The sequence below is a fragment of the Planomonospora sp. ID82291 genome (assembly GCF_015711645.1).
GTDB lineage: Bacteria > Actinomycetota > Actinomycetes > Streptosporangiales > Streptosporangiaceae > Planomonospora.
Map to the genome: position 1 here is coordinate 796,946 of NZ_JABTEX010000002.1, position 56,061 is coordinate 853,006.

At 73.6% G+C, this 56,061-nt stretch carries 54 protein-coding genes (2 of these 54 only partly in view); 33 read left to right on the plus strand and 21 right to left on the minus strand.

Going from position 1 to position 56,061, the window contains the following annotated elements:
- The 4 genes in view from HS045_RS14555 to HS045_RS14570 are tightly spaced (at most 40 nt apart) and all read left to right on the plus strand, a layout consistent with a single transcriptional unit that may run on beyond the window.
- Positions 1-267, plus strand: the 3' portion of a protein-coding gene (locus HS045_RS14555; protein WP_196451890.1) for a 1-acyl-sn-glycerol-3-phosphate acyltransferase. Its footprint begins 459 nt before the window's first position; 267 of the gene's 726 nt are visible here — the last part of the coding sequence; the start codon falls outside the window, past its left edge; it ends in the stop codon at positions 265-267.
- Between the two features lie 20 nt (positions 268-287).
- A complete protein-coding gene (locus tag HS045_RS14560; protein ID WP_196451891.1) occupies positions 288-1,298 on the plus strand; it encodes an NAD(P)H-dependent glycerol-3-phosphate dehydrogenase in 1,011 nt (336 codons plus the stop codon).
- Positions 1,295-2,515 carry a PLP-dependent aspartate aminotransferase family protein gene (locus HS045_RS14565; protein ID WP_196451892.1) on the plus strand — a complete coding sequence of 407 codons (1,221 nt, stop codon included), beginning with the start codon at positions 1,295-1,297 and terminating at the stop codon, positions 2,513-2,515. Before HS045_RS14560 ends, HS045_RS14565 begins: the two co-directional genes overlap by 4 nt.
- A 40-nt stretch (positions 2,516-2,555) precedes the next feature.
- Entirely contained in the window at positions 2,556-3,665 is a 1,110-nt protein-coding gene (locus HS045_RS14570) for a D-alanine--D-alanine ligase family protein (RefSeq protein ID WP_196451893.1), read from the plus strand.
- On the opposite strand, the gene HS045_RS14575 is transcribed toward HS045_RS14570, so the two are convergent.
- Both HS045_RS14575 and HS045_RS14580 read right to left on the minus strand, forming a co-directional pair.
- Positions 3,648-4,124: a DUF3515 family protein gene (locus tag HS045_RS14575; RefSeq protein ID WP_196451894.1), complete on the minus strand. Its 477-nt coding sequence runs from the start codon at positions 4,122-4,124 to the stop codon at positions 3,648-3,650. The two genes, HS045_RS14570 and HS045_RS14575, sit on opposite strands and share 18 nt — an antisense overlap.
- A 17-nt stretch (positions 4,125-4,141) precedes the next feature.
- Entirely contained in the window at positions 4,142-4,375 is a 234-nt protein-coding gene (locus tag HS045_RS14580; protein WP_068897581.1) for an Lrp/AsnC family transcriptional regulator, read from the minus strand.
- Between the two features lie 51 nt (positions 4,376-4,426).
- On the opposite strand from HS045_RS14580, the gene HS045_RS14585 reads away from it, so the two are divergent.
- From HS045_RS14585 to thiD, 3 genes are all read left to right on the plus strand, one after another.
- Positions 4,427-5,419, plus strand: coding sequence for a thiamine-phosphate kinase (locus tag HS045_RS14585; RefSeq protein ID WP_196451895.1), 993 nt, complete (start codon positions 4,427-4,429; stop codon positions 5,417-5,419).
- Positions 5,420-5,516: 97 nt separating this feature from the next.
- Positions 5,517-6,281, plus strand: a complete 765-nt coding sequence (locus HS045_RS14590) for a hypothetical protein (protein ID WP_196451896.1) — start codon at positions 5,517-5,519, stop codon at positions 6,279-6,281.
- A gap of 115 nt (positions 6,282-6,396) precedes the next feature.
- A complete protein-coding gene (thiD, locus tag HS045_RS14595) occupies positions 6,397-7,194 on the plus strand; it encodes a bifunctional hydroxymethylpyrimidine kinase/phosphomethylpyrimidine kinase (protein WP_196451897.1) in 798 nt (265 codons plus the stop codon).
- A gap of 10 nt (positions 7,195-7,204) precedes the next feature.
- Here thiD and HS045_RS14600 read toward each other — a convergent pair whose 3' ends face one another.
- From HS045_RS14600 to rpmB, 3 genes are all read right to left on the minus strand, one after another.
- Entirely contained in the window at positions 7,205-7,639 is a 435-nt protein-coding gene (locus HS045_RS14600) for a PIN domain-containing protein (protein ID WP_196451898.1), read from the minus strand.
- Complete coding sequence (locus HS045_RS14605; protein WP_196451899.1) at positions 7,636-7,947, minus strand: hypothetical protein; 312 nt, start codon at positions 7,945-7,947, stop codon at positions 7,636-7,638. The genes HS045_RS14600 and HS045_RS14605 overlap by 4 nt, the downstream gene beginning before the upstream one ends.
- Before the next feature lie 264 nt (positions 7,948-8,211).
- Complete coding sequence (gene rpmB, locus HS045_RS14610) at positions 8,212-8,397, minus strand: 50S ribosomal protein L28 (protein ID WP_068897575.1); 186 nt, start codon at positions 8,395-8,397, stop codon at positions 8,212-8,214.
- A gap of 285 nt (positions 8,398-8,682) precedes the next feature.
- Between rpmB and HS045_RS14615 the strand changes: the two genes are divergently transcribed.
- The 10 genes from HS045_RS14615 (at position 8,683) to HS045_RS14660 (ending at position 17,402) form a co-directional block, all read left to right on the plus strand.
- Positions 8,683-10,251: a DAK2 domain-containing protein gene (locus tag HS045_RS14615; RefSeq protein WP_196451900.1), complete on the plus strand. Its 1,569-nt coding sequence runs from the start codon at positions 8,683-8,685 to the stop codon at positions 10,249-10,251.
- Between the two features lie 55 nt (positions 10,252-10,306).
- Positions 10,307-12,478: an ATP-dependent DNA helicase RecG gene (gene recG, locus HS045_RS14620; RefSeq protein WP_196451901.1), complete on the plus strand. Its 2,172-nt coding sequence runs from the start codon at positions 10,307-10,309 to the stop codon at positions 12,476-12,478.
- Between the two features lie 455 nt (positions 12,479-12,933).
- Positions 12,934-13,503, plus strand: coding sequence for a 16S rRNA (guanine(966)-N(2))-methyltransferase RsmD (gene rsmD / locus HS045_RS14625; RefSeq protein ID WP_196451902.1), 570 nt, complete (start codon positions 12,934-12,936; stop codon positions 13,501-13,503).
- 14 nt (positions 13,504-13,517) lie between these two features.
- Positions 13,518-13,994 carry a pantetheine-phosphate adenylyltransferase gene (gene coaD / locus HS045_RS14630; protein ID WP_196451903.1) on the plus strand — a complete coding sequence of 159 codons (477 nt, stop codon included), beginning with the start codon at positions 13,518-13,520 and terminating at the stop codon, positions 13,992-13,994.
- Between the two features lie 151 nt (positions 13,995-14,145).
- Positions 14,146-14,697 (plus strand): DUF177 domain-containing protein, encoded by a 552-nt coding sequence (locus HS045_RS14635; RefSeq protein WP_196451904.1) that lies wholly within the window; start codon positions 14,146-14,148, stop codon positions 14,695-14,697.
- A gap of 1 nt (position 14,698) precedes the next feature.
- Positions 14,699-14,878 carry a 50S ribosomal protein L32 gene (rpmF, locus tag HS045_RS14640; RefSeq protein ID WP_068926486.1) on the plus strand — a complete coding sequence of 60 codons (180 nt, stop codon included), beginning with the start codon at positions 14,699-14,701 and terminating at the stop codon, positions 14,876-14,878.
- A gap of 264 nt (positions 14,879-15,142) precedes the next feature.
- Complete coding sequence (gene rnc / locus HS045_RS14645) at positions 15,143-15,847, plus strand: ribonuclease III (protein WP_307827601.1); 705 nt, start codon at positions 15,143-15,145, stop codon at positions 15,845-15,847.
- A gap of 24 nt (positions 15,848-15,871) precedes the next feature.
- The gene (mutM, locus tag HS045_RS14650; RefSeq protein WP_196451906.1) at positions 15,872-16,747 is read left to right on the plus strand and encodes a bifunctional DNA-formamidopyrimidine glycosylase/DNA-(apurinic or apyrimidinic site) lyase; all 876 of its coding nucleotides are present in this window, start codon (positions 15,872-15,874) and stop codon (positions 16,745-16,747) included.
- Entirely contained in the window at positions 16,744-17,019 is a 276-nt protein-coding gene (locus tag HS045_RS14655; protein WP_196451907.1) for an acylphosphatase, read from the plus strand. Before mutM ends, HS045_RS14655 begins: the two co-directional genes overlap by 4 nt.
- 188 nt (positions 17,020-17,207) lie before the next feature.
- Positions 17,208-17,402, plus strand: a complete 195-nt coding sequence (locus HS045_RS14660; RefSeq protein WP_068897566.1) for a hypothetical protein — start codon at positions 17,208-17,210, stop codon at positions 17,400-17,402.
- Between the two features lie 162 nt (positions 17,403-17,564).
- Here the strand turns inward: HS045_RS14660 and HS045_RS14665 are convergent, their stop codons facing one another.
- Positions 17,565-18,287: a hypothetical protein gene (locus HS045_RS14665; protein ID WP_196451908.1), complete on the minus strand. Its 723-nt coding sequence runs from the start codon at positions 18,285-18,287 to the stop codon at positions 17,565-17,567.
- A 304-nt stretch (positions 18,288-18,591) separates the two neighbouring features.
- On the opposite strand from HS045_RS14665, the gene smc reads away from it, so the two are divergent.
- Together smc and ftsY are read left to right on the plus strand one after the other, a co-directional pair.
- A complete protein-coding gene (smc, locus tag HS045_RS14670) occupies positions 18,592-22,278 on the plus strand; it encodes a chromosome segregation protein SMC (RefSeq protein ID WP_196451909.1) in 3,687 nt (1,228 codons plus the stop codon).
- Between the two features lie 224 nt (positions 22,279-22,502).
- A complete protein-coding gene (gene ftsY / locus HS045_RS14675) occupies positions 22,503-23,678 on the plus strand; it encodes a signal recognition particle-docking protein FtsY (RefSeq protein WP_307827526.1) in 1,176 nt (391 codons plus the stop codon).
- A gap of 179 nt (positions 23,679-23,857) precedes the next feature.
- On the opposite strand, the gene HS045_RS14680 is transcribed toward ftsY, so the two are convergent.
- The 3 genes from HS045_RS14680 to HS045_RS14690 are packed head-to-tail and all read right to left on the minus strand — an operon-like array spanning position 23,858 to position 26,870.
- Positions 23,858-24,655 carry an ABC transporter ATP-binding protein gene (locus HS045_RS14680; RefSeq protein ID WP_196451910.1) on the minus strand — a complete coding sequence of 266 codons (798 nt, stop codon included), beginning with the start codon at positions 24,653-24,655 and terminating at the stop codon, positions 23,858-23,860.
- Entirely contained in the window at positions 24,652-25,812 is a 1,161-nt protein-coding gene (locus HS045_RS14685) for an iron chelate uptake ABC transporter family permease subunit (RefSeq protein WP_196451911.1), read from the minus strand. The genes HS045_RS14680 and HS045_RS14685 overlap by 4 nt, the downstream gene beginning before the upstream one ends.
- Positions 25,809-26,870, minus strand: a complete 1,062-nt coding sequence (locus HS045_RS14690) for an iron ABC transporter permease (protein ID WP_196451912.1) — start codon at positions 26,868-26,870, stop codon at positions 25,809-25,811. Before HS045_RS14690 ends, HS045_RS14685 begins: the two co-directional genes overlap by 4 nt.
- 109 nt (positions 26,871-26,979) lie before the next feature.
- Here HS045_RS14690 and HS045_RS14695 point away from each other — a divergent pair, with 109 nt between their 5' ends.
- Complete coding sequence (locus HS045_RS14695) at positions 26,980-27,990, plus strand: ABC transporter substrate-binding protein (protein WP_196451913.1); 1,011 nt, start codon at positions 26,980-26,982, stop codon at positions 27,988-27,990.
- A 108-nt stretch (positions 27,991-28,098) separates the two neighbouring features.
- On the opposite strand, the gene HS045_RS14700 is transcribed toward HS045_RS14695, so the two are convergent.
- Complete coding sequence (locus HS045_RS14700; RefSeq protein WP_196451914.1) at positions 28,099-29,175, minus strand: PLP-dependent cysteine synthase family protein; 1,077 nt, start codon at positions 29,173-29,175, stop codon at positions 28,099-28,101.
- A 266-nt stretch (positions 29,176-29,441) separates the two neighbouring features.
- Here HS045_RS14700 and HS045_RS14705 point away from each other — a divergent pair, with 266 nt between their 5' ends.
- Positions 29,442-30,038 (plus strand): sigma-70 family RNA polymerase sigma factor, encoded by a 597-nt coding sequence (locus HS045_RS14705; protein ID WP_196451915.1) that lies wholly within the window; start codon positions 29,442-29,444, stop codon positions 30,036-30,038.
- A 116-nt stretch (positions 30,039-30,154) separates the two neighbouring features.
- On the opposite strand, the gene HS045_RS14710 is transcribed toward HS045_RS14705, so the two are convergent.
- On the minus strand, positions 30,155-30,994 hold the full coding sequence (locus HS045_RS14710; RefSeq protein WP_196451916.1) for an EamA family transporter: 840 nt from the start codon (positions 30,992-30,994) through the stop codon (positions 30,155-30,157).
- 85 nt (positions 30,995-31,079) lie between these two features.
- Between HS045_RS14710 and HS045_RS14715 the strand changes: the two genes are divergently transcribed.
- Both HS045_RS14715 and HS045_RS14720 read left to right on the plus strand, forming a co-directional pair.
- A complete protein-coding gene (locus tag HS045_RS14715; protein WP_196451917.1) occupies positions 31,080-31,655 on the plus strand; it encodes a helix-turn-helix domain-containing protein in 576 nt (191 codons plus the stop codon).
- A gap of 334 nt (positions 31,656-31,989) precedes the next feature.
- On the plus strand, positions 31,990-32,751 hold the full coding sequence (locus tag HS045_RS14720; protein WP_196451918.1) for a polysaccharide deacetylase family protein: 762 nt from the start codon (positions 31,990-31,992) through the stop codon (positions 32,749-32,751).
- A gap of 73 nt (positions 32,752-32,824) precedes the next feature.
- On the opposite strand, the gene HS045_RS14725 is transcribed toward HS045_RS14720, so the two are convergent.
- Together HS045_RS14725 and typA are read right to left on the minus strand one after the other, a co-directional pair.
- The gene (locus HS045_RS14725) at positions 32,825-33,598 is read right to left on the minus strand and encodes a superoxide dismutase family protein (protein ID WP_196451919.1); all 774 of its coding nucleotides are present in this window, start codon (positions 33,596-33,598) and stop codon (positions 32,825-32,827) included.
- 215 nt (positions 33,599-33,813) lie between these two features.
- A complete protein-coding gene (gene typA / locus HS045_RS14730; RefSeq protein WP_196451920.1) occupies positions 33,814-35,667 on the minus strand; it encodes a translational GTPase TypA in 1,854 nt (617 codons plus the stop codon).
- A 176-nt stretch (positions 35,668-35,843) separates the two neighbouring features.
- Here typA and HS045_RS14735 point away from each other — a divergent pair, with 176 nt between their 5' ends.
- From HS045_RS14735 to HS045_RS14745, 3 genes are read left to right on the plus strand one after another with little or no spacing between them, the layout of a single operon-like run.
- On the plus strand, positions 35,844-36,596 hold the full coding sequence (locus HS045_RS14735; protein ID WP_196451921.1) for an alpha/beta hydrolase: 753 nt from the start codon (positions 35,844-35,846) through the stop codon (positions 36,594-36,596).
- Between the two features lie 43 nt (positions 36,597-36,639).
- Entirely contained in the window at positions 36,640-38,679 is a 2,040-nt protein-coding gene (gene pta, locus HS045_RS14740; RefSeq protein WP_196451922.1) for a phosphate acetyltransferase, read from the plus strand.
- Positions 38,676-39,845, plus strand: coding sequence for an acetate/propionate family kinase (locus tag HS045_RS14745; protein WP_196451923.1), 1,170 nt, complete (start codon positions 38,676-38,678; stop codon positions 39,843-39,845). The genes pta and HS045_RS14745 overlap by 4 nt, the downstream gene beginning before the upstream one ends.
- Positions 39,846-40,131: 286 nt before the next feature.
- Here HS045_RS14745 and HS045_RS14750 read toward each other — a convergent pair whose 3' ends face one another.
- Positions 40,132-41,565 carry an aldehyde dehydrogenase gene (locus tag HS045_RS14750; protein WP_196451924.1) on the minus strand — a complete coding sequence of 478 codons (1,434 nt, stop codon included), beginning with the start codon at positions 41,563-41,565 and terminating at the stop codon, positions 40,132-40,134.
- Between the two features lie 411 nt (positions 41,566-41,976).
- On the opposite strand from HS045_RS14750, the gene HS045_RS14755 reads away from it, so the two are divergent.
- A complete protein-coding gene (locus HS045_RS14755; protein WP_196451925.1) occupies positions 41,977-42,888 on the plus strand; it encodes a hypothetical protein in 912 nt (303 codons plus the stop codon).
- A 33-nt stretch (positions 42,889-42,921) separates the two neighbouring features.
- On the opposite strand, the gene HS045_RS14760 is transcribed toward HS045_RS14755, so the two are convergent.
- Positions 42,922-43,644 (minus strand): TetR/AcrR family transcriptional regulator, encoded by a 723-nt coding sequence (locus HS045_RS14760; protein ID WP_196451926.1) that lies wholly within the window; start codon positions 43,642-43,644, stop codon positions 42,922-42,924.
- 208 nt (positions 43,645-43,852) lie between these two features.
- Between HS045_RS14760 and HS045_RS14765 the strand changes: the two genes are divergently transcribed.
- The 5 genes from HS045_RS14765 to HS045_RS14785 all read left to right on the plus strand — a co-directional run bounded on the left by HS045_RS14765 (position 43,853) and on the right by HS045_RS14785 (position 49,189).
- On the plus strand, positions 43,853-44,596 hold the full coding sequence (locus HS045_RS14765; RefSeq protein WP_196451927.1) for a siderophore-interacting protein: 744 nt from the start codon (positions 43,853-43,855) through the stop codon (positions 44,594-44,596).
- Positions 44,597-44,615: 19 nt separating this feature from the next.
- Positions 44,616-45,755 (plus strand): FAD-dependent monooxygenase, encoded by a 1,140-nt coding sequence (locus tag HS045_RS14770; protein ID WP_196451928.1) that lies wholly within the window; start codon positions 44,616-44,618, stop codon positions 45,753-45,755.
- Positions 45,734-46,186 carry a DUF6640 family protein gene (locus HS045_RS14775; protein ID WP_196451929.1) on the plus strand — a complete coding sequence of 151 codons (453 nt, stop codon included), beginning with the start codon at positions 45,734-45,736 and terminating at the stop codon, positions 46,184-46,186. Before HS045_RS14770 ends, HS045_RS14775 begins: the two co-directional genes overlap by 22 nt.
- A gap of 185 nt (positions 46,187-46,371) precedes the next feature.
- Positions 46,372-47,568: a hypothetical protein gene (locus HS045_RS14780; RefSeq protein ID WP_196451930.1), complete on the plus strand. Its 1,197-nt coding sequence runs from the start codon at positions 46,372-46,374 to the stop codon at positions 47,566-47,568.
- 370 nt (positions 47,569-47,938) lie between these two features.
- The gene (locus HS045_RS14785) at positions 47,939-49,189 is read left to right on the plus strand and encodes a family 16 glycosylhydrolase (protein WP_196451931.1); all 1,251 of its coding nucleotides are present in this window, start codon (positions 47,939-47,941) and stop codon (positions 49,187-49,189) included.
- Positions 49,190-49,235: 46 nt separating this feature from the next.
- On the opposite strand, the gene HS045_RS14790 is transcribed toward HS045_RS14785, so the two are convergent.
- The 5 genes from HS045_RS14790 to HS045_RS14810 form a co-directional block, all read right to left on the minus strand.
- Positions 49,236-49,832 carry an ATP/GTP-binding protein gene (locus HS045_RS14790; RefSeq protein WP_196451932.1) on the minus strand — a complete coding sequence of 199 codons (597 nt, stop codon included), beginning with the start codon at positions 49,830-49,832 and terminating at the stop codon, positions 49,236-49,238.
- A complete protein-coding gene (locus HS045_RS14795; RefSeq protein WP_196451933.1) occupies positions 49,813-50,175 on the minus strand; it encodes a DUF742 domain-containing protein in 363 nt (120 codons plus the stop codon). The genes HS045_RS14790 and HS045_RS14795 overlap by 20 nt, the downstream gene beginning before the upstream one ends.
- Entirely contained in the window at positions 50,172-50,597 is a 426-nt protein-coding gene (locus tag HS045_RS14800; RefSeq protein WP_196451934.1) for a roadblock/LC7 domain-containing protein, read from the minus strand. Before HS045_RS14800 ends, HS045_RS14795 begins: the two co-directional genes overlap by 4 nt.
- On the minus strand, positions 50,578-53,022 hold the full coding sequence (locus tag HS045_RS14805; protein WP_196451935.1) for a nitrate- and nitrite sensing domain-containing protein: 2,445 nt from the start codon (positions 53,020-53,022) through the stop codon (positions 50,578-50,580). Before HS045_RS14805 ends, HS045_RS14800 begins: the two co-directional genes overlap by 20 nt.
- A gap of 248 nt (positions 53,023-53,270) precedes the next feature.
- Entirely contained in the window at positions 53,271-54,596 is a 1,326-nt protein-coding gene (locus HS045_RS14810; RefSeq protein WP_196451936.1) for a GH1 family beta-glucosidase, read from the minus strand.
- Positions 54,597-54,667: 71 nt separating this feature from the next.
- Here HS045_RS14810 and HS045_RS14815 point away from each other — a divergent pair, with 71 nt between their 5' ends.
- On the plus strand, positions 54,668-55,318 hold the full coding sequence (locus tag HS045_RS14815) for a TetR/AcrR family transcriptional regulator (protein ID WP_196451937.1): 651 nt from the start codon (positions 54,668-54,670) through the stop codon (positions 55,316-55,318).
- Positions 55,319-55,408: 90 nt separating this feature from the next.
- Here HS045_RS14815 and HS045_RS14820 read toward each other — a convergent pair whose 3' ends face one another.
- Positions 55,409-56,061, minus strand: the 3' portion of a protein-coding gene (locus tag HS045_RS14820) for an aldo/keto reductase (protein WP_196451938.1). 286 nt of this gene lie beyond the right edge of the window; only the last 653 of its 939 coding nucleotides appear in the window; the start codon falls outside the window, past its right edge; the stop codon is at positions 55,409-55,411.

The window sequence follows — 56,061 nt, forward strand, 5'->3', positions numbered from 1 at the left end:
ATCCCGGTGGCGCACTGGGGCGCGCAGGAGATCCTGCCCTACGGCGGCAGGCGGCCCCGCCTCCTGCCCCGCACGACGTTCCGCGTGCAGGTCGGGCCCCCGGTGGACCTGTCGCGGTACCGCGAGGAGCTCGCCGGGCGCCCGCCCGGGGCCGAGACGCTGCGCGCGGCGACCGCCGACATCATGGCGGCCATCACGGCGCAGCTGGCCGGACTGCGGGGGGAGAAGCCGCCGGAGACCCCGTTCAAGCGGCCCTCTCACGGCTGACTTCGGCGTACGGTGATGAAATGACCAAGGCTGCCGTGTTCGGGACGGGTTCATGGGGCACGACGTTCGCGATGATCCTCGCCGGGACGGGCACCCGGACGACCCTGTGGGGCAGGCGCCCGGAGATCGTCGAGGCGATCGACCGCCGGCAGGAGAACCCCGACTACCTGCCGGGCACGACGCTGCCCGAGACGCTGCGCGCCACCACCGAGCCGGCCGAGGCGCTCGACGGCGCCGACTTCGTGGTGCTCGCCGTGCCCTCGCAGACCCTGCGCGGCAACCTGACCGCCTGGAAGCCCGACCTGCCGGACGACGCGGTCCTGGTGAGCCTGATGAAGGGCATCGAACTCGGCACCACCAAGCGGATGAGCGAGGTGATCTGCGAGGTCGCCGAGGTGCCGGCGGAGCGGGTCGCGGTGGTGTCGGGTCCCAACCTGGTCGGTGAGATCGTCCGCGGCCAGCCCGCCGCGACGGTGGTCGCCTGCCCCGACGAGGGGGCCATGGAGCGGCTGCAGGCGGCCTGCCACCTGCCGCCGTGGTTCCGCCCCTACACCAACCCCGACGTGGTCGGCGTGGAACTCGGCGGAGCGGTCAAGAACGTCATCGCGCTCGCGGTCGGGGTCTCGGCGGGCATGGGGATGGGCGACAACGTCAGTGCGATGCTCATGACCCGCGGGCTGGCGGAGATCTCCCGGCTCGGCGCGGCGCTCGGCGCCGATCCGCACACGTTCGCGGGGCTGGCGGGGATGGGCGATCTGGTGGCGACCTGTACCTCACCATTGTCCCGGAACCGTACCTTCGGTGAGAATCTGGGGCGGGGCATGACCCTGGCCGAGGTCGTCGCCGCCACCAAGCAGACCGCAGAGGGCGTCAAGTCCTGCGAGTCGGTCCTCGAACTGGCCAGAAAGCACGACGTGGAGATGCCGATCACCGAGGTCGTCGTGGCCGTCGTCCATGACGGCATGCCTCCCCGCGAAGCCGCGATGCTGCTGATGTCGCGGACCCCCAAACCCGAACGGTACGGCGTGTGAACCGCCCCGCGCGCCGGCAGCGGGGCGAGAACACCCGCTCGGCGCACCTGCCGGCCCCGGCGGGCCCTCCGGGCAGCCCTCTCGGCCTGCCGGTGTGGCGCAGCTCCGCGTGGAGCCGCACCGACCCGCCCGGCGGACCGGAGACGGCCGGGGAGGACGGCGCCGACCGCGTCGACAACCCCACCACCGCCGCCTTCGCCGCGGCCGTCGCCTCCCTGGAGGGCGCGGCCGCACCCGAGGACGTCGCGGGCCAGGCCTTCGCCTCGGGGATGGCCGCGGTCACCGCGGTGCTGATGACCTTCCTGCGCTCCGGGGCGCACCTCGTCGCCCCCGCCCCGGTCCACGACCGGACCCACTCGCTCATCACGAACGTGCTGGCCAGGTTCGGGGTGAGCGCGGACTTCGTCGACTACGCCGATCTCGGCAGGGTGGACGCGACGGTCCGGCGGAGCACGAAGATCATATACGCGGAGACGCTCTCCACCCCGTCGGCGGCCGTGGCCGACGTCCGCGGCCTCTACCGGATCGCCCGCTCCGCCGGAGCCCTCCTGGTGGTCGACTCGACCTTCGCCACGCCGGTCGTGTGCCGGCCCCTGGAGCACGGCGCCGACCTCGTGGTCCACTCCGCCACCACCTATCTCGGGGGGCACGACGACTGCACCGGCGGTGTCGTCGTGGGCCGCCCCGACCTGATCGCCCGCCTCCGCCGGGTCCGCGTCGACACGGGGGCCGAGCTCTCCCCGGACGACGCCTTCCTGCTCCGCCGGGGCCTGGAGACGCTGCCGCTGCGGGTGCGCCGCATGTGCTCCACCGCGATGCTGTTCGCCGCGGCCGTGGCCAAGCACCCCGTGGTCCGCCGGGTCGACTACCCCGGCCTTCCCGGGCACCCCGGCCACCGGCTCGCCCGGCACCTGTTCGACTCCGGTCCGGAGGGCACCCGGTACGGCGCCTGCGTGACGGTGACCCCGCACGGCGGCCATGACGCGGGCGTGCGGCTGGCCGGTGCGCTCCGGCTGGTCTCGGCCGCCTCCTCGGCGGGCGGCACGCGCACCAAGGCCGTGTGCGCCGCCTCCCTCGGCCACCGCCCCGGCGAGGGGGCCGAGGGCGACGCGGGGGCGGTGCGGTTCTCGATCGGGCTGGAGGACGCCGAGGACCTCATCGTGGACGTCACCAGGGCGCTCGACTCCCTGGCCGCTTCGGGGGACGGGCGCGTCTGACAACCGGATTCACCTCCCAGAGGGGGTAGATTCGGTCATCATGAGCGAGCAGCACGCACCTCGGCCACGGGTGGCGATTCTCTTCGGTGGCCGCAACTCCGAGCACGCCGTCTCCGTCCTCGGAGCCGGCAGCGTGCTGGAGGTGATCGACCGGTCCAGATACGAGGTGATCCCCATCGGGATCGCCCGGGACGGGCGGTGGGTGCTCGCCTCCGGCGACCAGCGCTACGCGATCGAGAGCGGCGAGCTGCCGGTGGTGGACGCCCGGGGGACCGAGCTCGTGCTGCCGTCCGGCGGCGGCCCGCTGGTGGCCTACGGCGCCTCCGACGTCCCGGCCGAGCTCGGGCGGGTGGACGTGGTCTTCCCGGTCATGCACGGCCCGTTCGCCGAGGACGGCACCATCCAGGGCCTGCTGGAGATGGCGGGGGTCCGCTACGTCGGCTCGGGCGTGCTGGCCAGCGCGGTCGGCATGGACAAGGCCTACATGAAGATGGTGCTGGCGGCCTCCGGCCTGCCCGTGGGCCCCTACGTCACGATCCGCGACCGCGACTGGCGGGTGGACCGCGACCGGGTCCTCAAGGAGGTCCAGGAGCTCGGCTGGCCGGTCTTCGTCAAGCCGGCCCGGGCCGGATCGAGCCAGGGCATCTCCAAGGCCGCGGACCTCGACGAGCTGGAGCGGGCCGTCGAGCTGGCCCGGGAGCACGACCCCAAGGTGCTGGTCGAGGCCGCGATCACCGGCAGGGAGATCGAGTGCGCCGTGCTGGAGTCCCTGGGTGACGAGCCGCCGCAGGCCAGCCTCCCGGGGGAGGTCCTGGTCCACGGCGACCACGAGTTCTACGACTTCGAGGCCAAGTACGTCGGGGACGACATGTCCCTGGTCGTGCCGGCGGACCTGCCCGGCGAGCTGACCGAGGACCTGCGGGCCATGGCCGTGCGGGCGTTCGAGGCGCTGGGCTGCGAGGGGCTGGCCCGGGTCGACTTCTTCTGCACCGACGACGGCAGGCTGCTGCTCAACGAGATCAACACGATGCCGGGCTTCACCGCGATGTCGGCCGCGCCGCGGCTGTGGGAGGCCACCGGCCTGCCGTACGCCGAGCTGGTCGACCGGATGGTCCGGCTCGCGCTGGAGCGCTCACCCGGTCTGCGGTAGCGCCGCCTTGACGGGGACCGCGAGCTCGACGAGCACGCTCTCCGGGGCGTGCGCGCGGGAGATCGTCACCTCGACGTAGGCCGCCCGCCCGATCGCGGTGAACAGCGCGGGCCGGGCGGGGTCGGCGAACCACGCCACGTCGTCGACCACCGGCACCTGGTCGGTGGCGGCCATGTTCGCCGGGCGCGGCACCCCGCAGCGCAGCCCGATCTCCCCGGCCCCCCACACCGCGACGTACGGCGAGGGGGGGTCCGACTCCGTCCGCTCGGCGCCGTCGAGCACCTGCGGCAGGCGTCCGGCGAGCGCCCGGCACGCGGCGGCGGCCGACGGCTCCGGCGAGGGCGGGTCCACCCGGACCGCCCCGCCGCATCCGGCGAGGGCCAGCAGGGCGCAGACCCCGCCGGCCCGGCGGGCGAACCGGGAAGACCGGCCGGTCCCGCGGGCGAACCGGAGAGACACGCCTTCGCCCCGCGGGATCAGATGTGGACGATGGGGCAGGTGAGGGTCCGCGTGATCCCCTCCACCGCCTGGATCTGCGCCACCACGAGTTTGCCGAGCTCGTCCACGTTCCGGGCCTCCGCGCGCACGATCACGTCGTAGGGACCGGTGACGTCCTCGGCCTGCGTGACGCCGGAGATCGAGGAGATCTGACGGGCAACGTCGGCGGCCTTGCCGACTTCGGTCTGGATAAGGATGTAGGCCTGCACCATCACGTCCTCCCGGGCGATTGGATCAGTACCGGAGGGCAACCGTACCCTGTGATGAACGGGAGGTGCGTCATCACAGTCGGAGATCTCGGCGAATTCGGAATCGTTGCACGTATTGCCGGACGCTTGCCGCAGGGCCGGACCGTCCTGCTCGGCCCGGGGGACGATGCCGCGGTCGTGGGTGCGCCCGATGGACGGGTCGTCGTCACAACAGACTTACTGCTTGAGAATAGACATTTCCGTCTTGATTGGTCTAGTGCCTACGATATTGGGCGTAAAGCCGCGGCGCAGAACCTCTCGGACGTCGTCGCCATGGGCGCGGACCCCACCGGCATCGTGGTCGGACTCGGCCTGCCCGCCACCGCCGCCGCGGGCTGGCTGGACGACCTCGCCGACGGTTTCCGGGACGAGTGCGACCTGGTCGGAGCCAGTGTCGTGGGCGGTGACACCACCCGCTGCGACCTGGTGGTGATCGGCGTGACGGCCCTCGGCGACCTGGGCGGGCGCGCGCCGGTCACCCGGTCGGGGGCCCGCCCCGGTGACGTGGTCGCGGTGGCGGGACGCCTCGGCCACGCCGCGGCCGGGCTCGCGCTGCTCCGGTCCGGCCGCGCCGCGGGCGCGGAGCCCGGCGATCCGGAACCGCCGGCGGCGCTGGTGGCGCTGGTGGACGCCCACCGCCGTCCGCGACCGCCCTACGCGTGCGGGGTCCAGGCCGCCGAACTGGGCGCGACCGCGATGCTGGACGTCAGCGACGGGCTGATGCAGGACCTCGGCCACATCGCCGACGCCGGCGGCGTGGGCATCGTGCTGGACCCGGCCGCCCTCGCCGTCCCCGCCGAACTGGAGGCCGCGGCCCGCCTGCTCGGCGCCGACCCGCTGGACTGGATGCTCACGGGAGGGGACGACCACGCGCTGGCCGCGGCGTTCCCCCGCGGCGTACGGCTCCCGCCCCCCTGGACGGAGATCGGCCGGGTGGTGGAGGGGGCGGGCGTCGAGGCCGGAGGCCGTACCTCGGAGCGCGGCGGTTGGGACCACTTTCGGGCGTGATGTCCGTAACCGATCGGTAAAGGGTGAAAAATTATGACAGATCTTTACCGAAATGGTAGGAAGATGGGCGGTCGACGTCCCCCGAGAACGAGGAGCCATGGGTAGACACGAGCTGCAGGAGGAGGGCGCTCTCCAGCACGGCGGGCGGCCCGAGCCCGAGGCCGTGCCGGAGCCGTTCGCCGCCGCGCCGGCCGGGCGCAGGCTCCGCCCTGAGCAGTCGGCGGCGCCCGGCGTCCCTCCGGCGCCGGTGGACCGGGTGAGGACCGGCCGCGTGGAGGCGGGCCGGTCCGGTGGGCGGCGGCGCGTCGGAGCGCCGGTCAAGGCGGCGGTGCTGACGGTCACCGCCGCCGCGGCGATGCTGGGCGGCACCGTGGTCGGCGTCCAGGCGTGGAAGGACCCGGCCGGACCGCGGCTCGACTGCCCGGCCGAGAAGTGCCCGACCGCGGACCCGGAGGGGGACGCCTCCGGGGCGGGGGAGCCCGTCCCCGGGGAGGAGCGCCCGCGGCCGGAGAGCTCCCGGACCGCGACGCCGTCCCCGTCCCGGTCCCCCTCCCCTCCGTCCTCCCCGAGGCGGACCGGTCGCCCGGAGGCGAGCCGTACCCCGAAGGGCCGCCCCGCCACGCAGGCGCCCACCCGGCGCCCCCGGCAGACCGGACTGGTGTTCAATGGCGGCGGGGACCGGACGCAGGGGCAGCCCGGAGAGAGGACCGCCCCGCCCGCCGAGGAGACGCCCACGCAGAGCGCCCCGCCGCAGGAGCCCGCACCCACGGCCTCCCCGCAGGAGCCTCCGCCCACCTCGTCCTCCGGGTCCGACGGCGGGAGCGATCCTCCGGCGCCCGCCCCGTCCGCCGGGAACGGCTGAGAGCGGCCCGCGGGCGCGGTGGGGAGCCGTCGCCGGGCCCGCGGGCCGCGCGGACGGCCGCCCGCGGGGGAGCGCGACGCCGCGGACTCCGGCGGAAGCTGGTTGGATGAGGTTCATGACCGTTTCGTCCCCTCCCCGCGTGCTGACCGTCGCCGGCTCCGACTCCGGCGGCGGCGCGGGCATCCAGGCCGACCTGAAGACCATGCTCGCCCTCGGCGTGCACGGCATGAGCGTCATCGCCGCGGTGACGGCGCAGAACTCGCTGGGCGTGCAGGGCTACTGGGAGCTCCCGCCCGAGGCGGTACGGGCCCAGCTCGACTCGGTGCTCGGCGACATCGGGACCCAGGCCGTCAAGACGGGCATGCTGGCCTCGGCGGTGCTCGTGGAGACCGTCGCCGAGGCGCTGTCCGGGCTGGACGCGCCGGTGGTGGTGGACCCGGTCGGCGTCTCCAAGCACGGGGACGCCCTGCTGGCGCCCGAGGCGGTGGAGACCGTCAAGTCCCGGCTGCTGCCCGTGGCCACGGTCGTCACCCCCAACCTCTGGGAGGTCTCCCAGCTCACCGGGGTGAAGGTCGAGGGCGAGGGGGACCTGCGCCGGGCCGCGGAGGCGGTCCTGGAGCTCGGTCCCGCCTGGGCGCTGATCAAGGGCGGCCATCTGCCGGGCGCCCCGGTGGACCTGCTGACCGACGGGGACCGGGAGTTCCGCTTCACCGCCGAGCGCCACGACAACCGGCACACCCACGGTACGGGCTGCACCCTGGCCTCGGCGGTCGCCTCCTGGCTGGCCCTCGGCGAGGACGTCCCGTCCGCGGTGGGCAAGGCCAAGCAGTACGTCACCGGAGCGATCGCCCGGGGGTTCGCGCTCGGCGCGGGCATCGGGCCGGTGGACCACGCCTGGCGGCAGCGCGTCTGACGAGGCCGCCTCAGACGTCGATGATCACGCGGTCCAGCGCGCCGTCGACGCGCGTGATGCCGTCGCGGTCGCCGGTGAGCACGATGGCGTCGACGACCCCGGAAGGGGAACTGCGGGCGCACAGGGCGACGTTCACGTCGACCACGTCGTCGTGGCCGCACTCGCCGATCTTCCGGCCGATCTCCGCGGCGCGCTCGGGGGTCAGCTCGTCGATCACCAGCGAGCCGTGGCGGATGCGCCGGGCGCGGTTGAACGCCGCGGCCAGCCGTACCCGGCGGGTCCCGTCCCGCCCGGCCTCGGCCAGCACGGTGCGGGGCACGACGCCCTCCAGCTCACCGGCGAGGATCCGCTCCAGGACCTCGATCACATCGGGGTTGCCCCGTTCGAGCCCGACGAGGGCCCCGGTGTCGAACACGAAGCGCCGCAGACCGGCGGGCCGCCTCACGCCGGTCGCCCCCTTCGGACCGGCTCGGTCTCCTGGATCGTGCACAGGGCGTCGACGGCCTCGTCGATCCGCTTCCCGCTCTCCGCGGTCGGCGGGCCGAACTCCGCCTTGAGGTCGGCGAGGAGCGCGGACAGCTCCGCCCGGCTGCGCTGGTGCTCGACGACCTCCGCGATCAACCCGGAGATGGAGGGGGCCCGACCGGCCCTGACCTCGGACTGCATCCACCGGTACAGGTCATCGGGGAGGTCGACGCCGATCTTCTTGGTCGTGTCGCGCACGGTGCCGCGAGGGAAGCAGGTGATGGTCACGCTGCGACGATAGAGAGTCACGGTCCGTGGGGTGGACATGTTGCGAAAACATGTGGACCGCCGGTGGCTCCGTTGAACCGACCGCCCGCCGCCGGGGATCCGGCCCTGTCGCCGCCGGGAGCCCCGGGGGGCCGGGGACCCCCGATGGGGTCCCGGCGGAGGAAGGCCGGCGCTGTCGCCGACCGGAGAGGCCTACGGCTCCGGAACGCAGACGGCCCGCGGCCCCTCGGCGGAGGGGCTGCGGGCCGTGCGCGGAGTCCGGGGCTAGCGGGTGACCTTGCCGGCCTTGATGCAGGAGGTGCACACGTTCAGCCGCTTCGGCGTGCCGTTCACGACCGCGCGCACGGGCTGGATGTTCGGGCTCCAGCTGCGACGGGTGCGGCGGTGCGAGTGGGAGACGTTGTTGCCGAAGATCGGCTTCTTAGCGCAAACGTCGCAGACGGAAGCCACGGTTCGCTCCTTATATCAGTCGAGAGACCCGATCCGCTGGGCGGTCATCGGGCATGCCGGGACGACCGGCTGGCCAAACGAGGATATCCGATGCCTGACCGTGCGTGCCAACGCGAGCTGCCACGACTGGCCGAACGGGGATAATCTCCGAGGGACAACCGTAGCGCATTCCCGGAGGCCGCGGCGGCGGACCGGGGCCGGGAGCGGACGCGCCGGACGCGCCCGCGGGAAGGCGCGACCGGCGGGCACGAGGGGCGGACGCGCCCGCAGGCACGGAGGGCAGGCATGCTGCAGGTTCTCGACCCGCCGGCGGTCCGGCGGTGGTCATGGCTGGCCGCGGAGACGCTGGGCCGGGCCCGGGAGGAGATCGACGCCCTCAACGTCTTCCCCGTGCCCGACGGCGACACCGGCACCAACCTCCACCTGACCATGCTCTCGGCGGCCGAGGCGCTGGACGGGCTGCCCGGCGACGCGGACGCGGACGCCACCTGGCGGACCCTCGCCCAGGGCGCGCTGATCGGCGCGCGGGGCAACTCGGGGGTCATCGTCAGCCAGGCGCTCCGCGGCCTCGCCGACGTGCTGAAGACGGCCGAGGGCGGCGGCGCGGACCTCGGACGGGGCCTGGCCCGGGCCGCGGAGCTGGCCCGCGGCGCGGTGGAGCGGCCGGTCGAGGGCACGCTGCTGAGCGTGCTCGGCGCGGTGGCCGCCGCGGTGCGCGACCTGTCCGGCGACCTGGCCGCGGTGGCCGGCAGGGCCGCGCAGGAGGCCCGCGCCGCGCTCCGGCGCACCCCGGAGCAACTGGAGGTGCTGGCCCGCAACGGCGTGGTGGACGCGGGCGCGGCGGGCCTGACGCTCATCCTGGAGAGCCTCGCCGCGGTGGTGACCGGCTCCTACGCCGAGCGCCCCGACGTCCCCGCCCCGGTCCGCAGGGTCGTCCCGCAGCCCGAGGGGCACCCGGGCTACGAGGTCATGTACCTGCTGGACGCCGGGGACGAGGCCGTGGAGACCCTGCGCGCGGAACTGGACGCCCTCGGCGACTCGCTGGTGGTCGTGGGCGGGGACGGCCTGTGGAACGTGCACGTGCACGTGGACGACGCGGGCGCGGCGATCGAGGCGGCCCTGCGGGCGGGCGGGCGGCCGCACCGGATCAAGGTGACCTATCTGACCCGATCCGGCCGGACGCGGCCGGCCGCGGGCGGGCGGGGCGTGGTGGCGGTGGCGGCGGGACCCGCCCTGGGCGAGGTGTTCGAGCGTTCCGGGGCGGTCGTGGTCCGGCGCGAGCCGGGTGCCAGCCCGTCCCTGGCCGCGCTGCTGGCCGCGATCCGGGAGGCGGGCGCGGAGGTCGTGGTGCTGCCGAACGACAGCGGGACGCGCGAGGTCGCCGCGGCCGCCGCGGAGGTCGCCCGGGAGGAGGGGCTCGTGGTGAGCGTGCTGCCCACCCGGGCGTCGGTGCAGGGCCTGGCGGCGCTGGCCGTGCACGACCCGCTGCGGCGCTTCGACGACGACGTGGTCGCGATGACCGAGGCGGCCGCGCACACCCGCCACGGGCACGTGTGGGTGGCCGACCGGGAGGTCATGACGAGCGCGGGGCTGATCCGGCCCGGGACCGTGCTCGGCGTGATCGACGGGGACGCCGCCCTGGTCGGCGCGGACCTGGTGGAGACCGCGCTGCGGGTCGCCGGCCGCATGGTCTCCTCCAGCAGCGAGCTGGTCACCCTGCTGGAGGGCGCGGACGCGCCCGCCGGGCTGGCGCAGGCCGTACAGGACCATCTGGCCGCCACCAGGCCGGACATCGAGGTCGTCCGCTACGGGGCCGGGCAGGGCGGTTACCCGCTGCTCATCGGGGTCGAGTGAGGCGGGACGGCGGATGCGGGTGAATTCTGTCGCCCGGAGGCGGTAGAAAGCTGGCGTGACGAGCTTCGACGAGCCGACGGGCAAGGTGCTGGACCCCCGCACGGCCAAGCTGCTGGAGAGCGTCCTGGACCTGCGGACCGTCGGCGACCTGCTCCGGCACTATCCGCGGCGCTACGCCCAGCGGGGCGAGCTGACCGACCTCGACGACCTGCGGGTCGACGAGCACGTCACGGTGGTCGGCGAGGTCACCCGGGTGATGCGCAAGCCGATGCGCAACAAGGGCGGCACCTGGCTGGAGGTCGAGGTCGTCGACGGCCGTCGGAGCAAGATCTACCTGTCGTTCTTCGGCAAGGCCTCGCACATCGCCGAGACGCGGCTGCGTCCGGGCGCCCGGGGCATGTTCGCCGGGAAGGTCGGCGCGTTCGGCCAGGGCGAGCGGCGCAAGTGGCAGCTCTCCCACCCCGAGTTCGAGATGATCGACGAGACCGAGCGCGAGGCGGGGGAGTTCGCCGCGGCGCTGGTGCCGATCTACCCGGCGGGCCGGGACGTGACGCCCTGGGCGCTGCGGCGGGCCCTGGGCGTGGTCCTCGACACCATGGGCGCCCTGGAGGACCCCCTCCCGGCGGACCTGCGCGCCCGGCACGGGCTGCCCGGCCTGACCGAGGCGCTGCTGGCGATCCACCGGCCGCGCGACCACGCCGACGTGAGCCGGGCGCGCAAGCGGCTCAGGTTCGACGAGGCGTTCCTGCTCCAGGCCGTGCTGCTGCAGCGGAAGATGGCCGCCGCCGCCTGGTCGGCGACGCCCCGGCCGCGGCGCGGCGACGGGCTGCTGGCCGACTTCGACGGGCGGCTGCCGTTCCGGCTCACCGAGGGGCAGCGGAGCGTGGGCGAGGAGATCGCCGCCGACCTGGCCCTCGACCACCCGATGCACCGGCTGCTCCAGGGCGAGGTCGGCGCGGGCAAGACGGTGGTGGCGCTGCGGGCCATGCTGCAGGTGGTCGACGCCGGCGGCCAGGCGGTGCTGCTCGCCCCCACCGAGGTGCTCGCCCAGCAGCACCACCGGTCGATCACCGCCATGCTCGGCGACCTGGCCGCCGGCGGCATGTTCGGCGGCACCGCGGTCGCCCTGCTGACCGGCTCGCTCGGCGCCGCGGCCCGCCGTACGGCGATGCTCGACGCCGCCTCCGGCGCGGCCGGGATCGTGGTCGGCACCCACGCCGTGCTCCAGGAGCGGGTCCAGTTCGCCGACCTGGGGCTCGTCGTGGTCGACGAGCAGCACCGCTTCGGCGTGGAGCAGCGCGACGCGCTGCGCGAGAAGGCGGGCGGCGGGCGCCCGCACGTGCTGGTCATGACCGCGACCCCGATCCCGCGCACGGTCGCGATGACCGTCTTCGGCGACCTGACCGTCTCCACGCTCTCGCAGCTGCCCTCCGGCCGCGCCCCGATCACCACGCACGTGGTGCCCGTCGCCGAGAAACCGCACTTCCTGGACCGCGCGTGGGTCCGGGTGCGCGAGGAGATCGAGCTCGGCCGGCAGGCCTACGTCGTGTGCCCGCGCATCGGCGACCTGGAGGGCGACGAGGGCGACCTGGACAAGGCCGACGACGAGCGGCGGCCGCCGCTGGCGGTGCTGGACGTGGCGGCGACGCTCGCCGACGGCCCGCTGAAGGGACTGCGCACCGCCGTGCTCCACGGCAAGCTGCCGCCGGAGGAGAAGGACGCCGTGATGCGGGCCTTCGCCCGCGGCGAGGTCGACGTCCTGGTGGCGACCACGGTGATCGAGGTCGGCGTGGACGTGCCGAACTCGTCGGTCATGGTGATCATGGATGCCGACCGCTTCGGCGTCTCCCAGCTCCACCAGCTGCGCGGGCGCGTCGGGCGGGGCGGACTGCCGGGCCTGTGCCTGCTGGTGAGCGAGGCGCCGCAGGGCACCCCCGCGCGCGAGCGGCTCGACGCGGTCGCCTCGACCCTGGACGGCTTCGAGCTGTCCCGGGTGGACCTGGAGCAGCGCAGGGAGGGCGACGTGCTGGGCGTGGCCCAGTCGGGCCGCAGGTCGTCACTGAAGATGCTCCGGCTGCTCCGGGACGAGGACGTCATCCAGGCCGCCCGGGACGAGGCGGAGGCGATGCTGGCGGCCGATCCGGACCTGGCCGGGCATCCGGTCCTGCGGGCGGAGATCGACCGGCTGCTCGCCGACGAGCGGGCGGGGTACCTCGAGAAGGCGTGACGGGCGGGTGCCCGGGGCAGGGAAGGCGCGAGGGGCGGGTGCCCGGCGCAGGGGCCGCAGGGGCGCCGGTTTCGTGGGGGTGGCCGCGGAACGCCCGGTCCCGGGAGGGCGATCACCGGCGGGAAGGTCCGCGCACCGGCGCGCGCCCGGTCGCCGCACCGGACCGAACGCCCAGTTGCGGGGACGGCCTCCCCCCGAATGCCGTCCCCGCCTGGGCCCATCTCTCGGGTCAGGTGCCGAGAGTACCGGCGTGCGGAAGGGCTCACGATCACGCCGGCCGGCCTTCTCCTGGGTCACTCGAAGGCCGCAGGACTCATCATGCAGGGCGGGGGGACCCGAGGGAACGACCCTTGCGCTTTCGTCGCCGCCCCTTGCCCACTCTTGACCGAGATCGACGACCTCGACCCGTCTGACCTGCGGTTATTCATTCGGCTGCGACACGGGACAATGGACGGGTGAGTCGAGTCATCGCGGGTGTCGCAGGGGGAAGAAGGCTGGCCGTGCCGCCGGGGAACCGGACCCGGCCGACGAGCGACCGGGCCAGGGAGGGGATCTTCTCCACGGTGGGCTCGCTGCTCGGGCCGCTGGACGGGGTCCGGGTGCTGGACCTGTACGCCGGGTCCGGCGCGATCGGGCTGGAGGCGCTGTCGCGCGGGGCGGCCCGCGCGCTGCTGGTGGAGTCCGACGCCAGGGCGGTCAGGACGATCAGGGAGAACATCGCCTCCCTCGGGCTGCCGGGCGCCGAGCTCGCCGCCGACCGGGTGGAGCGGGTGCTCGCCCGGGGCGCCGCCGAGCCGTACGACCTCGTCTTCGCCGACCCGCCCTACGCGGTGACGGCCGAGGAGGTCGACGCGGTGCTGGAGCGGCTGCGCGACGGCGGATGGCTCGCTGCGGACGCGCTGGTCGCGGTGGAACGGGAGAGCCGGGGGAAGGACCTGGTCTGGCCGGCCGGATACGAAGAGGAGAGGGTCCGTCGTTACGGCGAAGCGTCCGTTTGGTACGGTCGCGCCGCCGGGAATCCGTAAACCTGGGGGTCGCCTTGCGTCGCGTCGTCTGTCCGGGGTCCTTCGACCCCGTCACCAACGGTCATCTGGACATCATCGGCCGGGCCTCCCGGCAGTACGACGAGGTCGTCGTCGCGGTCCTGATCAACATCGAGAAGAAGAGCCTGTTCACGGTCGAGGAGCGCATCCAGATGCTGCAGACCGTGACGAAGGAGTACGGCAACGTGCGCGTGGACAAGTTCCACGGCCTGCTGGTGGACTACTGCAGGCAGCAGGAGATCCCCGCGATCGTCAAGGGCCTGCGCGCGGTCAGCGACTTCGACTACGAGCTCCAGATGGCCCAGCTGAACTACCGGATGTCCGGGGTCGAGACGCTGTTCATGGCGACCGGTCCCGAGGTGTCGTTCCTGTCGTCCAGCCGGATCAAGGAGATCGTCCGGTACGGCGGGAGCGTGGCCGGGCTGGTCCCCGACCTCGTCCAGGACCTCCTGGTCGAGCGGCTCAGGGGCTGACGGGGTCCGGGCGGCCCGCCGGCGCTCCGGTGCGCGGCGGGCGCTCCGGTGTGCGGCGGGCGAGGGCTCGCGAAGCAGGTCCGGACCCCTGGTATTCTCTTATTTCGGCCTTGCACGACGGCGGTGATTCGCCATGCCTGATGAGAGCGGAATGACTCTGCACCTTGACCCTCGCGCCCCCTGGGTGGTCTCCACCCACGAACTGGGGCGGCGTCCGGGGGCCATGAAGCAGCTGCGCCTGACTCTTCCGGCACCGGCGGAGACCGGCGTCGACATGATCGGCGTCCCCAGGGACGCCGATGTCGAGCTGGACATCCGGCTTGAGTCGGTCATGGAAGGCGTGCTCGTCACGGGCACGGCGCGGTCCCCGCTGCGGGGGGAGTGCGCACGGTGCCTGGAGCCGGTCACCTCGGAGAACGAGGTGTCGTTCCAGGAGCTGTACTTCTACTCGGCTGAGGATGCAGCCGAGGACGACCTCCTCCTCGACGGTGACCTGCTCGACCTCGAACCGGTGTTCCGCGACGCGGTGGTGCTCACACTGCCGCTGAGCCCGCTGTGCAGTGAGGACTGCGCCGGGCTCTGCGCGGAGTGCGGGGTCAGGCTGGCTGACGCCGGGCCTGGCCACGGGCACGAGGTGATCGACGCCCGCTGGGCGAAGTTGCAAGGTCTGGTTCCGGAACATAACAACGATCAGGAGAGCTGACGTGGCTGTCCCCAAGCGCAAAATGTCGCGGAGCAACACTCGCTCCCGCCGGTCGCAGTGGAAGGCCGCCGCGGTTTCGCTCGTGAGCTGCCCCCAGTGCCGCTCGCCGAAGCGCCCGCACATGGCGTGCCCGACCTGCGGCACCTACAACCGCCGTCAGGTGATCGAGCCCTCCGCCTGATCGCATTCTGACCGACGGACGCCGGCCGGGCGCGTTTCGCCCCCGGTCGGCGTCACCGTTCGCCCGCCAGTGCGATGGCGGTCCGCCCGCGGCCGTGGTGGACGCCGGGGTCCGCGACCACGCGTACCCTCCCGGCGCCCACCACGTCTTCGGAGTCTTCGGAGTCTCCGGACGATCCCTCGTCTCGCCTCTTCGCCATCGCGCATTCGATCGACCGTCGTGCGAGGAGAAGCAGACGTGGCACCAAGCGTGAAGCCCGTGGCCGTGGAGGCCGTCCGGGACGAGCTGGAAGAGGTCCTGGCCGTGCGGCTGGACGCGGCGATCCTGGAGCGGGCGCTGACCCACCGCTCCTACGCCTACGAGAACGGCGGCCTGCCCACCAACGAGCGCCTGGAGTTCCTCGGCGACTCGGTGCTGGGGCTCGTCGTCACCGACACCCTCTACCGCAACCACCCCGACCTGCCCGAGGGCCAGCTGGCCAAGCTGCGGGCCGCGGTGGTCAACATGCGCGCGCTCGCCGAGGTGGCGCGCGGGCTGGGACTGGGCAGGTTCCTGCGGCTCGGCCGGGGCGAGGAGGGCACCGGAGGGCGCGACAAGTCCTCGATCCTCGCCGACACCCTTGAGGCGCTGATCGGCTCGGTCTACGTGGACAAGGGCCTGGACGAGTCGTTCCGCGTCGTCCACCTGCTCTTCGATCCCCTCATCGCGCACTCGGCCTCGCTGGGCGCGGGACTCGACTGGAAGACCTCCCTGCAGGAGCTGACGGCCTCGGAGTCGCTCGGCGTGCCCGAGTACCACGTCGCCGAGAGCGGCCCCGACCACGCCAAGTCCTTCACCGCGGTCGTCCGCCTGGGCGGCGAGGAGTACGGCGCGGGCTCCGGCCGGTCGAAGAAGGAGGCCGAGCAGCAGGCCGCCGAGGCCGCCTGGAACCGCATCAGAGCCGACCGGGACGCGCGCGAGGCGAGCTGAGACGGCCGGCCGGAAGGGACGCGCATGCCCGAGTTGCCCGAGGTCGAGGTCGTCCGGCGGGGTCTGGAGCGCTGGATCGCCGGGCGGACCGTCGTCCGGGCCGAGGTGCTCCACCCGCGGGCGGTCCGGCGCCACGTTCCGGGGGCGGAGGAGTTCGCCGCCCGGCTGGCGGGCCGGACGATCGGCTCGGCCGAGCGCCGGGGGAAGTACCTCTGGCTCCCGCTGGACGGGTCCGACGCGATCCTGGCGCACCTCGGGATGAGCGGCCAGCTGCTGGTGGTCGAGCCGGACGCGGCCCCCGAGCGGCACCTGCGGATCCGGCTGGGCTTCGCCGACGGCGGCCCCGAACTCCGCTTCGTCGACCAGCGCACCTTCGGGCACGTGCTGGTCGCCCCGATGACCCTCCGGCCGTCGCGGTGGGTGCCGGAGCCCATCGCGCACATCGCGGCGGACCCCTTCGAGGACGCGTTCGACGACGAGCGCTTCGCCGTCGACCTGCGGCGCAGGCGGACCGAGGTCAAGCGGGCGCTGCTGGACCAGTCGCTGATCAGCGGGGTCGGCAACATCTACGCCGACGAGGCGCTCTGGCGGGCCCGGCTGCACGGCACGCGGCCCACGGACACGCTGACCCGGCCGAAGATCGCGGAGCTCCTGGCGGCCGCCCGCGCGGTGATGAGCGAGGCCCTGGCCGAGGGCGGCACATCTTTCGACAGTCTCTACGTGAATGTCAATGGCGAGAGCGGCTACTTCGAGCGGTCACTCGCCGTGTACGGCAGGCGCGACGGGCCGTGCCGGAGGTGCGGCACCCCGATCGTCCGGGAGGCGTTCATGAACCGCTCCTCCTACAGCTGCCCCCGCTGTCAGCCCGCCCCCCGGCGGTCCCGGAGGATGGGGTCATGACGGCGGTACGGCTGACCGCATGGGTCAGGGGCAGGGTGCAGGGCGTGGGTTTCCGCTGGTGGACACGGGCGCGGGCGCTGGAGCTCGGCCTGGTCGGCTGGGCGAGGAACACCGACGACGGCCGGGTGGAGGTCGTGGCGGAAGGGCCGGAGAAGGCGGCCGGCGAGTTGCTGGAGCTGCTCCGGGGCGGCGGCACTCCCGGCCGGGTGGACACGGTCGTGGAACGCTGGGGTGAGGCCAGAGGAAACCTATCCGGTTTCGTGGAGCGCTGACGCTTCCCTTGAAACGCCTTAATGGGGTACATTTAGCTGTCGAGAGTGCCCACAGGTGCATCCATGCGGAGTGTTCAACTTGACCGTCTCCCTCACCGGTGCGACTCTTGATAGGAACCACGCGCACCCCTCCCGCGGCAAGAAGTGCGCGAACCAGTCTGGTCACTCAGCGTGGAGGACCCTTAACCATGGCGAAGGCTCTACTCGGCCACGTCGGCGGTCCTGACCCTCGGATGGTCTCGGAGATGCGCCGCCTTCAGCAGCGCATCCGCGACCTCGAGGCAGAGCTCACCCGGCTCCAGGCCCAGAACGACGAACTCGCGGCAGGCAACCGCGAAGAGGCGTTCCCCCGCCTGCAGGATCGCGAGCCGGCTCTCACCTAGGGGCCTTTTCCTGAACCTTCGCCCATCGGGGGCGGCGGATCCGAGTCGGATCCGGCGTGGATGCGCGGGGGTCAGGAACGGGTTCCCGAGGCCGGCGCGGAGCACCATCTGTCCAGGGACGCCTCACCGGGGCGTCCCTCGTCATTTCCCTCTCCCGCGTCCTCAGACGTGGATGTGACGGGAGATGAAGGCAAGCTGCTCGGGCAGGACCCGGCGGCGGTAGGCGGCGTTGTGGCACCCGCCGGAGATCCCCCCCTCGGCGGTCGCGCCCAGCGCCTTCAGACCCTTCAACATCGTCTCGGTCTGCTTGGCCCAGCCGTCGCGGTCGCCGCAGCCCAGCCAGACGGGGATGTCCACCAGCTCGCGCAGCGGGGCCTGCGCCGTGGTGATGGCCGGGGCGACCGCCACGACCACGGCCACCTTCCCGGCGCCCAGCGCGGCGGCGAGCCGGAGGGCTCCGGCGCCTCCGGCCGACCAGCCCATCAGTCCGATCCTGCCGGTGTCGAGCCCGCAGTCGCGCAGGTAGGGCAGGAGCTGTCCCTCGATGTCCGCCGAGGGCCAGTCGTCGATCGAGGCCACCGCGAAGCGCCCGCCCCCCGCGGCCAGGTAGCGGTCCACCGCGTAGAGCTCGAACGGGGTCAGCGCGTCGCCCGCGGCCCCGTGCAGCATGACCACCACCGGGATCCTGCCCCGGGTGCCCGGAGGGATGCCGATCACCACCCTGCGGTCGTCCAGCGTGCTGCGCTGCAGCGTGCCCGGCGGCCCCGCCGGAGGGTCGGGCATCCTGCCGCACCTGATCTGCCCGTAGGCCTTCCGGACGCCGTCCGGACCGGCCATCACGGCGGTGACGCCGACGCCGAGCAGCGCCAGGCCGCCGGCGATCATAAAACTTCGTCTTTTGAGCGGATTTTCCCTGTTCTGGGGGGGTAGTGGCGCTCCCCGCTCGCCGCGCTCCACGTCCATGCAGGGCACCATAAGCCGTGCATGGGCGGGCGCGGGCGAAGAACGGTAGTCTTCCCCGCTAAGGGCCCGCCGGCGGCCCGGATCGTGCGCCGGTCCCGTGCGGCCCCGGGCTCACGGGGGCACCGGACCCCGGGCTGACCCGGGGGCACCGGAGGGCGCCGGCCCGGCCCGCGCACCGGGCGTCCGGCCGGCGATCCGCGCAGACCAGGGGACGAGGGGGTTTTCCGTGTATCTGAAGACCCTCACCCTGCGCGGCTTCAAGTCCTTCGCCTCGGCGACGACGCTCCGCTTCGAGCCGGGCATCACCGCCGTCGTCGGCCCCAACGGCTCGGGCAAGTCCAACGTGGTCGACGCCCTGGCCTGGGTCATGGGCGAGCACAGCGCCAAATCCCTGCGCGGCGGCAAGATGGAGGACGTCATCTTCGCCGGGACCTCCTCACGCGCCCCGCTGGGCCGCGCCGAGGTCACGCTCACCATCGACAACACCGACGGCGCCCTGCCGATCGACTACACCGAGGTCACCATCAGCCGCCTGATGTTCCGGGGCGGCCAGAGCGAGTACGCCATCAACGGCGACACCTGCCGCCTCCTCGACATCCAGGAACTGCTGTCGGACTCCGGCATCGGCCGCGAGATGCACGTCATCGTCGGTCAGGGCCAGCTCGACCAGGTCCTGCACGCCGGCCCCGAGGACCGCCGGGCGTTCATCGAGGAGGCCGCCGGGGTCCTGAAGCACCGCAAGCGCAAGGAGAAGGCGCTGCGGAAGCTGGACGCGATGCAGGCCAACATGACCCGCGTCCAGGACCTCACCACCGAGCTGCGCCGCCAGCTCAAGCCGCTGGGCCGCCAGGCGGAGATCGCCCGCCGGGCCGCCGTGATCCAGGCCGATCTGCGGGACGCGCGGCTGCGCCTGCTCGCCGACGACGTGCTCACCCTGCGGACCGCGCTGGAGCGCGAGGCGGCGGACGAGGCCGCGATCCTGGCCCGCCGCAGGGCCGTGGAGGCGGAGCTGGAGCAGGGGCAGCACGGCGAGACCGAGCTGGAGGCCGCCGAGGCCGAGGCCCAGCCGCGTCTGACCGCCGCCCAGGAGACCTTCTTCCGGCTCTCCTCGATCCGCGACCGGCTGCGCGGCCTGGCCGGGCTGGCCGCCGAGCGGCGCCGGCACGCCGCCGACACCGGCGTGGAACGGCGCGGGCGCGACCCCGAGGACCTCGAACGCGAGGCCGAGGAGGTCCGCGAGCAGGAACGGGTCCTGGCCGAGCTGCTGGAGCAGGAGCAGGAGGCGCTCGCCCGGGAGACGGCCCGCCGGGCCGAGGCCGAGGGGGCGCTCGCCGCGGAGGAGCGCCGGCTGGCCGCCGAGGCCCGGGCCGCGGCCGACCGGCGCGAAGGGCTCGCCCGGCTCCGGGGGCAGGTCGGCGCGGCGCGCAGCCGGACCGAGGCGGCCGCCGAGGAGATCGGCCGGCTGACCCGCTCGCTCGCCGAGGCCGAGCGCCGGGCCGCGCTGGCCCAGGCCGAGCACGACGGTCAGGAGCAGGCCGATCCGGCGGCCGACCCCGCGCTGGCCGAGGAGCTGGAGATCGCTCTGGGGGCCGTGGAGTCGGCAGGGCTGGCCGTCGAGGCGGCCGAGGCCGCGGCCGAGGAGGCGCGGGCGGCCGTCGCGGGCCCGGACGCGGAGCTGCGCGCGGCCGGGGCCGTCCTGGCGGACGCGCGCACCGCCGACCAGGAGGCGCAGCGCCGGGTGGCCGCGCTGGAGGCGAGGTTCGAGGCGCTGGAACTGAGCCTGGCCACGGGCACGGACGGCGGCGCGGCGCTGCTGGCCGCCACCGGTGAGCTCGGCGCCGGGGTGCTCGGCCCGGTCGCCACGATGCTGACCGTCCGGCCGGGCGCGGAGGCGGCCGTGGCCGCGGTGCTGGGCGCGGCGGCCGAGGCCGTCGCGGTCGGATCGCTGCAGTCCGCGGTGGACGCCATGGAGCTCCTGCGGGCCACCGGCCAGGGGCGGGCGTCCCTGGTCATCGCCGCCGAGGGGCCCTGCCCGCCGGCCGGGCCGGTGCCGCCGGCCGGGGCCGAGTGGGCCGCCGACCTGGTGACCGCGCCGGACGGCCTGCGGGCGGCCGTCGCCGCGCTGCTGGCGGACGTGCTCGTCGTCGACGACCTGCCCACGGCCCGCAAGGCGGTCGAGCAGCACCCCGGACTGCGGGCCGTCACCCGCTCCGGCGACCTGCTGGGCGCCTACGCGGCCCGGGGCGGCTCCGAGCCGGGGTCGTCGGCCCTGGCGGTGCGGGCCGCGCTGGACGCGGCCGCGGCCGACCTGGCCGAGGCCAGGGCGGCGGCCGGGCGGACCGCGGCGGTCATGGAGGAGGCGGCGCGGGCCGAGGAGGCGGCGCGGCTCGCCGTGGAGGCGGCCCGGACCCGGGCGGCGGAGGCCCAGACGGGCGTGCGGACCGCCCAGGCCGGGGTCAGCGCGGCGCAGACCGCGCTGGACGGGCTCCGGGGCCGGCAGCGCGACGCCGACCAGCAGGCCGCCGCGGCGGCCCGGCGGCTCGCCCGGCTGGGCGCGGCGGCGCAGGCGGCCCGCGACGAGTGCCTGCGACTGGCCGAGGGCGTGCGGGCCGCGGAGGAGGCGCGCGGGCGGGGCATGGCCGAGCTGGCCGGGCTGGAGGAGCGGCTGGCCGCGGCCACGGACGCCGTGGAGCCGGAGGACGAGCCGTCCACCGAGGTCCGCGACGAGCTGGCCGAGCTCTGCGCCGAGGCCCGGCAGGCCGAGATGGAGGCCCGCCTGGCCGTGCGGACGGCCGAGGAGCGGGTCAAGGGCATCGCGGGCCGGGCCGAGGGGCTGGTGCGGGCGGCCGAGCGGGAGCGCGAGGAGCGGGCCCGGGCGGCCGAGCTGCGGGAGCGGCGGCGCCGCCAGGCCGAGACGGCCGAGGCGGTCGTGCGGGGCGCGGAGCTGACCCTGCGCGCGCTGGAGGCCTCGATCGCCGCCGCCGCCGTCCAGCGCGACGAGGCCGAGCAGGCCCGCGGCCGGATCGACGCCGCGCTGCGGTCCGTCCGCGCCCGGGTCCGGGAGCTCTCCGCCGAGCTCGACAAGCTGGTCGACCGGGTGCACGGCAGCGAGATGGCCAGGACCGAGCAGCGGCTGCGCCTGGAGCAGCTGCAGACCCGCGCGGTGGAGGAGTACGGCGTCGAGCCGGACGTGCTCATCGCCGAGTACGGCCCCGGCGAGCCGGTCCCGTCGGCCGACGGCGAGCCGGTGCCGTACGACCGGCAGGAGCAGGAGAAGCGGGCCCGGGCGGCCGAGCGGCAGATGGCGCAGCTGGGCAAGGTGAACCCGCTGGCGCTGGAGGAGTTCGCGGCGCTGGAGGAGCGGCACGCGTTCCTCACCTCGCAGCTGGAGGACCTCAAGAAGACCCGCCGCGACCTGCTGCTGGTGGTCAAGGAGGTCGACGAGCGGGTCGAGCAGGTCTTCTCCGCCGCCTACGCGGACGTGGCCAGGGAGTTCCAGACGATCTTCGGCAGGGTCTTCCCCGGCGGGGAGGGCCGGCTGCTGCTCACCGACCCCGAGGACATGCTGACCACCGGGGTCGAGGTCGAGGCGCGCCCGCCCGGGAAGAAGGTCAAGCGGCTCTCGCTGCTGTCGGGCGGTGAGCGCTCGCTGACCGCGGTGGCGTTCCTGGTGGCCATCTTCAAGGCGCGGCCCTCGCCGTTCTACGTGATGGACGAGGTCGAGGCGGCCCTGGACGACACCAACACCCAGCGGCTGCTGACCCTCTTCGAGGAGCTGCGGGAGACCTCCCAGCTCATCGTGATCACCCACCAGAAGCGGACCATGGAGATCGCCGACGCGCTGTACGGAGTGTCGATGCGGGGCGACGGCGTCACCCAGGTGATCAGCCAGCGGCTGAAGGCCGACTCCTGACCCGGCGGGCACGACATCCCATCAGCGATCACTTCTCCCGGCCGACCGGCAGGGGCACGGTCTTTCGTCAGGACTCAAGGTCCAGGACACCGGAGTGCTCACCCGTCGGCGGCTACCACCAGGACTCTGCCGGATGGCTCGCTCCCAGAACTGATATAGGACACGGAACGTCCCGAACCTCGAAAGGTCGGACTAGCGCCGGTCGTCTGGGAAACTAGGCGGTTGTGGAGAGCTATCTCGGCCTGATCCTGATCATCGCCGCCGTCGTCGTGCTGACGGCGGGCGGCATGTTCCTGCTGTTCCGACAGGGACGGAAGGCGCCGCCGCCGGTGAGACCGCCGGAGGCGCCGCCGATCCCGGAGGAGGAGGGGCAGGCGCCGCCCCGGGGCGCCGTCATCGAGGACGAGGCGACGACCACCGTCCCGCCCCCGGCCCGGCCGGTGGAGGTCCCGGTCGCCCCGCCGGTCGAGCTCCCGCCGCCGTCCGCGGGCCGGATGGTACGGCTCCGCGCCCGGCTGGCCCGCTCCCAGAGCACCCTCGGCAAGGGCCTGCTGGAGCTGCTCTCCCGCGACCGCCTCGACGACGACGTCTGGGACGAGATCGAGGAGACCCTGATCACCGCCGACGTGGGCGTCGCGCCGACCCAGGCGATGGTCGAGGAGCTGCGCACCCGGGTGAAGGTGCTGGGCAGCAGGACGCCGGACGAGGTCCGCGGCCTGCTGAAGGAGCAGCTGCTCACCCAGATCGGCGCCGACACCGACCGCGCCCTGCAGGTCGCCAAGCACGGCGAGCGCCCGGCCGTCGTGCTCGTGGTGGGCGTCAACGGCACGGGCAAGACCACCACCACCGGCAAGCTGGCCCGGTCCCTGATCGGCGACGGCAACCGGGTGGTGCTCGGCGCCGCCGACACCTTCCGCGCCGCCGCCGCCGACCAGCTCCAGACCTGGGGCGACCGGGTCGGGGCCGAGGTGGTGCGCGGCCCCGAGGGCGGCGACCCCGCCTCCGTCGCGTTCGACGCCGTGGCCAGGGGCATGGACGAGAAGGTCGACGTCGTGATCGTGGACACGGCCGGCCGCCTGCACACCAAGACCGGACTGATGGACGAGCTCGGCAAGGTCAAGCGCGTCATCGAGAAGAAGGCCACGGTGGACGAGGTGCTGCTGGTCCTCGACGCCACCACCGGCCAGAACGGCATGCGCCAGGCCCAGGTGTTCGCCGAGGTCGTCAACATCACCGGCATCGCCCTGACCAAGCTCGACGGCACCGCCAAGGGCGGCATCGTCATCTCCGTCCAGCGCGAGCTGGGCGTCCCGGTCAAGCTCGTCGGCCTCGGCGAGGGCCCCGACGACCTGGCCCCGTTCGACCCCGAGGTCTTCGTGGACGCGCTGCTGGGCGACTGATCCCGTACCGGCGCGACGGGCCGCCTCCCCGGGGATCCGGCGGGGCGGCCCGTCGCGTTCCGGAGCGGCGGTCCCTTTCCCGGCGGTCCCTTTTTCGGCGGCCCGTTCCCCGGCGGCCCGGAGCGCCGCCCGCGCCGGGACGGGCGGGCGGCGCCGGCGGAGTGCGGGGACCGGAGGGGTCAGCCCCGGACCGCCGGCTGGCGCACCCCGATGGGGACGACCAGCGGGGTGCCCGCGACGGGGTCCTCGATGACCTTGGCGTCGAGGTCGAAGACCTGCGAGAGCAGCGATTCGGTGAGCACCTCCGCCGGGGCGCCCGCGGCGACGACCCTGCCGTCGCGCATGGCGACCAGCCGGTCGGCGTAGCGGGCGGCCAGGTTGAGGTCGTGCAGGACCATCACCACGGTGCGGCCCAGCTCGCCGTGGAGCCTGCGGACGAGCTCCAGCACCTCGACCTGGTGGGCCAGGTCGAGGAAGGTCGTCGGCTCGTCGAGCAGGAGCAGGTCGGTGCCCTGCGCCAGGGCCATGGAGATCCAGGCGCGCTGGCGCTGACCGCCGGAGAGCTCGTCCAGCGGGCGCTCACCCAGGTCGAGCAGGCCCGTCATGGACAGCGCCTCGCTCACCGCGGACTCGTCGTCGGACGACCACTGCCGGTACCAGGTCTGGTGCGGGTGCCGCCCCCGGGCCACCAGGTCGGCCACGGTCAGCCCTTCGGGGGCCGTCGGCGCCTGCGGGAGCACGCCCAGGACCTTGGCGACCTCCTTGGTGGGCATCCGGTCGATGCGCTTGCCGTCCAGCAGCACCTCGCCGCCGGAGGGCTTGAGCAGCCGCCCCAGCGCGCGCAGCAGCGTGGACTTGCCGCACCCGTTGGGGCCGATGATCGTGGTCACCGTGCCGGTCTCGACGCCGAGGTCGAGTCCGTCGACGATGACGCGATCGCCGTACCCGAGCCTGACGTCGACGGCTTGAAGTCTCATGAACGGGCCTCTCTGCGCACGCGGACGAGAAGATGGATCAGATAGGGGGCGCCGAGGACGGCGGTGACCACGCCCACCGGCAGTTCGACGGGGCTGAACGCGGTCCGCGCGACCAGGTCGGCGGCGGTGGTGAGCAGCGCGCCGGTCAGCGCGGAGACCGCCAGCGGGGGCTGGGCCGTACCGGCCAGGCGGAGCGCGATCTGCGGGGCGGCCAGGGCGACGAAGGCGACGGGCCCGGCGGAGGCCGTGGCGACCGCGGCGAGCAGCACCGCGGCGAGGATCATCAGGCCGCGCACGAGGTTCGTCCGCACGCCCAGCCCGGCCACCGTGTCGTCGCCGAAGCGCAGCGCGCCGAGCGAGCGGGTGCCGAGCAGGGCCAGCGGGACGAGCACGGCCAGCGCGAGCGCGACCGGATGGACGTGCTCCCAGCCCCGGCCGTGCAGCGAGCCGCTGATCCAGACCATGGCGCGGCTGCTGTCGTTGACGTCGCCGACGGTCAGCAGCCAGTACTTGACGTTGCCGAACACGGCGGTGACGCCGATGCCGACCAGGACCAGGCGGTAGCCGTCCAGCCCGCCCCGCCAGGCCAGCAGGTAGACGGCCAGCGCGCCGGCCAGGCCGCCCGCCAGGGCCAGGAGCGGGATGCCGAAGGTGACCAGGGCGCCGCTGGGGCCGCCGGCGGTGCTCCCCGCGGCCACGATGGCGGCGACCACGGCCACACTGGCGCCGGTGGTGACGCCGAGGACGTCGGGGCTGGCCAGCGGGTTGCGGGCGACGGCCTGGGTGATCGCGCCGGACAGCGCGAACGCCGCGCCGGCCAGCACGCCGGCCAGCGCGCGGGGGAGCCGGAGCTCCATCACCACGAAGTGGGCCGGTCCGTCGCCGGTGATCGCCCCGATCACCTCGGGCACCGTCATCGGCAGGTCGCCGATGCGCATGCCGAGCCCCATCAGCAGCAGCGCGGCGGCCAGCAGGACCAGGCAGACGGCCGTGGAACGCAGGCGCAGCAGCCACGAGGCGGGGCCGAGGCGGACCGGCCGCCCGTGCGGGAGCCGGACGCGGGCGGAGGAGGCCCCCGCGCCGCGGGGCGGGCCGACGGGCGGGCGGGCGGAGGAGGTTCCCGCGCCGGCGGGCGGGCGGGCGGGGCTGCGGGTCACAGGCGCACCGGCTTCCTGCGGCGGACGAGGGCGACGAAGAACGGCGCGCCGATGAGGGCGAGCACGACGCCGACCTCCAGCTCTCCGGGGCGGGCGACGACCCGGCCGACCACGTCGGACAGCAGGAGCGCGATCGCGCCGGCCAGCCCGGAGTACGGCAGGAGCCAGCGGTGGTCCGGGCCGGACAGGGGGCGGACCAGGTGCGGGACCATCAGGCCCACGAAGGCGAGCGAGCCGCAGGCCGCGACCGCGCCGCCGGTGAGCAGGGTGACCGCGGCGACGCCGACCGCGCGGGTCAGCGCGACGTTCTGGCCGAGGGAGCGGGCGACGTCCTCGCCCAGGGAGAGCGCGTTGAGGCCGGGGGCGTTGACGAGCGCCAGGACCAGGCCGGCGGCGATGAACGGCAGCGCCTGCCAGGCGGTCGTGGCGCCGCGCGCGGCGATGGACCCCGTCTGCCAGAACCGGAAGACGTCCATGGCCTGGTCGTCGGCGAGCACGAGGGCCGAGGTGAGGCCGTACAGGAAGGCGCTGACCGCGGTGCCGGCCAGGGCCAGGGTGACCGGGGTGGGCCCGCCGCGCCCGCCGGCCATGCCGAGCGCGAAGACGCCCACGCTGGCGGTCAGCGCGCCGGCCATGCCGAACCAGACGTAGGCGGACAGGTCGGTGACGCCCAGGACCGTGATGCTCAGCACCATCGCGAACGCCGCGCCCTGGGTGACGCCGAGCAGTCCGGGGTCGGCCAGGGGGTTGCGGGTGTGGCCCTGCATGAGCGCGCCCGCGACGCCGAGCGCGACCCCGGCCAGGACGCCGAGCGCGGTCCGGGGCACCCGCAGCGAGCGGACGATGATGTCGCTCTCGGTGCCGGTCGGCCCGGTGAGGCCGCGCCAGACGTCGGCGAGCGGGACGGACTTCGCGCCGATCATGATGCTCAGCACGACCGCCGCGGCGAGCGCGGCGGACAGCCCGGCCAGGACGAGCAGGAGGCGTCCCCGGCGGACCCGGAGCGTCCGCGCGCGATCGGGGGACGGCGGCCGCGCCGCGGCTACCGCTGTGCTCACCTGCGCCCCTCTCGTTCGCCGGTCGTTTGCCGGAACGGCTCCGAGTATGCCAGTTTAGGCATGGCTAAGCTAAATAAGGTTAGCCTTGCCTTTGCGAAAGGACCTCCAGATGAGAGCGCTACGTACGCTGACCGTGAGTGTGGCGGGAGCCGTACTGGCTCTCGGACTCGCGGCCTGCGGCTCGGACGCCTCCGGCACGGCGGGCGGCTCGGCCTCGGCTGCGCCGTCGGCTCCCGCGGCGGGCGGCGCGGCGTACCCGCGGACGGTGAAGCACGCCATGGGCGAGACCGAGATCCCGGCGCAGCCCCAGCGGGTCGTCGCACTGGACCAGAGCTTCGTCGACGCGGTGCTGACGCTGGACACCGAGGTCGTCGGCTACACCGTCTACCGGGGCATCGACGAGAAGCTCCCCGACTACCTGGCCCCGGTCATGGACCAGGCGCAGAACATCACGCCGGTCGGCACCCTGGAGGCGCCGAGCCTGGAGAAGATCATCGCGCTCAAGCCCGACCTGATCGTCTCGGCGAAGATCCGCCACGAGGCGCTGTACGACAAGCTCACCCGGATCGCGCCGACGGTGTTCAGCGAGACCACCGGCGCCATCTGGAAGGACAACCTCCGGCTGATGGGCCGGGCGCTGGGCAAGGAGGCCCTCGCCGACGAGCGGATCAAGGCCTACGAGGACCGCGCGGCCAAGATCGGCGAGGCCGTCAAGGCCAAGGAGGGCGCGATGCCCACGGTCTCCGTCGCCCGCTTCGCCGGCGAGCCGACCGTCCGGCTGTACGTGGAGAACTCCTACTCCGGCCTGGTGCTCAAGGACGTGGGCTTCCCGCGCCCCGAGGGCCAGCCGACCACCACTGAGACGATCATGGTGCCGATCAGCGAGGAGAACATCCCGCAGCTCGACGCCGACCACATCTTCGTCGTCTCCTACCCGGACCCGGAGGTCCAGGCGGTCCAGAAGAAGTTCCAGGCCAACCCGCTGTGGGGCAAGCTCAAGGGCGCCCAGCACGTGGTCGACGACACCACCTGGATGGCGGCCGTCGGCCTCCAGGGCGCCCACGTCGTCCTCGACGACCTGGCGAAGATCTTCGGGGTCGACCCGGCCAGGGCCGGCTGACCGCGTCTTCCCGCGGGCGGGCCCGGCGCCGTCGTGGTGCCGGGCCGTCGTGGTGCCGGGGCCGTGGAGGGCCGGGCCGTCGTGGTGCCGGGGCCGTGGAGGGCCGGGTCAGGGCCGGGCGAGGAAGGCGCGGAGCTCCTCCAGGTGCGGGGCGACGTCCAGGCCGCGGCCGGCCAGCCAGGCGTCGTCGGCGTAGGTGCCGCGGTAGCGCTCGCCGCCGTCGCAGATCAGCGTCACCACGCTGCCCTGCTCGCCCGCCTCGCGCATCTCCCCGATGATCTGCACGGCCGCCGCCACGTTGGTCCCGGTGGAGCCGCCCACGTCGCGGCCGGTGACCTCGCGGACCCAGCGCATGGCGGCGATGGACCGGGCGTCGGGGACCTGGATCATGCGGTCGATCACGGCGGGCATGAAGGACGGCTCGACCCGGGGGCGGCCGATGCCCTCGATGAGGGAGCCGGGGGCGGTGACCTCCGGGTCGCCGGAGCACCAGGAGGGGTAGAAGGCCGAGCCCTCGGGGTCCACCACGGCCAGCCGGGTGGCGTGGCGGCGGTAGCGGATGTGGCGGCCGATGGTGGAGGAGGTGCCGCCGGTCCCCGCGCCGACCACGATCCAGGCGGGCTCGGGGTGGGGCTCCATCGCCATCTGGTTGAAGATGCTCTCGGCGATGTTGTTGTTGCCCCGCCAGTCGGTGGCCCGCTCGGCGTAGGTGAACTGGTCCATGAAGTGCCCGTTCGTCTCGGCGGCCAGCCGCCGGGACTCGGAGTAGATCGTCCCGGGGTCGTCCACCAGGTGGCACTTGCCGCCGTGGAACTCGATCAGGGCGATCTTCTCGGGTGAGGTGGAGGCGGGCATCACCGCGATGAACGGCAGGCCGAGCAGGCGGGCGAAGTAGGCCTCGCTCACCGCGGTCGACCCGCTGGAGGCCTCCACGACCGTGGTGGAGGGGCCGATCCAGCCGCCGGCCAGGCCGTACAGGAACAACGAGCGGGCCAGGCGGTGCTTGAGTGAACCGGTGGGGTGGACGGACTCGTCTTTCAGGTAGAGGTTTACTCCCCAGTGCGCGGGCAGCGGAAAGACGTGGAGATGAGTGTCGCAGCTACGGTTGGCGTCGGCCTCGACGAGGCGGATGGCCTCGGCCACCCAGGAGCGGGTCTCGGGGTCGTGTCGGTCCACGTATCGCATGCCCCTAAAGGTAGCTCTACCAGGTGTTATGTGATACCAGACACATTCTCTGTCAAGTCGAGTGAGGGATGTTACGATAACGATACTTGTCCGACTGTAGGGCGTGTCGCCTCCGCCCACGGCACGGACGCCCCTCGACCTTTCGACCGTGCGGAATCCTTAACGGCTCTCTTACGGGGCCGATGGGACCATGAGCCGGACCGTCGAGAAGACTGTGCCGTATCCGGGGCAGACGGTCGTGGGGGGAAGCACACGAGGGGGATGACATGATCTCGATAACCGACGAGCAGCGGCAGGACTGGTTCGAACGCGACGTCGTGCCGGTCACCGGGCAGCTCTACGCATCCGCCATGCGTCTGACCCGCAACTCCGCCGATGCCGAGGACCTGGTGCAGGAGACGGTCACCAAGGCGTTCACCTCGTACCACCAGTTCCGCGAGGGCACCAACCTCAAGGCGTGGCTGCACCGGATCCTCACCAACAACTTCATCAACGACTACCGCAAGAAGCAGCGCTCGCCGAAGCTCTCGGCCACCGAGGAGATCGAGGACTGGCAGCTCGCCGCGGCCGAGTCCCACACCTCCACCGGCCTGAAGTCCGCCGAGACCGAGGCCCTGGAGCAGCTCCCCGACAACGCGGTGATGAACGCCCTGCGCTCCCTGCCCGAGGACTTCCGGGTGGCCGTCTACCTCGCCGACGTGGAGGGCTTCTCCTACAAGGAGATCGCCGAGCGGATGGGCACCCCCATCGGCACGGTCATGTCCCGGTTGCACCGCGGCCGCCGGCAGCTCCGCACCATGCTGCAGGACTACGCCCACGAGGAGGGCGCGCTCCGGCTGCCGGAGCAGCGCCGGGCCGCCTAGCCGGCGGACCGGGCGGGACGACGGGGGGTCGTCCCGCGGCGGCGGGGCCGCGCTCCTCCGGCGGCGCCCGGCGGGAGCGCGTTCGGCGGTCGGCGCGACCGCGGCCCCGGCCGTGGTCAGCCCGCGGCGATCAGCGCGACCGCGGCCAGGGTGGTCCCGATCCCGGCCAGCTGCACTCCGTTGAGCCGTTCGCCGAGCACGTAGCGGGCCAGCACCAGCGTGCTCGCCGGGTACAGCGAGGCCAGCACGCCGACCAGGGCGATCATGCCGCGCTGCTCGGCCAGCACGAACAGGACGTTGGCCGCCATGTCCAGCGCCCCGGCCGCCACGATGATCCGCAGCGTGCCGCCGCTCCCGGGGCGCAGCGTGCGGCGGGTGGACACGGCCAGCAGGGCGATGAGCGCCACCGAGGCGAGCCGCGCGCCGAACAGCGGCCACATGCCGCCGTCCTCGGGGCTGCGGGCGAGCAGGACGAAGAAGCAGCCGAAGCCCGCGCCGGCGCCCAGCGCGGCCAGGACCGGGCCGTAGGCGCGGCCCGCCGCGGCGGGGGAGGAGTCGCGGCTGACCAGGACCACCGCCACCAGGGCCAGCACGATGCCGCCCAGCGCGACCGGCTGCGGGCGCTCACCGGTCGCCAGGCCGTACAGCACCGGGAGGCTCGCCGAGGTCGCCGCGGTGACCGGCGCCACCACGGACATCACACCGGTGGCGAGGGCGCGGTAGAACAGCACCAGCGCCGCGGTTCCGGCCACCCCGGCCGCCGTGCCCCAGCCGAAGGCGGCGGGGCTGGGGACGCCCGGCAGGAGCGGCAGCAGCGCCGCGACCAGGGCCAGGCCCGCCGACTGGGAGAGCACGACCACCGCGAGCACTTGGGAGCGCCGCGTGGCGAGCCCGCCGAAGAAGTCCGCCGTGCCGTACACCAGGGCGCAGGCCGTCGCCAGGACCACCGCTGTCATCATTCACCTCAGTTCACTGGATTGCACTATTAGTACATCATATTGAGAGCAGTGCAATGTACGCGCGGTTCACTACACTGCACTCATGGATCCGGAGACGATCACCGCCGCCATCGCCAACAACGTGCGCGCCCAGCGGGCGCACCGGCAGATGACGCTCGACGAGCTCGCGGCGCGCTCCGGGGTGAGCCGGGGCATGCTGGTCCAGGTCGAGCAGGGCAGGACGAACCCCAGCATCAACACGCTCACCCGGATCGCCGACGCCCTCGGGGTGACGGTGGCGCGGATGGTCGAGGTCTCCGACACGCCCGTGGTCCGCGTCGTGCACGCGGCCGACATGGTCACCTTCGCGCACGGCAGGGCGAGCGCGGCCCGCCTGCTGGTCGGGACCGACGCGCCCGCGATCCTGGAGCTGTGGGAGTGGCGGCTGGCCCCCGGCGACCACCACGACGGCGACGCCCATCCGCCGGGCACCCGGGAGATGCTGACGGTGATCGAGGGCGAGCTGACGCTCACGGTGTACGGCCGCAGCCATGTCGTCGGCACCGACGGGGCGGTCGTGTTCAGCGCGGACCGCCCGCACAAGTACGCCAACGAGGGGCAGGGGCCGCTCCGGTTCGTGATGGTCGTGACGGAGCCGCGCGAGACGCCCGACCAGTGACGCCGGAGGGCTCCGCGGAGCCCTCCGGCGCCGTCTCCGCCCGGACCGGCCCCTGCGGACCGGCCCCGGACCAGCCCCTGCGGACCGGCCCCGGACCGGCCCCTGCGGACCGGCCGGACGGCGCGCCTCCGCGACGGCTTCCACCGGTGACGGCAGGTGTCAGTGAAACGTTGTCATTTGGGTACAGATGTCACTGAATGTGCCATTCGGATGGCGCGCCGCTACGCCGAGTTGCAGACCGACGTCCCACCCCGGTGGGAGGACCTGGCCGAGATCGTGCGAGAGGGGGCGGCGGAGGACCGCCGCCGACCTCCGCGGTGCTTCAGGGGGACTCATGCGATTGTGGACGGCACCTCTTGCCCTGCTGCTCGGGATCGGATCGCCGGTCCCGCTCCCGCCGGATCCGGAGACCCTCGCCCGGGACCTCGCCGAGATCCAGCCGCAGTGGCCGGCCGCCCGGTTCCCCGTCCCGCCCGCGGCGCGGAAGGTGGACTGCGCCAGGATCCGGTGCGTGGCGCTCACCTTCGACGACGGGCCGGGCGAGTACACCGGGCCGCTGCTCGACACCCTCGCCGCCCACCGGGCCAGGGCGACCTTCTTCGTGATCGGGCGGATGGTGGCCGACGGCGACGGCGCGGACCTCCGCCGCATGGTGGCCGAGGGGCATGAGCTGGGCAACCACTCCTGGAGTCACGCCGACCTCACCGGGCTGCCGGAGGACGGCATCGAGGAGGAGCTGCGCCGTACCCAGGAGGCCGTGCGGCGGATCACCGGCGTACGGATGGCCCTCATGCGCCCGCCGTACGGCGCCACCGACCACAGGGTCGCCTCGACGACCCGCCGCGCGGGGCTGGCCCAGATCCTGTGGAGCGTCGACACCCTGGACTGGCTGGAACGGGACGCCCCGGCCCTGCTGCGCCGCGCGGGCCGGGCCGAGCCGGGCTCCATCGTGCTGATGCACGACATCCACCGCGTGACGGTGGAGACCGTCCCCGCGCTGCTGGAGGACCTCACGGCCAGGGGCTACACGTTCGTGACGCTCTCGGAGCTGTACGGCCGCGCGCTGACGCCGGGCCGGGCGTATCTGAGGCGCTGACGCCGGGCCGGGCGGGCCTGAACCGGGCGTACCCGCAGCCGGGGCCGGTCGGAGCCGGGGCGGCCGGAGCGGGTCAGCGCTCGGTGAGCACGCCGCAGGCGAGGTGCCGGCCGGAGTCGCCGCCCTTCAGGGTCACGGCGTCGGGGCCCTTGGCCGTGGGACCGGCGCCGGGGCTCGCCGTGGCCTCCGGGTGGCCGTAGCGATCGGGGATGTTGGCCTGGTTGTCCGGCTTCTCGTGGATGATGACGGCGGTCCCGTCGCCGTCGAAGAGCTGCCGCACCTGGAAGCGGTCGGTGGCGAAGGAGGCGGCGCCCATGCCGTCCATGCCGACCAGGAGATCGGGCATGTCGCCGGTGTGGTCCGGGTGGGAGGCCTCCTGGAGGCTGAGGTGCGTGCCCGCGCCGGCGAACGGGCCGCCGGTGGCGGGGTCGGTCTGCCCGGCGTCGCAGACCCCCTTGCCGTGGAGGTGGAAGCCGTGGAAGCCGATCGGCACCCCCTTGACGGTGACCGTCACCACGGACCTGCCGTTCTCCTCCTCGACGCTGAAGGTGCCGACGGACCGGCCCTCGGCGTCCTTGATGTCGGCCCGGGCCGAGGCGCCGCCCGCTCCGGGGGAGGCCGGGGAGGCCGTGCCGGTCGGAGAAGGCTGCTGCCCGGTGGGACCGCCCGGGTCGAGCGGGTCGTCGACGACGTCACCCGGCGCGGAGTCCTGGTCCGCCGTGCCGGTCGGCGCGGGCAGGTCGGGCAGGTCGGGCGGTTCCGGCGAGGCCTCGGCCGAGGCGCCTCCGGCGGCGAGCGCTCCCGCGCCCAGGACCGCGGCCAGGAGCAGATGCGGTGTGCGAAGCATGGAAGATCCCCCATGGTCTCGTGGCTGTGCTCCGCTTCGATGCGGAGAAAAACCTCGAATGTCTCCATACCGCCGTCAATGGGGTGCAACCCTACAAGTGTCCATATATGGGACAAAAGGGGTTTGCGGGGGATAGGGAGAGGGGCTGCGGCCCGCCGCGTGCGCGGCGGGCCGCAGCCCCTCCCGATACGGCCGTGCCGGGCCCCGGCGGGCGCTCAGCCGCCGCGCTTGGCGCGGGCGGCGCTGCGGCCGCGGATGGCGGCGTCGAGGACGACCTTGCGGATGCGGACGGACTCGGGGGTGATCTCCACGCACTCGTCCTCGCGGATGAACTCCAGCGCCTGCTCCAGGGAGAGCTGGCGCGGCGGGATGACCTTCTCGGTCTCGTCCGCGGTGGAGGAGCGCATGTTGGTGAGCTTCTTCTCCTTGGTGATGTTCACGTCCATGTCGTCGGAGCGGGAGTTCTCACCGACGATCATGCCCTCGTAGACCTCGGTGCCCGGCGAGACGAACAGCACGCCGCGCTCCTGCAGGTTGAGCATGGCGAACGCGGTCACCGGGCCGGAGCGGTCGGCGACCAGGGAGCCGTTGTTGCGGGTGCGCAGCTCGCCGAACCACGGCTCGTAGGACTCGAAGACGTGGTGGACCAGGCCGGTGCCGCGGGTCTCGGTGAGGAACTCGGTCCGGAAGCCGATCAGGCCGCGGGCCGGGACCACGAACTCCATCCGGATCCAGCCGGTGCCGTGGTTGGTCATGTGCTCCATGCGGCCCTTGCGGACGGCCAGCAGCTGGGTGACGGCGCCGAGGTACTCCTCCGGGCAGTCGACGGTCAGGCGCTCGACCGGCTCGTGCAGCTTGCCGTCGACCGTCTTGGTGACGACCTGCGGCTTGCCGACGGTCAGCTCGTAGCCCTCCCGCCGCATCTGCTCGACCAGGATGGCCAGCGCCAGCTCGCCGCGGCCCTGGACCTCCCAGGCGTCCGGGCGCTCGGTCGGCAGCACGCGCAGCGAGACGTTGCCGACGAGCTCCTTGTCCAGGCGGTCCTTGACCATGCGGGCGGTCACCTTGGAGCCCTTGACCTTGCCGACCAGCGGCGAGGTGTTGGTGCCGATGACCATCGAGATGGCGGGCTCGTCCACGGTGATCAGCGGGAGCGGGCGCGGGTCCTCGGGGTCGGCGAGCGTCTCACCGATCATGATCTCCGGGATGCCGGCGATCGCGATGATGTCGCCGGGGCCGGCCTCCTCGGCGGGCTTGCGCTCCAGCGCCTCGGTCATCAGCAGCTCGGTGATCTTCACCTTCTGGATGGTGCCGTCGGTGCGGCACCAGGAGACCTGCTGGCCCTTCTTGATGGTGCCCTGGTGGACGCGGCACAGCGCGATCCGGCCCAGGTAGGACGAGGCGTCCAGGTTGGTGACGTGCGCCTGCAGCGGGGCCGACGGGTCGTAGGTCGGCGCCGGGATGGTGTCCTTGATGACCTGGAACAGCGGCTCCAGGTCGTCGGAGTCCGGCATGCCGCCGTCCTCGGGACGGTTCATCGAGGCGCGGCCGGCCTTGGCCGAGGCGTAGACGATCGGGAAGTCGATCTGCTCCTCGGTGGCGTCCAGGTCCATGAAGAGCTCGTAGACCTCGTCCACGACCTCCTTGATCCGGGCGTCGGGACGGTCGACCTTGTTGATGCAGAGGATGACGGGCATCTTGGCGGCGAACGCCTTGCGCAGCACGAACCGCGTCTGCGGCAGCGGGCCCTCGGAGGCGTCCACCAGCAGCACGACGCCGTCGACCATCGACAGGCCGCGCTCGACCTCGCCGCCGAAGTCGGCGTGGCCGGGGGTGTCGATGATGTTGAGGGTCATGCCGCCGTGCTTGACGGCGGTGTTCTTCGCGAGAATGGTGATGCCCTTCTCGCGCTCGAGGTCGTTGGAGTCCATGACACGGTCGTCCACGTCCTGGTTGGCGCGGAAGGCGCCGGATTGCCAGAGCATGGCATCCACGAGAGTGGTCTTGCCGTGGTCGACGTGCGCGATGATCGCGATGTTCCGCAGGTCGTCGCGGCTGTTCAAAGGCATGATGGAGTCTCACTCTGTGATCGTGGAGGCTGGCCGCGGACGTGCGGCCGTACCATTTTAGTTGATTCCCGCCTTCGGTAACGCGCTCTCGGCGTCAAGCGCCTCCCGTTCACCCTCCGGACACCCGCGTTCCCCCCCGGTCCGGACGCCCGGCGGGCGCCGCCTAAGCTCGGCACATGGCCTTGGCCCCTTCCCTCCCCGCGACGCTCATCACCCGGGACGGCGTGCGGATCGCCGCCGCGCACACCCCGCCGGCAGGCGGCGACGGGAGACTGGGGATCGTGCTGGCGCACGGGTTCACCGGCTCGTTCCGGGCGCGGGCCACCCGGCGGATCGCCCACGTGCTCAGCGCCTTCGGCGGGGTGGTCGCGCTCGACTTCCGGGGCCACGGCGGGTCCGGCGGAGAGTCGACCGTCGGGAACCTGGAGATCCACGATCTGGACGCGGCCGTGCGGCACGCGCGGGTGATCGGCTACGCCAGGGTCGTGACCGTCGGGTTCTCGATGGGCGGGGCGGTGGCGCTCCGGCACGCGGGCCTGCTGAAGGGCGTGGACGGCGTGGTCGCGGTCAGCGCCCCCGCCCGCTGGTACTACCGGGGGACCCGGCCGATGCGGCAGGTCCACTGGGCGATCGAGCGGCCGGCCGGGCGGCTGGCGGCGCGGCTGGGCACGGGCACGAGGATCTCCCGGAGGTCGTGGGACCCGGTCCCGCCCGCGCCGTACGAGGCGGCCGCGCACATCGCCCCGGCGCCGCTGCTCGTCGTGCACGGCGACGCCGACGCCTTCTTCCCGCTCGACCACGCGCACCGGATCCACGACTGCGCGCGGGACCCGAAGGAGCTGTGGGTCGAGCCCGGATACGGCCATGCGGAGACGGCGGCCACGCCCACCCTGATCCGCCGGATCGGACGATGGGCGGCCATGGTTTAGTCCTGGTATGGACGGCAACTGGTCGAAGCGGGGGTAAATGGGCATGCGGAGCATCTACGTGGCCGGTCTCGGTCCGGGGGACGGGCGGCAGATCGTCGAGCTCGGGCTGATGGAGCTGCTGACCCGCCGGGTCGGCCGCATCGGGGTGTTCCGGCCGATCACCCGGAGCGAGCGCGCCTCCGAACTCCTCGACGACCGGTACCACCCGGTCGCCTCGGCGATCGGGGTGACCTCCGAGGACGCCGCCGAGATCTACGCCCAGCAGGGCGCGGAGGAGCTGATCGGGCGGCTGGTCGCCCGTTTCCACACGCTGGAGCGCGAGTGCGACGCGCTGCTGGTGCTGGGCAGTTCCTTCGCCACCGACGACCTCCCGCGCGAGCTGGCCTTCAACGCCCGCCTCGCCGCCGAGTTCGGCGCCCCGGTGATCGTGGTGGTCGGCGCGCACGCGGACTCCGCCGACGAGATCTCGATGGAGATGCGCACCGGCTACCAGGTCTTCTCCGACCTGGGCTGCACGGTCCTGGCGGTGATCGCCAACCGGGTGCCGCCCGAGATGACCGTGGAACCCGAGCTGCCGGTGCCCTTCTACGTCATCCCCGAGCACCCGTCGCTGTCGGCGCCGACCGTCGGCCAGGTGGCGCAGGCCGTACAGGCCAAGCAGATCCAGGGGGAGGAGGACGGGCTGCGCCGGGACGTGACCGGGTTCGTGTTCGGCGGCGCGACGATCCCGCTCTTCCTCTCGCACCTGGTGGACGGGGCGCTGGTGATCACCCCCGGCGACCGGTCCGACCTGCTGCTGGCCTCGCTGGCCGCCGAGGCGGCCGGGACGGCCCGCCCCTCCGGGGTGGTGCTCACGCTGGGCGAGGAGCCCACCGCCAACGTGCGGGCGCTCACCGCGCGGCTGGCCCCCGGCATGCCGGTGCTGGCGGCCGCCGACGACAGCTTCACCGTGGCCACCACCCTGGCCGGGCTGGAGGGGCGGCTCGGCGCGGACAACCCCCACAAGATCGAGACGGCGCTCGGCCACTTCGACGCGCACGTCGACACCGCCGGCCTCGCCGACCGCATCGAGCTGGCCCGTTCCAAGCGCGTCACCCCGATGATGTTCGAGCACACCCTGCTGGAGCGGGCGCGCTCCGACCGCAGGCACATCGTGCTGCCCGAGGGCGAGGAGGACCGCATCCTGCGGGCCGCCGACGTCCTCGTCCGCCGCGGCATCGTGGACCTCACCCTGCTGGGCCGCGAGGACCTGGTCCGGCGGCGGATCGCCGACCTCGGCCTCGACCTGGACGGGGTGGCCGTGACCGACCCGCTGACCTCGCCGCTGCGCGACGCCTTCGCCGAGGAGTACGCCGCGCTCCGGGCGCACAAGGGCATCACCCTGGAACGGGCCAGGGACGTGGTCACCGACGTCAACTTCTTCGGCACGATGATGCTGCACCGGGGCGAGGTGGACGGCATGGTCTCCGGCGCCGCGCACACCACCGCCGCCACGATCCTGCCCGCCTTCCAGATCGTCAGGACGGTCCCGGGCACCTCGATCGTCTCCTCGGTGTTCTTCATGTGCCTGGCCGACCGGGTGCTCGTCTACGGCGACTGCGCGATCAACCCCGACCCGGACGCCGGGCAGCTCGCCGACATCGCGATCTCCTCGGCCCGTACGGCGGAGCGGTTCGGCGTCGAGCCCCGGATCGCGATGCTGTCGTACTCCACCGGGCGCTCGGGCAGCGGCGCGGACGTCGACAAGGTCCGCGAGGCCACCGCCATGGTCGCCGAGCGGGCACCGGACCTGCTGGTGGAGGGGCCCATCCAGTACGACGCGGCGGTGGACCCGCGCGTCGCCGAGGCCAAGCTGCCCGGCTCGCAGGTGGCCGGGCGGGCGACCGTACTGATCTTCCCGGATCTGAACACCGGCAACAACACCTACAAGGCGGTGCAGCGCTCGGCCGGGGCGGTCGCCGTCGGCCCGGTCCTGCAGGGTCTGCGCAAACCGGTCAACGACCTGTCGCGGGGCGCGCTGGTCACCGACATCGTCAGCACGGTGGCCATCACCGCCATCCAGGCTCAGGGAGAAGCCCGATGACCCACATTCTAGTGATCAACTCCGGATCGTCGTCTCTGAAGTACCGGTTGCTCTCCGTCGGAGCGTGGCCGGCGCCGCAGGCGGCCGTGCGCCTGGCCTCGGGCACGGTGGAGCGCATCGGCGAGCCCGGTTCCCCGGTCGCCGACCACGGCGCGGCGCTGGACGCGGTCGCCGCGGAGCTGGCCGCCGTCGGGTTCGGCCTCGACTCGCCGGAGCTGACCGCGATCGGGCACCGGGTCGTCCACGGCGGCCGGGACTTCACCGAGCCCACGCTGATCACCGACGAGGTGGCCGAGCGGATCGAGCGGCTCATCCCGCTCGCGCCCCTGCACAACCCGGCGAACCTGGCCGGGATCGAGGTGGCCCGGCGGTTCCGTCCCGACCTGCCGCAGGTCGCGGTCTTCGACACCGCCTTCCACGGCACGATCCCGGCCGCCGCCGCGACCTACGCGATCGACCGCGAGACCGCCGAGCGGCACGGCGTCCGGCGCTACGGCTTCCACGGCACCTCGCACGCCTACGTCTCGCGTGAGGCGGCGGAGCTGGCGGACCGGCCGGGACCCGGCGGGCCCAACGTGATCGTGCTGCACCTGGGCAACGGCGCCAGCGCCTCGGCGGTGGCGGGCGGGCGGTGCGTGGAGACCTCCATGGGCCTGACCCCGCTGGAGGGGCTCGTCATGGGCACCCGGAGCGGCGACGTGGACCCCGGGGTGCTGATGCACCTGCACCGCGAGGCCGGGATGGGGATCGAGCAGATCGACGAACTGCTCAACCGGCGCAGCGGCCTGCTCGGCCTGTGCGGTGACAACGACATGCGGGCGGTGGAGCGGAGGGTGGCCGCCGGGGACCCGGAGGCGGAGCTGGCCCACGCGGTCTACTGCCACCGGCTGCGCAAGTACGTCGGCGCCTACTACGCGGTGCTCGGGACGGTGGACGTGATCGCGTTCACCGGCGGCATCGGGGAGAACTCCTCCCTGGTCAGGGAGCGGACGCTGAGCGGCCTGGACGGGCTCGGGATCGTCCTGGACGCCGACCGCAACGCGGCGGGCAAGGGCCTGATCTCGGCCGACGACTCGCGGGTCAGGGTGGCGGTGGTGCCCACCGACGAGGAGCTGGAGATCGCCCGCCAGACTCTCGACGTCATCTCCCGAACCGATCGCGGATAAAAGGCGTCTACCTACAGTGGATGGATGAAATCCGCCGGGAGAAGCCCAGGGGACGCGAACCACTGCCAACCGGTGGTCGTGGGGCATACTTCATGCAGTCGGGCGGTCGCCCAGCGTCGCGGGGGCGCGCTGGGCGGGTCATCCGCCGGGCGGGTGCGCCGGTACGGCGGGCGGGAGCCGTACCGGCGCGCGGGTCGGGCCGTTGAGTCGAGCCGTTGAGGCCGGAGGCGCGAGGCCGTCCGACCGCGGGGCCGTCCGACCGCCGGGGCCGTCCGACCGCCGGGGCTCAGCCCAGGCGGGCGATGGACTTGTACTCCAGGTAGGAGGCCAGGCCCTCGGGGCCGAGCTCGCGCCCGAGGCCGCTGCTCTTGAACCCGCCGAACGGGGAACTGGTCTCGATCATGAAGAGGTTGACGCCGTAGGTGCCGGTGCGCACCTGGCGGGCCACCTCCATGCCGCGCTCGGTGTCGGCGGTCCACACCGTGCCCGCCAGGCCGTAGTCGCTGTCGTTGGCGATGCGGACCGCGTCGGCCTCGTCCTCGTAGGGGATCACGGTCAGGACCGGGCCGAAGATCTCCTCGCGGGCGATCCGCATCTCGTTGGTGGCGCCGGCGAAGACGGTCGGGGCGACGTACCAGCCCCGGTCGAGGGGGCGCTCCAGGCCGCCGACGACCGGCTTGGCGCCCTCGTCGATGCCGATCCTGATGTAGTTCTCCACCCGCTCCTGCTGGCGCTGGGCGACCAGCGGGCCGATGCCGGTGGCCGGGTCGGCGGGGTCGCCGACCGGCATGCCCCGCACCATCGCCGCGACCGCGTCCACGACCTCGTCGTAGCGGTTGCGGGAGGCGAGGATCCGGGTCTGCGCGACGCACGCCTGGCCGTTGTTCATCAGCGAGGCGATGGCCAGGAAGCCCGTCGCGGAGGACAGGTCGCAGTCGTCCAGGATGATCGCGGCGGACTTGCCGCCGAGTTCCAGGGTGCAGCGCTTGAGCTGCTCGCCGCAGATGCTCCCGATGCGGCGGCCGGCCGCCGTGGAGCCGGTGAAGGCGACCTTGTCCACGCCGGGGTGGGAGACCAGGTGCTCGCCGGCCTCGCGCCCGGCGGCGACGATGTTGACGACGCCGTCGGGGATCCCGGCCTCCTTGACCATCTCGGCCAGCAGGTAGGCGTCGAGCGGGGTCTCCGGCGCGGGCTTGACCACGATCGTGCAGCCCGCGACGAGGGCGGGGGCCAGCTTGATCATGATGACGAACTGCGGGACGTTCCACGGGACGATCGCGGCGACCACGCCGACGGGCTCGCGCCGTACGGTCACCGGGCCGAACGTGCCGGGCCGCTCCTCCTCCACGGGGAAGGTCGCGCCGAGCTCGGCGTAGTACTGCAGCATGCCGAGCGGCTGGGGGGCCTGGGCCATCTGGGAGAAGGTGATGGGCGAGCCCATCTCCTCGGTGATGATCTCCGCCATCTCGCCCTGCCGGGCCGCGTAGAGCTCGGCGAGCCTGCCGACGACGGCGGCGCGCTCGGCCATCGTCATCCGGGGCCACGGGCCGTGGTCGAAGGCCTGGCGGGCGGCGGCCACCGCGCGGTCCATGTCGGCGGGGGTGCCGTCGGGGACGCGGCCGACGACCTCCTCGGTGTGGGGCGAGACGACGTCGATGGTCCCGGTGCCCGCCGGGGCCACCCAGTCGCCTCCGATGAACAGCGTGTCGTGCTGGCGCATGATGTCTTGCCTCCTGGTGGGCGGACCGGGGCCGGTGTTTTCGAGCGAGTGCTTGCTCGGACAGTGTCATGCGGAAGGAACGGCTTCACAAGGCCTGCCGCCCAGGAGACCGAATCAGGTTCTGTCGATGATGGCAAGGGGGCCTCCGCCGGGCTCGCCGGTGTTCCGCACTCGCCCGCCGGGAAGGCGGCCGGAGCCGTACCCTCGTGTCATGCCGTGACGCGTCCTCGACCGGCGAAAGGCCGCCTCCTTGCCCTGGTCTGACGGCATGTCCGGAAATTTTGTCCAAATCTCGCAAACTGGTAGACAGTCCATCAAAGGTGTATGAGTTCCACGGTTCCGGTGGCGGGCGTGAAGATCGTCTTCTATAGTTTCGCTCGGTCCGCAAGGTGCTCTGGAGGTGAGCGAAGCGTGCGACCGAGCCGCCCGGCGGTGCTGGGTGTCCTGCTCGCGGCGCTCCTGCTGACCCCCGCGATGGCAGGGGCGAGCGCCGGGTACGCCACCAGACCCGACCCGGAGGCCCAGCTGAAGAAGCTGACGGCCGAGGCGGGCAAGCTCAACAAGCTCTACCGCGGCCAGGTGCAGACCCTGGAGGACGCCCGGGTCAAGGCCAAGAAGGCCACCGAGACCGCCAGGAGCCTCAAGCGCGCCCTGGCCACCGCGCAGACCGACGTGGTCCGCTTCGCCCAGACCACCTACATGGGCGGCCCGCTGGACAGCGGCAGCCTGCTGGGCTTCGAGGGCGACGCCGGAACCGTCCTCGACCAGGCCGCGGCCATGTCCTACCTCGCCAGCCGGCGCGCCACCCAGCTCATCCGGGTCAAGGAGCTGATCGCGGAGGCCAGGAAGGCCGAGAAGAGGGCCGCCGCCGAGATCACCAGGCTCCAGCGGGACATCGCCCGGCTCAAGAAGGACCGCGTCCGGATCGAGACGCTCCTGGCCAAGTACGGTTTCCAGCAGCCGTCGGGGAGCGCCGGCCTGACCGCCCGCACGGTCACCATGCGCAACCTGGTGCTGCAGAACTTCCCCATGCCCTACAGCTACGGCTGCCTGCGCCCCGGAGACCCCGGCGACCACGGCAGCGGCCGGGCCTGCGACTTCATGATGAGCTCCGGCGGCCGGGTCCCCACCCCCGACGCCAAGGCCCGCGGCGACCGCCTGGCCCAGTGGGCGATCGACAACGGGCAGCGGCTCGGCGTGATGTACATCATCTGGCAGCAGCGGTACTACGACGTGCGGACCGGCGCGGGCTGGCGGATGATGTCCGACCGCGGCGGCAACACCGCCAACCACATCGACCACGTGCACATCTCGATGTTCTGACCGGGCGGGCCGGGAGAGGGAGGACCGGCCCCCTCACGCGTCCGGCGGGCCGGAGCGGTCGAGGTCGAGGGCGGCGGCCAGGTCGCGCAGGCATTCGTCGAAGACGGGCGCCATGTCGGTGTAGGCGAAGTCCAGCTGGTGCAGGACCTCCATGCACAGCAGGCCGTACAGCCGGATCCAGCACGACAGGAAGACGTGGGCGGCCTCGGGCGGCAGCCGTCCCCCGATGGCGGCGGAGTAGGCGGCCAGCTGCTCGCGCAGGGACGCGGGCAGGCCGGCCGGGTCGGGGACGGGGAACGGCCGCGTCCGCCACAGCTCGACCACGAGGTCCAGCAGGATCCGCTCGAACCGCAGGGCGGCCTGGTGGCGCGCCGAGTCCGGCCGCCGGTCGGGCGGGGCGACCGGGCTGGCGAAGATCCAGCCGAACTCGGCGGGGTGGGCGGTGGCCCAGGCGCGCATGGCGCGGCAGGCGGCCAGTATGCGGTCGCCGAGCGGCGCGTCGTCACGGGCGTCGCGGGCCTGTTCCATCGCGGCGGCCAGTTCGCGGAAGAAGTCGGCGGTCACCGCGCCGACCAGCTCGTCGTGGCCGGCGTAGTAGTGGTAGAGGGCCGGACCGCTCATGCCGACCTGCCGGGCGACCGCGTTGACGGTCACCGCGGCCGATCCCTGCTCGACCAGCAGTTTGCGCGCCGCCGCGTGGATCTCCTCCAGCGTGGCCTGGCGCAGCCTCTGCCGTCTGCTGGTGCTCGCGGTCATCGTCACTCCTCTTGTCGCTTCCTCGGCCGCCGTTGACATCCTAGGGCATCTATGTTTCCTTAATGGCTCTAAAGAATCTAGAGCCATTAAGGAGAGAGTGTGGAATCTCATCCGTGGTGCATCGGCCTCGCGGCCGTGGTGCTCGTCACGGCCGTGTGGTGGGGGCTGTCCAGAGCGGCCCGCGTCCGGCGGCGCAAGGACTCCTGACATGGCCCGCACGATGCGCGACCGCCTGTTCGGCAAGTACGCCATGGAGGCGACCGTCACCGTCGCCGAGCAGGTCACCCCCGCCATGCGCCGGATCCGGCTGGAGACCGACCGGCCCGTCGCCTTCCCCTACACCCCCGGCCAGCACATCAGGATCCAGCTGAAGGACCCGCTGTCGGTCTCGGGCATCCTGCGCCCGGCCGAGACCTTGCGCACCTACACGATCTGGGAGCTCGGCCCCGACCGGAAGGCGATCGAGTTGCGCGTCCACCTGTACGCGGGCGACGGCATCGGCCTGACGTGGGCGCGGGCGGCCCGGCCCGGTGACCGGACGGCCTTCTGGTGGCCGCAGGGCGACTTCTTCACCCGCGAGGCCGACTTCCACGTGTTCATCGGGGAGGAGACCGCCGGTGCCGCCTTCGGGCCGATGATCCGGGCGCTGGAGGACTCGGCCGAGGTGTACGGGGTCCTGGAGGGCGAGTCCCCTGAACACGACCTGCCCATGCCCGGGGCGCGGCCGCTGCGCCGCGTCCACCGCCACGGCGCCCCCGCCGTCTCCTCCCGGGTGCTGCTCGACGCCGTGGCCGGGCTCGACCTGCCGGGCAACGCGGGGGCCGCCTACGTGGCCGGGGAGGCCAGGACCTGCCAGATGGTGCGCGACTTCCTGGTGCGCGAGCGCAACTGGCCGCGGGCCTCGATCACCACCAAGCCGTTCTGGGCCCCGGGCAAGCGGGGCCTGCACTGACCGTCAAGGAGACACGCACGTGAAAGCGATCATCGTGGGAGGCGGCATCGGCGGACTCGCCGCGGCCGTCGCCCTTCACCGGCGCGGCTGGCAGGTGGACGTCCTCGAACGCGCCGCGGAGTTCACCGAGGTGGGCGCGGGTCTGACCGTCCAGCCCAACGGCCTGCGCGCGCTGGACGTCCTCGGCCTGGGCGACCGCCTGCGCGCCGGCGGGCCGGCCGACCCGCCGGCGGGCATTCGCAGCAGGAAGGGGGACTGGCTGATCCGCAACGACATCGACGGCCTCAGACGGCGCTTCGGCCCGTGGGCGACCGTGCACCGGGCCGACCTGGTCGACCTGCTGAGAGCGGCCGTGCCGCCCGAGGCCCTGCGGCCCGGCATCGAGGTCCACCACGTGAAGCCCGACGGCACGGTCCACCACAGCGGCGGCGCCTCCACCGCGGATCTTGTGGTGGGCGCCGACGGCGTGCACAGCGTGACCCGGCGCTCCCTGTGGCCGCACGCGGCCGGGCCGCGCTACGTCGGCTACACCGCCTGGCGCTTCATCGCCCCGCCTCAGCCCGTCGAGGGAAGCGCGGAGACCTGGGGCAGGGGGGAACGGTTCGGGTACGTGCCGATGCCCGACGGCCGGGTCTACTGCTATGCGATGGCCAACGCGCCGGCGGGCTCCCGTCTCGGTCCGGCCTCGCTGCGCCGGCGCTTCGCGGGCTGGCACCACCCCGTCCCCGCGCTGCTCGACTCCGCGCAAGCGGAGGCGGTGCTGCAGCACGACGTCTGCGAGCTGCCGGCACTGCCGACGTACGTCTCCGGGAACGCCGCCGTTCTCGGAGACGCCGCCCACGCCATGACCCCCAACCTGGGACAGGGCGCCTGCCAGGCGCTCGAGGACGCGGTCACGCTCGCGCACGCGGTGGACGCCCTCGGCGTGCGCAGGGGACTTCAGGCGTACGACCGCGCCCGCAGGCCGCGCACCCAGCTGATCGTTCGCCGCTCCCGTCAGGCCGGCGCCGCCGCGCACTGGACCTCCGCCCCGCTGACCACTCTGCGGGACGCCGTCCTCCCCCTCCTGCCGGACGCGCTCCTCGGCCGCTCGCTCGCCCCCGCCTACACCTGGACCCCCGGGGAGAAAGGCCTCCCATGCGCCTCCCACGCCTCCTGATCGTCCTCGTCGGAGTGATCACGGCGGTCAGCGCCGTCCTCGCCGACCTCGTCATCCCCGACCTGGCGGCGCAGCATGCCTTCAACCCGGCCTGGCCGCCCCACGCCAAGTTCCACGACGCCCAGTACATGGTGATGACCGTGCTCCTCGGCCTCATCGGCCTGGTCCTCGCGCTGCGGCGGGGCCGGGACGCGCGCGCCGGGCTGCTGTGCGCGGCCGCGGTGCTGGCCGTCCCCTGGCTCGGCATGGCCGGCGCGCTCCTCTTCCCCGGCACCGCCACCTACGACCCGGAGTTCGCCGAGCGGACCGTCTTCGTCCTCGGCCTGCACGGGCAGGTGTTCATGGCGATCGTCCTGCTGCTGATCCTGTCGGGCGCGGCAGCGGCGATAGGGCGCATGCCCGCAGGCCCCGCCGTCCCGAGGAGGCGGTGATCGCCTAGCGGGGCCCGCAGCGCATCGACCACGTGTCGGGCCGGAGGGGGCGGGGACGAGGCTTCGCCTGGTGGCCGATGGGCGGGGACCGTCCGTCCGGAGAGGCGCCGCGGTCATCTGTACGGCACGGGCGATCCGTGCGAGTCTGTCCGCACCCAGAAGGCGATCAAGGACGGATGCGACATATGACGGCGGCACTCCTCGTCCCATCGATGTGGCCGCAGGGCGCCGGCCCGGTCGGTCTCGCGGCGTCGGCGCGGCCGGCCGCGCCCGCGCCGGGGGTGGGCTGGGTCGAGCTGCTCATGATCGCCTGCGCGATCGTGCCCGCGCTGTTCTTCGCCCTGGTCAAGGGCGAGTCCGGCGGCCGGTCCAGGACGGGGTGCCTGGGATGGCCGCTGAAGCTGTGGACCCTGTGGGCGGGGGCGAACGTGATGGCGTATCCGGCCGGGGTGCTGATGTACTCGGGCACCGCGGAGCTGGACCGGCACCCCGAGGTCTGGCTGGTGGCCGCCGCGTCGCCGTTCGCCGCGCTGGCGGTCGCCTGGTGGTTCCGTCCCGTCCTGCCGCCGCTGCACTGGCCGTACCTGGTGCTGCGGGCCGCGCTGCTGCTGGCGGCGTGCGTCACGGCGGTGCTCGCGGCCGAGCGGAGCGGGCTGCCGGTCACGTCGGTCTCCGGGATCTGGGGCGGCGCCTCGCTGGCGGCGGCCCTCGTCTGCGTCGCGGCGTGGCGGATGGCGGACGGGCTCGCGCCGCTGCCGCAGCTGGCGGGGGCGGCGGCGGTGCTCGGCGGGTGCGTCGCGGTCGGCGCGACGACCGGGATCGACGGCCTGGCGGTGCTGACCGGGGAACCGGCGGGGTCGGGCGCGGCGCTGTGGGCGGCCTTCCTGGTGGCGGTCCTCCTGGTGGCCGCCGTCGGCCTGCTGGGATCGGCCGTCTGGCGGCTCGTCCGCCAGGCGCGCACCGGGACGCTGAACCGGGCGGCCGACCGCTCCGGCGGTCTCTGGCCGCCCCGGCCCGGTCAGGTCTGGTACGCCACCGTGCCCTTCCGGGAGGACGGCAACGAGTCGAAGGACCGGCCCGTCCTGGTGCTGCGCGCCTCCGCCGGGCACGCGGACGTCCTGAAGATCACCAGCCAGGACAAGACCGGGATGCCGAGCCACCTCCACCTCCCCCTGGCCGCCTGGCACCGGGTGCTGAACAAGGAGAGCTGGCTGGAGCTGAGGGTGACCCCGCTGGCGTACGCGAACTTCCACGACGTGCAGGGGCTGTGCCGGCCCGACGTCTGGCGGGAGCTCGGCAGGCGGGGCCTGCGGTCCGGTGGCCGGGCGGACGTCCCGGCGCCGCGCCGGGGATCGAGGAGGAGAGCGCCGGGAAGGCGGTGAACGGCGGCGTACGGACCTCCGGCCCGCGACCGGCTCATCGGCCCCGACCGCCGGTCCGAGGCGCCGTCGGCTCCTCGGACGCGGAAGAACCGGGCGTGCGGCCCGCCGTCGCCGGCCCGGCGGTCCGGGCCGCGCGTCGGCGGATCAACCGGATGCCCGGAGGGCAGTATCACCGGCTTCACCAGGCGTGTCAACCATAAATAAACCTTAAATAAACTTTTATATTGACATGGGTTGTGGCGTGCGGTTACATCTTCGTGACTTCAGCCGTAACGGTCATCTCAGACGGACGCCGCGTCGCGACGGCGTCCTCCGTACGGCGGGCGGGCCGCAGGCCGCGCCCTGCAACGACCACAGAGCGGAACCACCCATGCGCAGACGCCGTCCTCTTCTCACGACCCTGGCCGCGGCCCTCTCCCTGGCCGCCGCCCTGGTCACCACCGCGGGCAACGACCCGGCGGAGGCCACCGTCGCCCCCGTCACCTGGTCCGACGAGTTCAACGGCGCCGCCGGGACCTCCGTCGACGCCTCCAAGTGGAAGTTCGACATCGGAGGCGGCGGCTGGGGCAACAACGAGCTGCAGTACTACACGAACTCGGCCCGGAACGTGTACCACGACGGGCAGGGCCACCTCGCCATCACCGCCCGCAAGGAGAACCCGTCCGGCTACCGGTGCCACTACGGGTCCTGCCAGTACACCTCGGGCCGGATCCTGACCGCGGGAAAGTTCAGCCAGGCGTACGGCCGGTTCGAGGCCCGCATCAAGATCCCCAAGGGGCAGGGCATCTGGCCGGCGTTCTGGATGCTCGGCGGCAACGACTGGCCGAACACCGGTGAGATCGACATCATGGAGAACGTCGGCAAGGCGCCGAACACGGTGCACGGCACCGTGCACGGTCCCGGCTACTCCGGCGGCGGCGGCATCGGCGGGAGCCGCACGGTCGGCGCCCCGCTCGGCGACGCCTTCCACACCTACCGGGTCGACTGGTCGCCCAACCTGATCGTCTGGTACCTGGACGGGTCGGAGTACTTCCGCCTCACGCCGTCGGGTGTCCGCGGGAACAAGTGGGTCTTCGACCACCCGTTCTTCATGATCCTCAACGTGGCGGTCGGCGGCAACTGGCCGGGCAGCCCCGACGGCGGCACCGCGTTCCCGCAGACCATGCTGATCGACTACGTCCGCGTCTCCGCGACCGACGAGAAGCCCGGCAACCCCGGGACCCCCGGCACCCCCGGGGCCGGGAGCGTGCTGAAGTCGAAGCTGAACGGCCGCTGCGTGGACATCCCCGGCGGGAAGGCCGCCGACGGCGTCCGGCTGCAGATGTACGACTGCAACGGCAGCGCCGCCCAGAAGTGGTCCCTCAACGGCGACGGCACCGTGAGCGCGATGGGCATGTGCATGGACGCCGCGGGGGCGGGGACCGCCAACGGCACGCCGATCCAGCTCCACCCGTGCAAGGGCAACGCCGCCCAGCAGTTCCGGCTCAACCCGGCCGGTGACCTGGTCAACCCGGTCTCCAACCGGTGCGTGGACGTGGTGGACCTCAACCCCGCCAACGGCGCGCGGCTCCAGCTGTGGGACTGCGCCGGCACGGCCAACCAGAAGTGGACGCGCGGCTGACCTCCGACCGGTGCGCAGGCCGGCGGCGGATGCCGCCGGCCTGCCGTCAGCCGGCGGGGAAGGCGCCGCCCACGGAGTAGGTGACCAGGGAGGTCAGCACCTCCTTGACCGAGTCGCGTTCGCGCACGTCGCACAGGAGGATCGGGGCGACCCCGTCCAGGCCCAGCGCCCGCCGTACCGTGACCGGGTCGTGGCGGCGGGCGCCGTCGAAGCAGTTGACGGCGACCACGAAAGGCAGGCCCAGCTGCTCGAAGTAGTCCACGGCGGGGAAGCAGTCCTGCAGGCGGCGGGTGTCGGCGAGCACCACGGCGCCGAGCGCGCCCTGGGCCAGCTCGTCCCACATGAACCAGAACCGGTCCTGGCCGGGCGTGCCGAACAGGTAGAGCCAGAGGCCCTCGCGGATGGTGATGCGGCCGAAGTCGAGCGCCACGGTCGTGGTGGTCTTGGCCTCCACGCCTGAGACGTCGTCCACGCCGACGCCGCGCTCGCTCAGCACCTCCTCGGTGTGCAGCGGCCGGATCTCGCTGATGGTGCCGACCATGGTCGTCTTGCCGACGCCGAAGCCGCCCGCGACGAGGATCTTGATCGCCATCGCCGGATCGGCGACCGCCGCCGACGCCGGCTCAGAGCCTGCGTAGTCCATGCAGCACCTCCCTGTAGATGCCCTCGTCGATCGTCTGCGCGGCCGGACGCGGCCGGTCGATGGTCACCAGGCCCTCCCGCCGCAGGTCGCCCAGGAGCACGCGGGTGACGTTGAGCGGCAGCCCGAGGTACGCCGCGACGTCCGCCACCGGGGTGGGCCGGCGGCACAGCGCGAGCGCGGCCAGGTGCTCGGGGACCAGCCCCGCCGGTTCGGCCGGTGCGCCGGCGGCGGTGACGACGGCGGTGACGATGGCCACCAGGTCGAAGGACTCGCCCGCCGGGCGGGCCCGGCCGCCGGTCAGCCCGTAGAGCCGGATCAGCGGGCCCGGATCGTCTCCCGTCACGGCCGCGCGCCGTTCCAGGCGGGCGCCGGAGCCGCCGTCCTCGGCTGCGCGGACAGGTGGTCGCCGACGCGCTTGACCAGCAGGGCCATCTCGTAGGTGACCATGCCGAGATCGGCGTCGTGGGCGGCGAGTACGGCGAGCCGGGCGCCCTGCCCGGCCGCGGTGACGAACAGGAAGCCGCCCTCCAGTTCGATGATGGTCTGCCGCACGCCGCCGAGGCCGAAGTGCCGTCCCGCCCCCTGGGCGAGGCTGTGGCTGCCCGCGGAGATGGCGGACAGGTGCTCGGTGTCCTCCCGGGTCAGGCCCTGGGACCCGCCCATGGCCAGGCCGTCGGAGGAGAGCACGATGGCGTGCCGGATCCCGGGGACGCGCCGGGTGAGGTCGTCCAGCAGCCAGCTGAGCTCAGTTCTGGGGTCGGCCATCGGGGTGGCCCTCCTTTCCGTTCCGCGGGTCGTTCCACGGCTCGCCGCGCCGCTCGGCCTGACTGCGGCCCCGCTGCCAGCCGCGCTGCATGGACGACATGCGGTCGAGGATCTCCTCGGGTGATCGGTGGACGGGGGGGTCGGGCGGCGGCGCCGGACGCGACCGGCGCAGCTGGGGGGCCAGGCTGGCCTGCCGTACCCGTACGGGCAGCCCGTCGAGGTCGTCGGGGACGTCGAGGTCGTCGGGGTCGTCGGGGGCGTCGGGGGCGCCGGGGGCGCCGGGGGCGCCGCCGCCGGGTTCGCGCCGCGGCGGGAGGGAGCGCCCGGTCTCCGCCACGGGGCGGGACGGGAGGGGCGGGGCCGGCGGCGGAGGCGCCGCCGCCGGCGTGAAGAGCGACCGGGGCGCCGCGGCCGGTACGGCGCTCAGCGCCCGGCGGGCGCCGGCGCCGTCGCCGTCGCCGTCGCCGTCGACCGGGTGGCCGGTGCGGGCGGTGAGCTCGCCGCGCGGCACGGCGGACGGCGGCTCGGGGCCGGCGAGGACGGCGTTGGGGAGCATCACGATCGCGGTGGCGCCGTCGTAGGGGGAGGGCCGCAGCACGACCCTGATCCCGTGCCGGGCCGCGAGCCGGGAGACGACGAACAGGCCCAGCCGGTCGCTGTCGGCCGGGTCGAACTCCGGCGGGTCGGCGAGCCGGTCGTTGAGCGCGTCGACGCAGACCTGCCCCAGGCCCAGGCCGCGGTCCTCGATCTCGATCGAGAATCCGTTGGCCGCCGGCATGCCGCGGACGTGGATCGCGGTGCCCGGCGGGGAGAAGGCGGTGGCGTTCTCGACCAGCTCGGCGACCAGGTGGATCACGTCGGTCACCGCGCCGCCGACGAGCAGCGGCGCGTCGGGCATCGGCAGCACCGTGACGCGGGTGTAGTCCTCGACCTCCAGTACGGCGCTGCGCACCACGTCGACGACCGGCACCGGGTCGCGCCACCGGCGGCCGGGCGCCGCGCCGGACAGCACGATCAGGTTCTCCGCGTGGCGGCGCATGCGGGTGGTCAGGTGGTCGACCTTGAACAGGTCCTCCAGCGTCTCGGGATCCTCGGTCCTGCGCTCCATCGCGTCCAGCATCGCGAGCTGGCGGTGGAGCAGGGCCTGGTTGCGCCGGGCCAGGTTGAGGAAGACCTGGCCGACGCCCTTGCGGAGCACGGCCTGGCCGACCGCGGCCTCCACCGCGGTCCGCCGGACGGCCGAGAAGGCGCGCACGACGCCGTCCACCTCGGCCGTCTGCGAGGGCGCCGGTTCGGGGGCCTCGGCGGCCGGGTCGACGTCCTCGCCCCTGCGCAGCCGCTCGACCAGCCGGGGCAGCCGCTCCTCGGCCAGTTCCGCGGCAGAGGCCCGCAGCCGCGTCAGCTCTCTGACCAGGGAGCGGCCGAACCGGTAGGACAGCAGGATCGAGGCGACGACGGCGAGCAGGCTCAGGCCCAGGACCAGCCCGATCCGCCACAGCGCCGCGGCCTTGAGCGTGTCCCCCTTGGCCCCGGCGCGGGCCAGTTCCCGCTGCACGTTGGAGTCGAAGGCGGCGAGGACGGACTCGGAGTCGCGGTTCCACACGGCGCCGTCCACCGGCGGCGCCGCGCCCTCCAGGCCCCCGAGGCTCCCGGACCAGGCGGCGATCTCGTCCTCGGCCGCCTGGAAGCGCCGGTAGGCGGTGGCGGCGGCGAGTTCCCGGTGCATCGCCCGCAGTTCGGGGCCCATGTCGCGCTCGGCGGTGGCGAGCACGAGCCTGCGGCCGGTCATCGCCGCGACGAAGGCGGTGTGCTCGGCCGGGGTCATCTCGCCGCGCGCGAGCGCGACGGTGAGGACGGCGCGTTCCCTGGCGATGTACTCGGGGGCGCCGGAGTAGGAGGAGAGCCCGCGGATGATGCGGTAGGAGGGCACGTCGGTGAGCGTCTCGGCGGTGGTGAACTGCCGCTGGGCCAGGCTGACGAGGCCGTTGTAGCCCTCGGTCACCTGGAGCGGGGGCACCTGGCCGCCGTCGGCGGAGGAGCGCAGCGCGCCGAGCCCGTTCAGGGCCTTCAGCAGCGAGCGCATGCCGTCGGCGGTCTCGTCCGCCGCGCCCTGCAGGCCGATGGAGGCGACCAGCTCACGCAGACGCGCCGCCGAGCCGTCGGTGGCCCGCCGCTGCTCGTGGAGGACGGCCCGGCTCCCGGGGCGCGCGGCGGCCTCGGCGGACAGCTGCCGCTCCCGGCGCAGCTGCCCGACCAGCGCCTGCACCGGAGCGCCGACCTCCTGCCACCGGCTCTGGCTCTGGGCGATGCCGGAGATCTGGGCGACGGTGGAGTAGGCGTTGTAGCCCCACAGGACGACCAGGGAGATCAGCGGGATCAGGAGGATTGCGAGGATCTTCGTGCGGATCGGCCGGGGGGTGCTCATTCATCGTGTCCAATTCCGCGCGGTCCTGCGCGGGGGCGGCCGCGGGCAGCGGTCGGCCCCCCGAGGATCGCGGCCGCGACGGGGGTGCGCTGTGATCTGCCCCACTATGCCGTCGGGGTGGAATGGGCTCAAGGTGTCGATTGCGAAGATTGCATATCGATGGGGTCACCGTGGATGACGACGCCGTCACCCCGGGCGGTCCCGGGACGCCCCTCAGCGCCGGGCCCGGAGCGGTCCCGGGACGCCCCTCAGCGCCGGGCCCGGTGCCGGGCGATGCGCTCCCGGAACCAGTGGTAGGACGCCTTGGGCGTGCGCCGCTGGGTGGCGAAGTCGACGTGGACCAGACCGAACCGCTGGTGGTAGCCCTCCGCCCACTCGAAGTTGTCCAGCAGCGACCAGACGTAGTAGCCGCGGACGTCCACCCCCTCGGCCGCGGCCCGCTCCAGCGCCGCGAGGTGCCCGTCGAGGTAGGCGATCCGCTCGCGGTCGTCGACCGTGCCGTCCGGGCCGGGCTCGTCGTGCTGCGAGCAGCCGTTCTCGGTGACGTAGACCGGGGGCAGGGCGTCGCCGTACCTCGCCTTCAGGCCGGTCAGGAGCTCGTGCAGGCCGTCGGGGACGACGGGCCAGCCGAAGGCGGTGACGGGGTGGCCGGTGATCCCGGCGTCGGTGAACGGCAGGCCGAGCGCGGCGGCCCCGGCGTCGGGGGCGGCGATCCGGGTGGGATTGTAGTAGTTGACGCCGAGCCCGTCGAGCGGGGCGGAGACGAGCTCCAGGTCGCCGTCGCGGACGCAGTCCAGCGCCGCGCCGTACGCGTCGAGGTCCGGATAGGTCCCCAGCAGGACCGGGTCGGTGAACAGCCGGTTGTGCAGGACGTCGTAGGCCTCGGCGGCGGCCAGGTCGGCGGGGTCGGCCGAGGCGGGCCGGACCGGGGTGCAGTTGTTGGTGATCAGCACGCGCCCGGCGCCGCGCGCCCGGAGCGCCGCCGTGGCCAGGCCGTGGCCGAGGAGCTGGTGGTGGGCGGCGGGCAGGGCGCCGGTGAGCAGGACCTGGCCGGGGGCGTGCACCCCGGTGGCGTAACCGAAGGCCATGTGGACGAAGGGCTCGTTCAGGGTGATCCACATCGGGATCCGGTCGGCGAGCCGGTCGGCCACCAGGGCGGCGTAGTCGGCGAAGCGGTGGGCGGTGTCGCGGGAGAGCCAGCCGCCCGCGTCCTGGAGGGGCTGGGGCAGGTCCCAGTGGAACAGGGTGGCGGCCGGGACGATGCCCTCCGCGAGCAGGGCGTCGGTCAGCCGGTCGTAGAAGTCGAGGCCCGCGGGGTTGGCCGGTCCGCTGCCGCCGGGCTGGACCCGGGGCCAGGCGATGGAGAAGCGGTAGGAGTCCACGCCCAGGCCGGCCAGGAGGGCGACGTCCTCGGGCCAGCGGTGGTAGTGGTCGCAGGCGGTGTCGCCGGTGTGGCCGTCGCGGACCCGGCCGGGCTCGTGGGAGAAGGTGTCCCAGACGGACGGTCCCCGGCCGTCCGCGGAGACGGCGCCCTCGATCTGGTAGGCGGCGGTGGCGGCACCCCAGAGGAACATCCTCACCTCCTGGTTGTATGAGTACTGCTCATGTTAGCTCGCGGTACGGCCTCATGGGAGATGATGAGGCAATGACGAACGTCCCCGGGGGAACGCTGCGCCGTCGCCCCGCCCAGCGGCGGAGCGTGGAACGGGTCGAGCGCATGCTGGACGAGTGCGCCAGGCTGCTGGACGAGGTGGGCTACGAGGCGCTGACCACCAAGGAGGTCGCGCGCCGCGCGGAGGTGCCGATCGGGACCTTCTACCAGTTCTTCTCCGACAAGCAGGGGCTGGTGCGCGCGCTCGCCGTGCGCAACCTGGAGGCGTTCCTCGACCGGATCACCACCCGGCTCACCGGTGCCGCGCTGTCCGACTGGACCGACATGGTGGACCTGGCGATCGACGAGTTCGTCGCCATGAAGCGCTCCACCCCGGGCTTCGGCGTCGTGGACTTCGGCGAGGTGCTGCACGCGCCGGGCGGTCCGGCGCTGCGGGGGACCGAGCGCATGCTCGACACCGCGCTGGAGAACAACGTCGTGGTGGCCGACCGCCTCCGGGGGATCAGCATCGAGGTGCTCGGCGCCCCGGCGGGGGCGGAGCTGGACCGGGCGCTGGTCGTCGCGGTGGAGGCGGCCGACGCCGTGCTCAAGCTCGCCTTCCGGACCCGGCCGGAGGGCGACCCCGAACTGGTCGACGAGTGCAAGCTCATGGTCCGCCGCTACCTCTCCGCCCGCCTGCCGTAGTGCCCGCCCGCCGTGGCGCCCGCCTGCCGTAGCGCCCGCCCGCGGTGGCGCCGAAGGGCCGCCCGTCGTAGTGCCCGCCGGGGAGGTGCGTCAGGAGACGGCGTCCAGCCGGGCGCGGAGCTCGTCGTCGAGTTCGACGTCCAGCGCGCCGAGGGCCTCGTCGAGCTGCTCGACGCTGCTCGCGCCGACGATCGGGACGGCGGCCGGGGAGCCGCCGATCAGCCAGGCCAGGACCACCTGGTTCACGGTGGCGCCCAGCTCGGCCGCGACCTCCCGCAGCACGGCCAGGCGCCGGGTGGTGCCCGGGTGGTCGAAGGCCGGGTCGAAGGGGCGGTCGGCGCGGGTGTACCCGCCGCTCATCAGCGTGCTGTACGCCCACAGGGTCACGCCGGGCTCCTCGCGCAGGTAGTCCAGGGTGTCGTCGTTGACCACCGTGTGCCCGGAGGACTGCAGCGGGGCGCCGGGCCGGGGGCGGACGTAGGAGTGGCGCAGCTGCAGGTGGGAGTAGGCGGTCCAGCCGTTCTCCCGGGCGACGTTGCGGGCGCGCTCGAACCGCCAGGCGGGGATGTTGCTGGCGCCGGTCTCCCGCACCTTGCCCGCCCGGACCAGCCCGTCGAAGGCGGCGAGGGTCTCGGCCGGCGGGACCGACCGGTCCTCGATGTGCGCCCAGTGGACGTCCACGCGGTCGGTCCCGAGCCGTCGGAGGCTGCCCTCGATCGCGGCCTCGACGGCCCGCGCGGACA

Bases quoted from the DNA above. Each gene is read 5' to 3' on its own strand.
- HS045_RS14560 (WP_196451891.1), top strand. From the start codon at position 288: ATGACCAAGGCTGCCGTGTTCGGGACGGGTTCATGGGGCACGACGTTC.
- HS045_RS14570 (WP_196451893.1), top strand. From the start codon at position 2,556: ATGAGCGAGCAGCACGCACCTCGGCCACGGGTGGCGATTCTCTTCGGT.
- HS045_RS14580 (WP_068897581.1), bottom strand. From the start codon at position 4,375: ATGGTGCAGGCCTACATCCTTATCCAGACCGAAGTCGGCAAGGCCGCC.
- HS045_RS14585 (WP_196451895.1), top strand. From the start codon at position 4,427: ATGAACGGGAGGTGCGTCATCACAGTCGGAGATCTCGGCGAATTCGGA.
- HS045_RS14590 (WP_196451896.1), top strand. From the start codon at position 5,517: ATGGGTAGACACGAGCTGCAGGAGGAGGGCGCTCTCCAGCACGGCGGG.
- thiD (WP_196451897.1), top strand. From the start codon at position 6,397: ATGACCGTTTCGTCCCCTCCCCGCGTGCTGACCGTCGCCGGCTCCGAC.
- HS045_RS14615 (WP_196451900.1), top strand. From the start codon at position 8,683: ATGCTGCAGGTTCTCGACCCGCCGGCGGTCCGGCGGTGGTCATGGCTG.
- HS045_RS14635 (WP_196451904.1), top strand. From the start codon at position 14,146: ATGACTCTGCACCTTGACCCTCGCGCCCCCTGGGTGGTCTCCACCCAC.
- mutM (WP_196451906.1), top strand. From the start codon at position 15,872: ATGCCCGAGTTGCCCGAGGTCGAGGTCGTCCGGCGGGGTCTGGAGCGC.
- HS045_RS14655 (WP_196451907.1), top strand. From the start codon at position 16,744: ATGACGGCGGTACGGCTGACCGCATGGGTCAGGGGCAGGGTGCAGGGC.
- HS045_RS14660 (WP_068897566.1), top strand. From the start codon at position 17,208: ATGGCGAAGGCTCTACTCGGCCACGTCGGCGGTCCTGACCCTCGGATG.
- HS045_RS14665 (WP_196451908.1), bottom strand. From the start codon at position 18,287: ATGATCGCCGGCGGCCTGGCGCTGCTCGGCGTCGGCGTCACCGCCGTG.
- HS045_RS14680 (WP_196451910.1), bottom strand. From the start codon at position 24,655: ATGAGACTTCAAGCCGTCGACGTCAGGCTCGGGTACGGCGATCGCGTC.
- HS045_RS14695 (WP_196451913.1), top strand. From the start codon at position 26,980: ATGAGAGCGCTACGTACGCTGACCGTGAGTGTGGCGGGAGCCGTACTG.
- HS045_RS14700 (WP_196451914.1), bottom strand. From the start codon at position 29,175: ATGCGATACGTGGACCGACACGACCCCGAGACCCGCTCCTGGGTGGCC.
- HS045_RS14705 (WP_196451915.1), top strand. From the start codon at position 29,442: ATGATCTCGATAACCGACGAGCAGCGGCAGGACTGGTTCGAACGCGAC.
- HS045_RS14710 (WP_196451916.1), bottom strand. From the start codon at position 30,994: ATGACAGCGGTGGTCCTGGCGACGGCCTGCGCCCTGGTGTACGGCACG.
- HS045_RS14715 (WP_196451917.1), top strand. From the start codon at position 31,080: ATGGATCCGGAGACGATCACCGCCGCCATCGCCAACAACGTGCGCGCC.
- HS045_RS14720 (WP_196451918.1), top strand. From the start codon at position 31,990: ATGCGATTGTGGACGGCACCTCTTGCCCTGCTGCTCGGGATCGGATCG.
- HS045_RS14725 (WP_196451919.1), bottom strand. From the start codon at position 33,598: ATGCTTCGCACACCGCATCTGCTCCTGGCCGCGGTCCTGGGCGCGGGA.
- typA (WP_196451920.1), bottom strand. From the start codon at position 35,667: ATGCCTTTGAACAGCCGCGACGACCTGCGGAACATCGCGATCATCGCG.
- HS045_RS14735 (WP_196451921.1), top strand. From the start codon at position 35,844: ATGGCCTTGGCCCCTTCCCTCCCCGCGACGCTCATCACCCGGGACGGC.
- pta (WP_196451922.1), top strand. From the start codon at position 36,640: ATGCGGAGCATCTACGTGGCCGGTCTCGGTCCGGGGGACGGGCGGCAG.
- HS045_RS14745 (WP_196451923.1), top strand. From the start codon at position 38,676: ATGACCCACATTCTAGTGATCAACTCCGGATCGTCGTCTCTGAAGTAC.
- HS045_RS14750 (WP_196451924.1), bottom strand. From the start codon at position 41,565: ATGCGCCAGCACGACACGCTGTTCATCGGAGGCGACTGGGTGGCCCCG.
- HS045_RS14760 (WP_196451926.1), bottom strand. From the start codon at position 43,644: ATGACCGCGAGCACCAGCAGACGGCAGAGGCTGCGCCAGGCCACGCTG.
- HS045_RS14765 (WP_196451927.1), top strand. From the start codon at position 43,853: ATGGCCCGCACGATGCGCGACCGCCTGTTCGGCAAGTACGCCATGGAG.
- HS045_RS14775 (WP_196451929.1), top strand. From the start codon at position 45,734: ATGCGCCTCCCACGCCTCCTGATCGTCCTCGTCGGAGTGATCACGGCG.
- HS045_RS14780 (WP_196451930.1), top strand. From the start codon at position 46,372: ATGACGGCGGCACTCCTCGTCCCATCGATGTGGCCGCAGGGCGCCGGC.
- HS045_RS14785 (WP_196451931.1), top strand. From the start codon at position 47,939: ATGCGCAGACGCCGTCCTCTTCTCACGACCCTGGCCGCGGCCCTCTCC.
- HS045_RS14790 (WP_196451932.1), bottom strand. From the start codon at position 49,832: ATGGACTACGCAGGCTCTGAGCCGGCGTCGGCGGCGGTCGCCGATCCG.
- HS045_RS14800 (WP_196451934.1), bottom strand. From the start codon at position 50,597: ATGGCCGACCCCAGAACTGAGCTCAGCTGGCTGCTGGACGACCTCACC.
- HS045_RS14805 (WP_196451935.1), bottom strand. From the start codon at position 53,022: ATGAGCACCCCCCGGCCGATCCGCACGAAGATCCTCGCAATCCTCCTG.
- HS045_RS14810 (WP_196451936.1), bottom strand. From the start codon at position 54,596: ATGTTCCTCTGGGGTGCCGCCACCGCCGCCTACCAGATCGAGGGCGCC.
- HS045_RS14815 (WP_196451937.1), top strand. From the start codon at position 54,668: ATGACGAACGTCCCCGGGGGAACGCTGCGCCGTCGCCCCGCCCAGCGG.